This window comes from Marinilabilia rubra (assembly GCF_003121985.1).
Taxonomy (GTDB): Bacteria; Bacteroidota; Bacteroidia; order Bacteroidales; family Marinilabiliaceae; genus Marinilabilia; species Marinilabilia rubra.
Window position 1 is genome coordinate 1 of the sequence record NZ_QEWP01000024.1, and the last position, 56,938, is coordinate 56,938.

35 protein-coding genes are annotated in these 56,938 nt (G+C 40.9%); 10 read left to right on the forward strand and 25 right to left on the reverse strand.

What is annotated here, in order from left to right; genetic code table 11:
• The 7 genes from DDZ16_RS18630 to DDZ16_RS18660 all read right to left on the reverse strand — a co-directional run.
• Positions 1 to 235: MFS transporter (locus DDZ16_RS18630; protein WP_198416765.1), on the reverse strand; the 235-nt coding region annotated here is incomplete at its 3' end.
• A gap of 38 nt (positions 236 to 273) precedes the next feature.
• A complete protein-coding gene (locus DDZ16_RS18635) occupies positions 274 to 927 on the reverse strand; it encodes an NrtR DNA-binding winged helix domain-containing protein (RefSeq protein ID WP_109265998.1) in 654 nt (217 codons plus the stop codon).
• 66 nt (positions 928 to 993) lie between these two features.
• A complete protein-coding gene (locus DDZ16_RS18640; protein ID WP_158275708.1) occupies positions 994 to 2,598 on the reverse strand; it encodes a sulfatase family protein in 1,605 nt (534 codons plus the stop codon).
• A 19-nt stretch (positions 2,599 to 2,617) separates the two neighbouring features.
• Complete coding sequence (locus tag DDZ16_RS18645; protein ID WP_109266000.1) at positions 2,618 to 4,339, reverse strand: glycoside hydrolase family 9 protein; 1,722 nt, start codon at positions 4,337 to 4,339, stop codon at positions 2,618 to 2,620.
• Between the two features lie 21 nt (positions 4,340 to 4,360).
• Complete coding sequence (locus DDZ16_RS18650; protein ID WP_198416766.1) at positions 4,361 to 6,691, reverse strand: glycoside hydrolase family 3 N-terminal domain-containing protein; 2,331 nt, start codon at positions 6,689 to 6,691, stop codon at positions 4,361 to 4,363.
• Between the two features lie 115 nt (positions 6,692 to 6,806).
• Complete coding sequence (locus DDZ16_RS18655) at positions 6,807 to 8,369, reverse strand: RagB/SusD family nutrient uptake outer membrane protein (RefSeq protein ID WP_109266001.1); 1,563 nt, start codon at positions 8,367 to 8,369, stop codon at positions 6,807 to 6,809.
• A gap of 36 nt (positions 8,370 to 8,405) precedes the next feature.
• On the reverse strand, positions 8,406 to 11,573 hold the full coding sequence (locus DDZ16_RS18660; RefSeq protein ID WP_158275709.1) for a SusC/RagA family TonB-linked outer membrane protein: 3,168 nt from the start codon (positions 11,571 to 11,573) through the stop codon (positions 8,406 to 8,408).
• A gap of 373 nt (positions 11,574 to 11,946) precedes the next feature.
• Here DDZ16_RS18660 and DDZ16_RS18665 point away from each other — a divergent pair, with 373 nt between their 5' ends.
• Positions 11,947 to 15,897 (forward strand): hybrid sensor histidine kinase/response regulator transcription factor, encoded by a 3,951-nt coding sequence (locus tag DDZ16_RS18665; RefSeq protein ID WP_146192264.1) that lies wholly within the window; start codon positions 11,947 to 11,949, stop codon positions 15,895 to 15,897.
• Between the two features lie 273 nt (positions 15,898 to 16,170).
• On the opposite strand, the gene DDZ16_RS18670 is transcribed toward DDZ16_RS18665, so the two are convergent.
• Positions 16,171 to 16,578 carry a response regulator gene (locus tag DDZ16_RS18670; RefSeq protein ID WP_109266004.1) on the reverse strand — a complete coding sequence of 136 codons (408 nt, stop codon included), beginning with the start codon at positions 16,576 to 16,578 and terminating at the stop codon, positions 16,171 to 16,173.
• 4 nt (positions 16,579 to 16,582) lie between these two features.
• Positions 16,583 to 18,529: a sensor histidine kinase gene (locus tag DDZ16_RS18675; RefSeq protein ID WP_109266005.1), complete on the reverse strand. Its 1,947-nt coding sequence runs from the start codon at positions 18,527 to 18,529 to the stop codon at positions 16,583 to 16,585.
• A gap of 607 nt (positions 18,530 to 19,136) precedes the next feature.
• On the opposite strand from DDZ16_RS18675, the gene larE reads away from it, so the two are divergent.
• Entirely contained in the window at positions 19,137 to 19,958 is an 822-nt protein-coding gene (larE, locus tag DDZ16_RS18680) for an ATP-dependent sacrificial sulfur transferase LarE (protein WP_109266006.1), read from the forward strand.
• Positions 19,959 to 19,993: 35 nt separating this feature from the next.
• Here the strand turns inward: larE and DDZ16_RS18685 are convergent, their stop codons facing one another.
• From DDZ16_RS18685 to DDZ16_RS18740, 12 genes are all read right to left on the reverse strand, one after another.
• A complete protein-coding gene (locus DDZ16_RS18685; protein ID WP_109266007.1) occupies positions 19,994 to 20,443 on the reverse strand; it encodes a MarR family winged helix-turn-helix transcriptional regulator in 450 nt (149 codons plus the stop codon).
• Between the two features lie 20 nt (positions 20,444 to 20,463).
• The gene (locus DDZ16_RS18690) at positions 20,464 to 21,030 is read right to left on the reverse strand and encodes a YceI family protein (protein ID WP_109266008.1); all 567 of its coding nucleotides are present in this window, start codon (positions 21,028 to 21,030) and stop codon (positions 20,464 to 20,466) included.
• Between the two features lie 47 nt (positions 21,031 to 21,077).
• Positions 21,078 to 21,695: a nitroreductase family protein gene (locus DDZ16_RS18695; RefSeq protein ID WP_109266009.1), complete on the reverse strand. Its 618-nt coding sequence runs from the start codon at positions 21,693 to 21,695 to the stop codon at positions 21,078 to 21,080.
• Between the two features lie 208 nt (positions 21,696 to 21,903).
• A complete protein-coding gene (locus DDZ16_RS18700; RefSeq protein ID WP_109266010.1) occupies positions 21,904 to 24,261 on the reverse strand; it encodes a TonB-dependent receptor in 2,358 nt (785 codons plus the stop codon).
• Positions 24,262 to 24,687: 426 nt separating this feature from the next.
• On the reverse strand, positions 24,688 to 25,644 hold the full coding sequence (locus DDZ16_RS18705; protein WP_109266011.1) for an alpha/beta hydrolase family protein: 957 nt from the start codon (positions 25,642 to 25,644) through the stop codon (positions 24,688 to 24,690).
• A 279-nt stretch (positions 25,645 to 25,923) separates the two neighbouring features.
• A complete protein-coding gene (locus DDZ16_RS18710) occupies positions 25,924 to 26,679 on the reverse strand; it encodes a LytR/AlgR family response regulator transcription factor (RefSeq protein WP_109266029.1) in 756 nt (251 codons plus the stop codon).
• Positions 26,680 to 26,689: 10 nt separating this feature from the next.
• Complete coding sequence (locus tag DDZ16_RS18715) at positions 26,690 to 27,712, reverse strand: sensor histidine kinase (protein WP_158275710.1); 1,023 nt, start codon at positions 27,710 to 27,712, stop codon at positions 26,690 to 26,692.
• Between the two features lie 218 nt (positions 27,713 to 27,930).
• Entirely contained in the window at positions 27,931 to 28,515 is a 585-nt protein-coding gene (locus DDZ16_RS18720) for an outer membrane beta-barrel protein (protein ID WP_109266013.1), read from the reverse strand.
• A gap of 125 nt (positions 28,516 to 28,640) precedes the next feature.
• Positions 28,641 to 29,120, reverse strand: coding sequence for a DUF4199 domain-containing protein (locus DDZ16_RS18725; RefSeq protein WP_109266014.1), 480 nt, complete (start codon positions 29,118 to 29,120; stop codon positions 28,641 to 28,643).
• Between the two features lie 720 nt (positions 29,121 to 29,840).
• Positions 29,841 to 30,896, reverse strand: coding sequence for a hypothetical protein (locus tag DDZ16_RS18730; protein ID WP_109266015.1), 1,056 nt, complete (start codon positions 30,894 to 30,896; stop codon positions 29,841 to 29,843).
• Positions 30,897 to 30,907: 11 nt separating this feature from the next.
• Positions 30,908 to 32,332: an MBOAT family O-acyltransferase gene (locus DDZ16_RS18735; RefSeq protein ID WP_109266016.1), complete on the reverse strand. Its 1,425-nt coding sequence runs from the start codon at positions 32,330 to 32,332 to the stop codon at positions 30,908 to 30,910.
• Between the two features lie 333 nt (positions 32,333 to 32,665).
• Entirely contained in the window at positions 32,666 to 34,174 is a 1,509-nt protein-coding gene (locus DDZ16_RS18740) for a peptide MFS transporter (RefSeq protein WP_109266017.1), read from the reverse strand.
• A 405-nt stretch (positions 34,175 to 34,579) separates the two neighbouring features.
• On the opposite strand from DDZ16_RS18740, the gene DDZ16_RS18745 reads away from it, so the two are divergent.
• From DDZ16_RS18745 to DDZ16_RS18770, 6 genes are all read left to right on the forward strand, one after another.
• Positions 34,580 to 36,082 carry an NAD(P)H-hydrate dehydratase gene (locus tag DDZ16_RS18745; protein ID WP_109266018.1) on the forward strand — a complete coding sequence of 501 codons (1,503 nt, stop codon included), beginning with the start codon at positions 34,580 to 34,582 and terminating at the stop codon, positions 36,080 to 36,082.
• 166 nt (positions 36,083 to 36,248) lie between these two features.
• A complete protein-coding gene (locus DDZ16_RS18750) occupies positions 36,249 to 37,355 on the forward strand; it encodes a DUF4831 family protein (protein WP_109266030.1) in 1,107 nt (368 codons plus the stop codon).
• Between the two features lie 10 nt (positions 37,356 to 37,365).
• Positions 37,366 to 38,826, forward strand: coding sequence for an aminoacyl-histidine dipeptidase (locus DDZ16_RS18755; protein WP_109266019.1), 1,461 nt, complete (start codon positions 37,366 to 37,368; stop codon positions 38,824 to 38,826).
• Between the two features lie 546 nt (positions 38,827 to 39,372).
• Positions 39,373 to 41,151 carry a chloride channel protein gene (locus tag DDZ16_RS18760; protein ID WP_109266020.1) on the forward strand — a complete coding sequence of 593 codons (1,779 nt, stop codon included), beginning with the start codon at positions 39,373 to 39,375 and terminating at the stop codon, positions 41,149 to 41,151.
• Positions 41,152 to 41,489: 338 nt separating this feature from the next.
• Positions 41,490 to 42,770 (forward strand): serine hydroxymethyltransferase, encoded by a 1,281-nt coding sequence (gene glyA / locus DDZ16_RS18765; protein ID WP_109266021.1) that lies wholly within the window; start codon positions 41,490 to 41,492, stop codon positions 42,768 to 42,770.
• 410 nt (positions 42,771 to 43,180) lie between these two features.
• Positions 43,181 to 45,457 (forward strand): ATP-dependent helicase, encoded by a 2,277-nt coding sequence (locus tag DDZ16_RS18770; RefSeq protein ID WP_109266022.1) that lies wholly within the window; start codon positions 43,181 to 43,183, stop codon positions 45,455 to 45,457.
• On the opposite strand, the gene DDZ16_RS18775 is transcribed toward DDZ16_RS18770, so the two are convergent.
• On the reverse strand, positions 45,454 to 48,150 hold the full coding sequence (locus DDZ16_RS18775) for a DEAD/DEAH box helicase (RefSeq protein ID WP_158275711.1): 2,697 nt from the start codon (positions 48,148 to 48,150) through the stop codon (positions 45,454 to 45,456). The two genes, DDZ16_RS18770 and DDZ16_RS18775, sit on opposite strands and share 4 nt — an antisense overlap.
• 900 nt (positions 48,151 to 49,050) lie before the next feature.
• Here DDZ16_RS18775 and DDZ16_RS18780 point away from each other — a divergent pair.
• The gene (locus DDZ16_RS18780; protein ID WP_109266024.1) at positions 49,051 to 49,806 is read left to right on the forward strand and encodes a sulfite exporter TauE/SafE family protein; all 756 of its coding nucleotides are present in this window, start codon (positions 49,051 to 49,053) and stop codon (positions 49,804 to 49,806) included.
• A gap of 239 nt (positions 49,807 to 50,045) precedes the next feature.
• Here the strand turns inward: DDZ16_RS18780 and pgl are convergent, their stop codons facing one another.
• The 3 genes from pgl to hydE all read right to left on the reverse strand — a co-directional run bounded on the left by pgl (position 50,046) and on the right by hydE (position 53,797).
• A complete protein-coding gene (gene pgl / locus DDZ16_RS18785) occupies positions 50,046 to 50,753 on the reverse strand; it encodes a 6-phosphogluconolactonase (RefSeq protein WP_109266025.1) in 708 nt (235 codons plus the stop codon).
• 123 nt (positions 50,754 to 50,876) lie between these two features.
• A complete protein-coding gene (zwf, locus tag DDZ16_RS18790; protein ID WP_109266026.1) occupies positions 50,877 to 52,391 on the reverse strand; it encodes a glucose-6-phosphate dehydrogenase in 1,515 nt (504 codons plus the stop codon).
• Positions 52,392 to 52,699: 308 nt separating this feature from the next.
• Positions 52,700 to 53,797: a [FeFe] hydrogenase H-cluster radical SAM maturase HydE gene (hydE, locus tag DDZ16_RS18795; protein WP_109266027.1), complete on the reverse strand. Its 1,098-nt coding sequence runs from the start codon at positions 53,795 to 53,797 to the stop codon at positions 52,700 to 52,702.
• 481 nt (positions 53,798 to 54,278) lie between these two features.
• Here hydE and DDZ16_RS18800 point away from each other — a divergent pair, with 481 nt between their 5' ends.
• On the forward strand, positions 54,279 to 56,369 hold the full coding sequence (locus DDZ16_RS18800; RefSeq protein ID WP_232526818.1) for an acetate--CoA ligase family protein: 2,091 nt from the start codon (positions 54,279 to 54,281) through the stop codon (positions 56,367 to 56,369).
• Positions 56,370 to 56,938 lie beyond the last annotated feature (569 nt).

Here is a 56,938-nt window from a genome sequence, read left to right on the forward strand (position 1 = left end):
CGTATTTGGATTTCGTGCGGTCTCCGATAATCCCCATTACCACATCGCTGATTCCATCACTGGAACGGGCAATTAGCATCAATAACCCTACCGCAGCAGGATTGAGACCAAATACATCGGTATAAAACACAATCAGGAAAGTAGCCACCCCGCGCCAGGCAATATTGGCGGCTGCATCCCCAAGAGCGTAACCTGCTTTCTCTTTGATGGTTAGTTTGTGAGTAGTTTCAGACATTTATTTTTGCATATTATCAAGTTCTTACTATTTTTTATTCAAGGAAAAGCCATAACAGGCTTGTAGGTAAACGAAAACAACTCATCGCTGAACATGTAATATCTGGCAGGCTTATGCGATACATGATATTCCTTTTCAGTCAAGGGAATGACATATTTGGTACGAGCTATTTTTTTGCGAAAATTACGCTTATCAAATTTTCGTTCCCACAGCTCCTCAAAAAGGTTCTGCATTTGGGTAAGGGTAAAACGGAGTGGCAAAACTTCGAAACAAATGCCACTTGTAAAGCTTTTATTCCTCAAATATTTTTTAGCTTTTTCGAGCTCCTTCTTTTCATGCCCGGGCAACAGATCCAATCTTTTTTGCAAAGGTTCCCATTTACGCAATTGTTTAAATACTGAGGCAGAATCACTTCCCATTGAGAAGAGCGTCAAATAAGAAACCACCAATACATTGGTATGATCTATTACTTCATCCCGAATCTCCACCTGATAAATGTTTTGGCATGGATGCCCCAATAGCCGCTCGGCTTGCTGACTGGCACATTCCTGCAATCCATCTTTGGTCGTTAACTCTTTCATAAAACACCCTGAAGCAGAAATTCGAAAATCAGCCCCCACAGGCATATCAATCAAAATTTGAAGACTCCTGTCAAAAAAGCTAAGAGGAATTAATTCAATAAAAACTCTCATAGTCAAGCTCTTTTTTGAAAAATAGATTGAACCACATCCATTGCATGATTCCCTCCTTTCAAATTGCTAATCAAACTCACCAAATTTCCCTGGTAAAGATTCAATATATTCACTTAACTCAGCTTTTAATTGTTCAAGAACCTCATGATATTCGGGATCATCAGCCAGATTATTCTTTTCATGCGGGTCTTTTTCCAGATCATAAAGTTGATCTCTCTCTGCATAATTGGGATACCTTTTAGTGGCAAAAAACTCTGCATCACCTCCACCGGGGATAATTTGTACGTGGCCAAATGGTTCGGTCGGATCTGTATTATTGGGCTTACGTCCTCTCAATTTGAGTTTTTTATTGTAAGCTGCCAGAATTCGCTTTCTGTCTTTCTGTGTAAGTTCTTTTACCCATTCCGGGTATCTGAGTGCAATGTATTTATACCTTCCCTTGCGAATGCCTCTTGAGTAGCCAATTTCGAAGTAAAGAGATTCCCGACTTTCAAATTCTTCGGCTTCCAGAACATCTACAAAGCTTTCACCATCAAAAGAACAGTTCGTAAAATCAACATTGGCAAAATCAAGAATCGTTGGGGTAAAATCGACATTAGAGACCAAAGCATCTGTTTCATGACCAACCTTAAACCCGTCAGATTTCCAAACAATACTGGGGTTACATGTTGCTCCCTGGTAAACGGTACCCTTGGCAAACTGCCCATGATCGTTGAAAAAGAAAATGATGGTGTTATCATAGAGTCCTTCTTCTTTCAATCCCTTAATCAGAGCACCAATGGCATCATCCAGCCATAGAAGATTAGCATTGTCATTATTAACTTTTATGCCGGCCTCATTTAATCTTTCCGGGATGGTACTTTTATGTGGCAACACATCAGGCGCCTCTTCAAGTATGCCTATGGGCGTAATGCGGCGGTCAGCATTCCAGGACCGATCGGCCTCCTTTGGACCATGTGGCAATGTTGTGGCAAAATAAAGAAAGAAGGGCCTGTCATCCTGCTGTTGAAGAAATTCAAGAGCAGCTTCTGTGGTCCAGTCCAGGTTATGAACTGCCAATGCCCGGGGCCCATTGAAATCAGGGTTTTCATAAAAAATTCCATCCGCATATTCAAATCCCGTTTTTTGGAATGCCTCAACGGTCAACCTGTAGTTTTCTATTTGTTGTTCCATCACCCTATCGCTGGCTGTATCGGCAGATAGTGGGATATCTTCCCAGTCTTTTACTTCAATAACGTGATTCTTACCAACAGCTCCTGTTCTATAGCCGTTATGTTTCAATATTTTAGCAAGACTGGTATCCGAGGGTAATATATGGGTATTCCATTCGACCACCCGTTGTCCGTCATTCTTTTGGGTTTGACGAAGAAAACCAGGATTGTGCGCCCGACTGGCATACTTCCCGGTTAAAACACTGTATCGACTCGGTGTGCAAACAGTGGAACTCACATGCTGTCCCATTAGGATGGTGCCCTCTTTGGAAAGTTTATCCAGATTGGGAGTAAGATTTGCTCCTTTACTTTCAGGTAAAAAGTTAAACATATCCCGGGTCATATCATCAGCAATAAAAAAGATGACATTAGGATGTTCCTGCCCAGTTGTCTGCGCCCCGGATTTGTAAAAAGGCAACAATAAAAACAAAAAAGGGAAAATTAGTTTTATTGATCTCATAGTTGTGTAATTCAGAATATTATTGTTTGGCCTTACTGTAAATAGCATCCAGCGCAAGAACTAAAAATACTGCTGGTGCATTCCAGTTAATAGCTACCTCATTGGTGGAATAACTGCACTCTTCATCCAAATAGGAAAGCGCCGGATAGGTACCCGGATAGTTTTCCGGACCGCAATCTTTACGGGCCTGCATAGTGGGACCTCCCACCAGGAGACCGGGGATTGGTTCAGCAATCTCATCTGCATGAGACCGGCGATCATGAATGTTAACAGGTGATTTATCCCCAAACCCGGTCACAAAGCATTGTCCCAGAGGATTTGCACCCATTAGATATCCCACACAGGCATCTGCTGCTTCGAGGTATTCAGTATTTTCACTAAGTAAATAGGCATGGATAAACAAGATGCCGATATTCGAAAGCTCTCCGTTACTACCCCATGGAAATCTGGCAAGTGGCACTTTATAGGCAGATTTTTTATAGATGTTTAAAAAGCGATCTGCCATATCCAGCAGCGGTCTTTCAACATTTACGGTACTTTCGGGGGTGTTCATACCATCCTGCATGGACAAAGAAAAAAGTCCTAAAGTGGACACCCTCCCCCATTGGGGCAACGAGAATTTGACCGTGCTCTTTTTCAAAAAATCCCTGTATTTTTCCTCTCCGGTGGCAGCAAACAATTCAGCAGCAGCCCAGAACCATTCATCGCCAAGCTCCTTATCCTTATACTGGCCGGTTTTAATATCATCAGGCTGAACATATAGCACTTCGGGATTTTTCATAGCCCATTCCCAGGCATTTTCTGCCTGTTGAAGAACAGAAGGTGCATCTGGCATTTCTCCCCCGTCCAGATCTTTCAGGATGCGATAGGCTTTAGCTGCCGTAGCTGCAAAATCAAGGGTGGCAGAAGTGGTTTTCATTACCACATAGCGCTTCAGGTCATCCTCGTGAGGCATCATCATACCTGAGAATCGCTTCGAGGTCAACTTATGATAAACCCCACCATCGTTGGGATCCTGCATGCTGAGCATCCAGCGGAAATTGTAGAGTGTTTCATCCAGCAAATCTGAGATGCCATTCCCCGATTCCGGAATATTAAGATAAATATCTCTAAAGTAATATTCATACAAATCATAAAGATGAAAAAGCGTATAGGTAGAAATGCCTGAATTCACCATGTATTTGTTATAGTCACCTGCATCATACCATCCACCGGGAGAGGATATGATCATGCCTTCTTTCCGGTTTTTATCAGCTGCTGAACTATGAATAATCACCTCATCATCGGGATGACCGGCAAGACGGGCATATTCGCCGGCATAAGCCTCCTTGAGCTCAAATGAAGCCCTGGCAAAATAGAAAGATTTTAGAAGAGATTTCCCCAACTTTTTATATTGCCCATTATCAATATCAACTTTGGCCAATAATTCATCACCAACCACAACCTGATAACTCCCTTCCTGTGTAACTTCACTAAAATCAGCAAATCCGGTTTTCGTGCCTGATTCCGGCCAAAACTTAGCTTTTGAGACCTTCCCTTCAATCACGAAGTCTCCCTCCTCCGAAAGAATCATAAAATCTTTTCCACTGAAGTGTTCATCCAGGAAGACTCTTTTTACGGAATTAGGATGATAGGCCGTCTGACTGGAGTATTGCGAATAGGCAGCAGTTGTTACAAACAAGCTCAATCCCATCAGGGACAAAACCTTCCATCCCTTTTTGTATATATTGGAAAACATCATATACCTGAATTTTTAATAAAATTATTTTAGGATGAAAGGAATGGTTAATAAGTCCTTGTCACGCGAAGAACTTCCTACCATCACTAAAAACTCTCCTTTTTCAACAACCGGCGTCATATCTGGTCCGAGAAACTTCATCATTTCGGGAGTAATTGTAAACGTAACCTGCCGGCTTTCTCCCCTTTTCAGGGCAATTCTTCGAAAAGCCTTCAGTTCCTTGACAGGCCGGGTTACTGAAGCATACTTGTCTTTTAAATAAAGTTGAACCACCTCATCTCCATCGCGATCGCCAACATTAGAAACCACCACTTTTACTTTCAGTTTTTCTCCTGCCCGGAGAGAGGGTTGCGACAACTGAATGCTTTCGTAATTGAATTTCGTATAACTAAGACCATAACCAAAATGGAACAAAGGTCCGGTCTCGTCATCCACATATTTATGGAAATAGTGAGTAGGTTTATGATTGTAGATACTTAATTGCTGTCCAACAGTTCGGGGGATAGAAACGGGTAACTTTGCTGAAGGATTAATTTGACCAAACAGCAATTCGCCCATTGCCAGGCCACCCATACTACCAGGCTCCCACGCTTCCACTACCGAAGGTACATTCTCTGCAATCCAGTCAATGGCCAGTGGACGGCCGTTGATCAAAACCACAATGGTTGGGGTACCAGTATTATATATGGCTTTTACCAACTCTCTTTGAAGTCCGAAAAGCTCCAGTGATGACCGGGCTGAATTTTCTCCGGCAGTTTTTTCATTCCAATCCCATCGAAACGAATTACTGCCAACTACAACCACCGCATAATCTGCTTTTTCTGCTTTATCCGCCGCCTGTTTTATGTGCTGTTCTGTTAAATTTCTGGGGTTAATACCCACATCAAGGAAATCAATATTACAATTTACAGGAGCCACTTCTTTAATACCCTCGAGAATGGTGGTAACATTTTCATCGGGTTGCTGGTGCGACCAGTCTCCCAGCACAGTTTGATTATTGGCATTGGATCCGGTCACAAAAATTCTTTTCCCCTGGCCCTTTAATGGTAAAAGTTCCTTTTCATTCTTTAGTAAAACCAAAGATTTCCGGGCCGCTTCAAGAGACGTATTCTGATGATTCGCATTAAACAAGACCTTTTCTTTAACTTCCGGATCCACAAAGGGATTCTCAAAAAGTCCTAACTTAAATTTAGCAGTCAATATGCGTCTTGCACTCTCTTCAATTCTACTTTCAGGTATTCTTCCTTCTTTTACCAGCTCCACCACATTTTCCAAAAACCCGGGGCCATGCATATGCATATCCATTCCGGCCATTACCGTCTGATAACAAGCTTCTTTCTGGTTTTCAGCCACCAGATGTCTGGTATGTAATCTTTCAATGTCCATCCAGTCACTTACAACAAAGCCTTCGAACCCCAGCTCTTTTCTCATCACCTCTTCCATCATCCATTTATCGGCATGACAGGGGATTCCATTCAATTCATTGTGTGCCGTCATTACTGAAAAGACGCCAGCATCAACAGCAGCTTTGTAAGGAGGCAAAAACACCTCTCTGATAGTACGTTCCGAGAGATCTGTTGGCGCACCATTCAAGCCATTTACCGACTGACTGCCGGCTATCAAATGCTTGGCACATGCCAAAACATTCATTTTTTCAGGATCATTGCTGTTTTGAAGACCTTGAATCATTGCGACTCCCATTTTCGACACCAAAAAAGGATCCTCGCCAAAAGTTTCCCCAACTCTGCCCCACCGGGCATCTCTGGCCACATCTACATTAGGGGTAAAAGTCCATGTCGATCCCGCTGCTCTGACTTCCCGGGCTGTTTCCACAGATAATCTTTTCACAAGCGTTGTATCCCATGTACTGGCGAGTCCGATGGGCGTAGGATAAACCGTGGCTCCATTAACCAGGGCCGTTCCATGAATGGCATCTATCCCAATCAATAAGGGGATTCCCAGTCTACTCTGGGCCGCCAGCTTTTGAAGATAGTTGGCTTCTTCAATATCCAGAACATGCAGAAAGGAACCAATTTTGCCCTCGTCTACCATTTTCTCCACATCCGATGAATGAAGACCAGGGTAAAACCCTTGTGCATCACTTTGGGCTAATTCATCTTTGGTGAGATTCTTTTCGGCCTGCCTCATATGCTCCAGGCCTACAAACTGGCACATTTGTGCCACCTTCTCCTCAAGTGTCATTCTACTTAAGAGATCCTGAACCCGTTGCTCAACATCCAAAGAAGCATCTTTATAATCAAGACCTGCTTCATTTTGACTAACGGTCTTTTGTTGACAGGATGCCAATAATACTCCTGCCAGCATAAAAAAGGCCAGACGAACTGCAATATTCATGAGGTAATATGTTTGTATTTACAAATGGTCTCAATCATGGGAGGGGCATTTTTCAGGTATGGGTATCAAAAAGAGCAGGATGCTCCTGAACAAGGAGCAACCTGCATATTCTCCATTAATATCCCGGATTCTGATCTTCAGCGTTAATATTAGGATTAGCTGTGATTTCGGAAAGAGGAACAGGCATCAGCATATTCCTTGGATTATCGGGTAACAATACGTCGCGTTGAATTGAGAAATCATAAATCTCCGTATTGTTATGTACATCCACCACATGCTCTTTGAAATAGTCATACCCACGTCTTCTGGTGTTAAACCATGCATGACCTTCTCCAAGCAACTCATAACGGTATTCATACATAATAGAGTCGCGGAATTGCTCTTGTGACATACCACTCCAGTCCGCAGGCTCGGAAGATTCTGTCTCACCCGATTGACGAGCCCTTGCCATCACCTCATTCACATACTGGTAGGCATTATCAGGACCATTCAACTCATTTTCAATTTCGGCCAGCATCAGCAATAAGTCGCCATACCTCAATGCAATATAATTCTGATTGGTGTTGTAATTAAGCAAAGTATGGTCTTTGATGTAATATTTGAACAAGAAAGGATAACTCTTATCCTTACTACCCCTTCTTCGTGTAAAGTCAGGATAAGTATTAATTACCTGCGTGTTTCCATTCTTATACTTTATCCATTCTATGAGAAAAGTAGATTCCAATCGGGGATCGGTTGGATAGCGTGCAGCATGAAGGTCATAACACTCTACATTGGGTTTAATGCGGCCCCATACCGATTGTCCGGCATTTCCATTAGAGGGTGTAAACAGCTGATGTAAACGAAGAGTATTCTCCACGTTACCCTGCACTTCAAAAACAGATTCAACCGTATTGTTTCCGGTTTCGGCAAACCAAAGATCTCTGTAATTATCAACCAACGAATATTGTCCATACACTTTTATGGCTTCGTCATATGCTTTTTGCCAGTATTCGGTTTCAGACGCAGTCTGCCCCCCCGCCAAAGTCATATAAACTTTAGCCAAAAGCATGTTGGCCGCATAGTTGGCAGGACGACCGGGGGTTTGCGATGCAGGCTCTTTCAACAAGCCCGCTGCTGCTTCCAAATCACGAATTACCTGTTCGTAAACGGCCTCTTCAGTTGCCCGTGGCTGATTAAGAGTTTCTGTATTAACAATAGAATTAATTAAAGGTACCCCCCCATAAATACGAACGAGGTTGAAATAAGTAAGACCTCTTAAAAAATAAGCTTGTCCAAGAATATTGTTCTGCTCTGCATCATCCTCAAGAGTTACTTTCTCAAGGTTGTCGATCACATCATTGGTACGCCCAATGGTCTGAAATCCGGCCCGCCAAAGATTTTCAACATAGTTCAATGAAGGAGAAGTTTCAAGAGAAACTATTCCCGTCAAATTTGCATCTTTCCCGGTGGTAAACAAACCGGATGAAAGTTGTGTAAGGTGCAAAAAGTCGGCACCATAATAATTAAAACCTGCCAATGTAGAATAGCAACTATTCAGTACATTATTGGCTCCCTCTACATTGGAATAGAGGTTATCTGCAGAGGGGAACTTAGGATCCTCATCCATTTCGCAACTGCTGAAAAGCCCCAATGCGAAAACCAAAAGGAAATAGAATATATTATTCATCTTTTTCATCTTTCTTAATTTTGAATTCAATTAATCCTTTTCTTCTTAGAACGTAATATTCATTCCAAGAAGGAACGTGCGCACACTTGGAGAACCAACCCAATCAACACCCATAATGGTACCGTCGTAAAGGAAACTGGTGATTTGAGGGTTGTATCCGCTATAGTCGGTCAACGTAAACAGGTTGTTTCCTGAAGCGTAAATATGAACATTTGAAAATGCTTTCAACCAATCAGATGGAAGGTCATATCCAACAGTTACATTATTCAATCTCAGGTAACTTCCATCTTCTACAATTCTGTCGGTCAAATACTCATTCTCATCATAACCAATGCGTGGATAGGTAGCAGAAGTTGCATCAGGACGCCAGGCATTTACGTAGGCATCTTTGCGGATATTGGTACTCTGACCTTCAGCATAATCGAGCTCCATACTGTATCCATTTACTATTTCATTGCCATACACACCATCAAATAGTGCACTAAGAGTCAGATTTTTATATCTGAAGTTCAGATCAAAACCATAGGTAAAATCAGGATTTGGATCGCCAATGATGGTTTTATCTGATTCATCCACATTGCCATCGCCATTTTGATCAACCATAATCACGTCACCTGCCTGATTTGGGTTCCCGTTAAAAGTAGGCCCTTCAAGAGCAGTCGTCTCGTCCTGGTAAATACCATCCGTCTCCCAGCCCCAAAAAACACCAAGGGGTTCGTCTTCCATGAAGACGTTGGCGGGCTGTTTAAAATAGGTTCCTGTAGAAACTTTATTTCCAAAATAGAAAACTTTTTCCTGCTCTTTTCCGTCAATCCAAACCGTTGAAGGAGATAGACCAAGATCTTTAATAGTACTGTTATTAAAGGAAACATGCCCTCCAAGATCAAGTGACACATCCTTTTTCTCCAGAACATATCCGCTCAAAGACAACTCAACACCTTTATTTTCGATGGTTCCGCGATTGATATACATGCTGGTAAACCCATTTGAAGGTCCCAGTTCAATTTCCTGCAACAGATCCTTGGTGCTTTTGAAGTAAGCGTCAATATTGGCACTTAAACGACCTTTGAAGAAAGCCATGTCTAATCCAGCATTGTACTGCTCACTGGTTTCCCAGGTAAGATCTGGATTTGGAATACGGGCCGGAGCATTCGCTATAACAGATGAGTTGCTGGCGTCAACATAATAGGTAGTGGTATAAGTACCACGCGTTTGATAAGGTGATATGGCCTGATTACCGGTTTGCCCCCACCCCAGTCTCAATTTCAAATTATGGAAAATATTAAGGTTATCAATAAACGGTTCCTGCATCATTCTCCAGGCAACTGCCATAGAAGGAAAGTATCCCCATTGGTTCCCTTCACGAAACTTGGTAGATTGGTCCCCTCTGAAACTGGCGGTCAAAACATATTTATCGCGGAAAGAATAATTCACACGCCCAAGGAATGAGAAAATAGCCTCTTCCTCAGCCAAAATACTGAAAGGACGATAAATCAACTGTCCTGCCTGAGGATAATCTGCTCTCAGCGTCTTTAGCGGAAAACTGGCAACTTCATATACTTTATTGTCTTTAATTACACCGTCATAAGTTACACCGGCAACAGCATTAACAGAATGATGACGATTAAACTTATTGCGGTACATCAAAAGATTGTCTACTACATAAGAATACCGGTCCAGATAAGAGTAATTGGCAAGACCATCCTCTTTACGACCTTTGAAAATTTCACGGTCATAAAACTTGGTACGATCCTTTTTCCGGTAATCAAGCCCTCCGTTGACTTTGTATTTCAAGCCCTTCAACAGTTCATACACAAATGAGACCCGGGCATTTACTCTCAATTCTTCTGTTTGATCATCATAATCGGTCAGCCATGAATAGGGATTAGAAACTTCAAGATCCAGTTCATCATCATCCAGGTTATCTCCATTCAAAGGTCTGTAAGAAAGCACCTGCTTAACAAAACTTCTTTTACCACCGGAACGACTTCCCCCCTGAGCAAAAGAACCATTTTGATACATCATACTTACGCGGGAATCAAATTTAAGCCGGTCGGTAAGGTCACTGTCAAAGTTAAACCTTAAATCGCCACGTTGAATCTTAGTGGTTTCAACAATTCCCTGAGTATCGCTAAAACCGGCTGAGAAATAATATTTTGAATTATCGGTACGTCCGTTTACAGACAATCCTTCTTCATGACTGAGACTCATCTCATAAATTTCATCCTGCCATTTAACCTGCTCAATTGGGGTATCTCCAATAATGGATTCATCTCCCTCATTGGTAATGGGATATATTAGTCCATTCTCTATATGATACTTAGGATCAAACCCCTGCAAACCATTAGCCTCATTTTGATAATCCGCATACATTACAGGATCAAGAAGATCTAATTTCTTGTTGATCTGGCTCCATTCCAAAGAGCCATAAGCTTTAATACTGGCTTTTCCCTTCTCTAAATCTCCACCACTCTTTGTGGTAATCAAAACAACTCCGTTTGCCCCACGTGATCCGTAGATAGCTGTAGCAGAAGCATCTTTCAGCACCTCCACGCTTTCAATATCGCGGGGATTCAAACCGGTCAAACCATTCTGGGCCGACTGAAGTTCGTTGGCATCAGTAGAAGGATCGGACACACCTGTTCCGGCAGTACTTATTATTACGCCATCAACAACATACAACGGTTCATTATTCCCCCGAAGACTGTTGGTACCTCGTATGCGTACACTTACTGCTCCTCCCGGGTCACCAGGATTATTTACCACCTGCAGACCAGCTGCACGTCCCTGAAGAAGCTTATCAACAGAGGAATACTGACTGGCCACTTCCTCGCTTTCACGTACGCTAACTACCGCACCTGTCAAATCTCTTTTCCTAACCTCTCCGTATCCAACAACCACCACTTCATCAAGAGCCTCAACCGACTCTTCCAATACTACATCAATTTTGTTTCGATCACCAACACTCATATTCACATTTTCAAAACCAATAAATGAGAACTGAAGCGTTGTTTCGTCTTTACTAAGAACCAAATTATAATTACCCTGATTGTTTGTAATGGTCCCATTAGTCGTCCCCTGTTCTACCACCGATACTCCCGGTACAGGGCTACCACTTTCGTCTGTGACTTTTCCTGTAACCTCTTTCCCGCTTTGGGAAAAAGTATAGGAGGATATTAATACCATTAACATCCACATCAATAACTTTTTCATAGACATGCTTTTTATTTGTTTTAATTGATTTTCGATAAGGCAATTTTAACACCTATTAAGAGAAACAGGTGGGTTGAAATCGTTCGATATGGGTGGAAAAAGGATTCAACCTCAAACCAAAACACACTAACACCTATCCTTCAGTCTTTTAACAAATTCAAACAAGATAACAACTCATCCCATTACAACATTAACAATTATTACAATCTGGAAATAAGAATCGTTTTCTACAACCCTTAAGAACGATTTTTACCCCCTTTTTTCGAAACTACTTTTTTTACATAAAAACACATCCTTTTCCAATATTTTGTAATTATCTTTGATAACAGGTAAGTAAAACCAATAATTGTCTTTTACATTGAAATTCTGCACTTTGCAATTAAAATTCTTAATCCTTAGTTTTCTGATTTCCCTTGCATTTGTTTTCGAAACCAAGACTTACGGGCAATTGGAGATAAAACAATTCAATCATCTTTCTGTAGATGAAGGATTAAAGAACAGCCGGGTGGTATCTTTACTACAGGATACCCTGGGTTACATGTGGTTCGCAACCCATAGTGGCATCGATAAGTTTGATGGCCGCGAGATTCAAAACTACAGTCTTACTCCTTCCGATAATCAACTCCAAAAGGACAATATCATTAACTGCATTGCAGCTTCGCAGAAGTATGACATTCTTTGTGGCACAAAAAAAGGGAACATTTATTTCTACAACCGGGAAAAAGATGTTTTTCAGAAACTATTACCCAACGAATCAAATGACAATCTCTATAACATTTACTCAATTCTAGCATTAGATAATATTATTCTGGTCGGCACCTCCCAGGGGTTGTTCTATTTCAATTCTCAAAAAAAAGAAATAACAGCCATAAAGGAGATTTCGGCTGCGGTTAACTCAATTATACAAACATCAACTCATCATTTTCTAATTGGCACTTCAGAGGGTCTTTTTCAGTTATCGTCATCCAACAAGAAGTCTGATAAAATTCAAAGCTTTTTAAAACCATTAAAGATGGTGGAAAATGTTGATATCAGATCGCTCTATTACAACAAAAAACGCACACTGTATGTTGGGACACATGACACCCGCGTTTTAAAATACAGCCTTGATGCCAGGGACAGTATTACTTTAGTTCTCACCAGGAGTTATAGCGCCTCAAGTGAAACCTACCCTATAAACGACATCATACCTACCCCAAAAAACTCGTTGGCTTTAGCTGTCGACGGTCTTGGGTTGATTGAAACCGGGACAGATCTTGAACTCATTAAAAGATATTCCTCCAACCCAAACAATATTTCCTCACTTTCTTCCAATGGATTATACAAATTGTATTTCAGTGCCAACAACATACTTTGGGTAGCTACCTACGGGGGTGGGGTCAATTTTTCAGACCCCAATAAAAAACAATTCAATACTATTCAACACACCCCATATTTGAATAACAGTCTTCGCAACAACGCCGTAAATGCTATTCTGGAAGTAAATCCTTCTGAATTGTGGATAGGTACCAAAACGGGAATTAGTATTCTAAACAAAAACGGATGGTACCATATCCCACCCCTAAAAAGTTCCAACAAACTCCACATCATGTCTATGCTAAAATGCAATAATGGAAACATATGGTGTGCTACTTATGGAAGTGGTCTGATAAAAATAGATCCTCAAACAAAAGAAATAAGCATTGGTAATTCCGACAGCAAAGACTTCAGAAAACAAGAAACAGATTTTTTATACAAAGTATTCAAAGACTCCAAAGGTCGGATATGGACAGGAGGAATAAAGGGAGGTATCACCATCATTGACAACACCAACCAATCCAGACAGATAGTTAATATATCAAATGTAAGGTCGATGGCAGAGCATGAAGAAGCAGTTCTGGTTGGAACACTTTTCGGTTTGTTCATAGTAGATATGGAGACGTTGAAAGTCACAAGGCCCTCTCACCTTCAACTATTAAATAACCGAATCATTTCCATTTCCCTAAAACCAGACGATCCCTCTCAAATTTACCTGGGAACCGATGCCAACGGTTTATTGATATGGAATCAGAAAAAGGATTCCATTATTCGGTATACCAATAATAGTCACAGTCTTCCCTCTAATTATATTCGAGGCTTGGTCTGGGACCCTCAAAATAACTTATGGGTAACATCTACGGGCGGATTATCGTCTTTTAAAGACAGCATCTTTGTCAATTACAATAAAACCGACGGGCTTGCCAACACAGAGTTTACTGAAAATGCAGTTTGCGGCCATAGTTCCGGCCAACTGTATCTGGGTGGACACAAAGGTGTTTCGTATTTTTTCCCTGAAGAAATCACCCCTTCCGACCAGAAGGTGAAACCCATATTAAAATCCATCAAACTTTTTGGAGAAGAACTAACCATAAATCCTGACGGACCTTTATATAAAAACATCAATCTTCAAAAGGGACTGAACCTGACCTACAACCAAAACTCTCTGAATATTAACTTCGGCGCTATCAGCTACACCAATCCACACAAAATAAGGTTCATGTGGAGGCTAAAAGGGTTTGAAGAAAAATGGAATGAACCCACCACAATCAATGAAGCCATTTATTCAAAATTGCCTCCGGGCAACTATACCTTTCAAATAAGAGTAGCCAATGATGATGGAATCTGGCAATCCTCAACTAAAGAATTTAGCATTCTTATCAATGACCCCTTCTGGAAAACAGGGTGGGCCTACTTAACTTACATCGTTTTATTCATTGGCCTTTTAGCCTTAATTTTCCATTATTACCATACCATTGTTCAGGAGAAACATGCACTGGAAAAACAACAGTTCTTCATTTCTGTTGCGCATGATCTGCGAACTCCCCTATCCCTCATTAAACTGCCTATTGAAAAACTAGTTCACAATACTAAATCTGAAGATGCCGAATTTAGAAGCCTTTCTCTTGTCAAACGCAATGTTGACCGGTTAACAAATTTGGTAAACCAGCTGCTTGACTATCAGAAATCCGATTTAAAAAAGATGCAGCTCCAAATTGAAGAACATAACCTACACCATTTTCTGAAGGAAAAAATTGAGTCATTTAAACCATTGGCAGAAGAAAAAAGGATTGAAACAGAACTTACCGATTCTTGCAACAGTGTAGAGGTCTGGTTTGATAAAAACAAACTGGAAAAAGTAATTTTTAATCTATTGTCAAATGCATTTAAGTACACCCCTTGCGGTGGAAAGATAAGGATTTCGATACAACAATCCAAAAACCATGTAACCATAAATGTCTCGGATACAGGGGAAGGCATTCCAAAAGACCAGCAAAATAACATATTTCAACGTTATTACCGAGCCACGAATGCAATCAACTCTCAAGAGGTTGGTAGTGGTGTTGGATTAATTTTATCCAGACAACTTGTGGAGCTCCATCATGGAAAAATATCTTTTGAAAGCGAAGAAGGAAAAGGCTCAACTTTCACAATTGAATTACTGAAAGGGAAAGATCATTTTTCAGCCATGGATTTTGCATCTGGCAAAAACTCTTCACCGGCTCTTAAGCCAATTTTAAGATCCAATGAAAAGAAAACGGAGCCTTTAGAAAACGGACCCAAAATTCTAATTGTTGAGGATAACACAGAATTGATCGAAACTCTGGCTTCAGAACTACAAAACTTTTTCAGGGTCTTCAAAGCTTACAACGGACAACAAGGGATTGATATGGCGAATGAAATTATGCCCGATTTAATCATTTCTGATGTTATGATGCCGGTATTGAATGGACATCAACTGTGTATAAAATTAAAAAGCGACCTTAATACATGTCACGTACCCATTATTTTATTAACTGCCCTGGATTCTTTGGAGTACAAAAAAGAAGGAATTGAACGAGGTGCAGATGCTTACATTGAAAAACCTTTCGATATAAACCTGCTAATCACGCAAATAAAAACACTCTTAAGAAACCGGGAACTACTCAAAAACAAATTTTTACTGCCCTCCTCTGAAATAAAAGATACCTTTCCCTCAAATCCAGACCAGAATTTTCTGGAAAAAATTCGTGAATTTGTAGTATCGAACATTGACAATCCGGAATTATCTGTAGAAGCCACAGCTGCTGAAATTGGAATAAGCAGACCTGTTCTGTATCGAAAAATCAAATCTCTGACTAATTTATCACCTCAGCACTTTTTAATGACCATAAAACTAAAAGAAGCCGCCCGAATAATGAAACAAGAGGAAAAGAATATTAGTGAGACAGCATATATGATAGGATTTTCTGACCCAAAGTATTTCAGCCAGATCTTTAAAAAGCATTTTGGAATGACACCTTCTCAATACCTTAAAAAAAGCGAGTAACCTGAGTATGATAAAGATTGGCTTAACAATCGGATTATATAACAATGGATCGTTAGCCCTAAAGCTTCCGGATAGATATAAGATTTAAAAGAACCGATATGACTACCTGCCCCTTAACACCCCTGACTGCAAGTGCTTGATTTTTTTTGCATTGACAAGGCTTTTACGAATTGTCATATAACCAAGCATGCCAACCGGCCAAAAAGACAAATACAGGATCTCTATAACTTAATAAAGAGACGTTTTAGAAACATTACAATTAAGCCATCTATTTCATGCCTGCTCAATATATTTCTTAACAATACAAACAATATCAGCACGATTAAATGGTTTCGAGATATAATCGTTACAACCCGCTACCAAAATATTTTCTTTATCCCCTGCCAGAGCAAAGGCCGTTTGGGCAATTATTGGAATTTCGGGATTAAACGCCCTAATTTCACGTGTGGCATCAAGTCCGCTCTTCTTAGGCATTTTTATATCCATCAGGATCAATGCCAAATCAGGGTTTTCTTTGGATATTTTTACAGCATCATTGCCATTTCTGGCTATAATAACAGAATAGCCTTCACTCTCAAGTACAATACTGAGATAAGCCAAACTTTGCGGATCATCCTCTGCCAGCAATATCTTTTTACCCGACGATTGCCCATCAAATTTTTCTTTTATTGCTTCACTCATAAAATTAAGGTTTTACAGGATTATACGGAATGGTAAAATAAAAGATACTTCCTATTCCTTCCTGGGATTCTACCCATATTTTTCCACCCAAAATTTCAATATACCCTTTCACTATAGAAAGACCGAGACCTGTTCCCTGATAAGGTTTTGTCATATTCAGATCGGCTTGTACAAATCTCTCAAATACAATATCCATATGATCGGGAGCTATTCCAACACCTGAGTCTTTAACAAAAAACACTAAATTATCATCTTTTATATAATTCCCAAATTCAATTTCTCCTGCTTCAGTAAACTTTATGGCATTGGTCAGCAAATTAGACAGTGTGGCTTCTATTTTTGCACGATCTGTTTGAATTAAAGCACCCGGGTTTTCTATTTGACCTGCAATTTTTATTCCTAAATGTTTCTTCTGAACATCTGGAACAAAAAACTGCAAATAATAATCCATTATTTCAGGAACATAGACAGTTGAAATTTCTATATCAACCTGTCCGGATTCTATTTTCGATATTTCAACTAAATCATTTATTGTTCTTAATAAACGATCTCCACTCTGGTTTACTATATCAATATACTGATCTTTTACTTCATCGTTAAGTTCGGGATTTCGAAGAAGCTCAAGGAATCCAAGAATACCATTCATTGGAGTGCGTATTTCATGGCTGATATTAGCCAAAAAAGCGGTTTTTAACCGATCGCTGTTTTCAGCTTGTTCCTTTGCTTTTACCAGGTTATCGATCATTGACTTCTTCTCGGAGACATCTTCCCTGATGGCCACAAAATGAGATATTTTGCCATCTTCATGAAGCAAAGGAGATACAAAGAGTTGTTCCCAGTAAAAACTTCCGTCTTTCTTTTTGTTGATTAACTCTCCACTCCACTTATTGCCACTTAAAATGGTATCCCACAAATCCTCATAAAGTTCAATGGAGGTTTCTCCCGATTTCATAATCCGGGGATTTTGGCCTCTTACTTCTTCAAAGGAATACCCCGTAACTTTTGAAAAGGTTGGATTGACATATTCAATGTTTCCATCATAATCGGTAATTATAATACTTACCGGGCTTTGCTCTACAGAATGACTAAGAAGCAATAACTGATCCTCCGTTTTCTTTTGTTTTGTATAATCTGTAAAACAGGTATATACCTTATTTGAAGTTTTATTATCCACATCAAGAAGAGGGATCGAATCCAAAAGCAACCATTTAAAATTTTCCTTAGCCGGGTTAAAAACACCTACTACTTTCTGCTTGACTGGTCGATTCTCTTTTATTGCCACCACAGAAGGTAAATCCTCCCATAAAATCTCATTTCCGTATCGGTCAACCATCTTCCATCCATCTTCAAGCGGCCTGCTACCAACCACATCATGATTTTCAAGTCCGAGAATTTCAACAGCTGACGGATTAATGGATGTAATTATTCCTTCAGAATTCTGAAAAACAACACCCTGACTCATTGTTTCGAACAACAGATTATAGGATATATCCTCCACCGATTCCATTTTATTGGTATCATACGAAGGGGGAAATTCCTGCCCTTTTAAAGATATCCCTAAGCGATCCACCTCCTTTTCAAGAAGGGAAAAATTACCTCTTGTACTACTAAAAGAATTAAACCCCTGATTGTACATGTTTTTATTACCCGAAGATATACCCTCCAAAAGAAAGATAAACAATCTCACAGCCTTTTGCATAAATTCTAATGCAGTTTCAGTAGGCTCGTTTCCATTGACAATTTCCAAAAATCCCCAATGCTTAATTCCGCATTTTAATTCAAAAAAATGGTTGCTTCTTTCAACATCCTTTGTATAGAAAAATTCAGTAGGTTCAAAGATCTCTCCCATTTTTTGGGTGAAAGAAGCAATCAGCAAACCTTTTTCCTTTATGGTAGAAAGATCTGCGAATAGGTGAAATAAGTTTTCAGAAACCCGGGCTGTGCTTTCCATTATGTTAATTTAGAAACAATAATGCATTAATTACAAATTACGAAATAATTGCTATTAAGATTCATTTATCTGCATTCATTTAAAAAATTGAAGTTTAGTCATTCTGTAAGAGATCTTCAATCCATTAAAAACAAAGTAAAAGAATCCCTGGAAAAGTTTAAATAACAACCTTTTAAAAATGCTCCTGTTTAATTGATGCTATATTTCAAATTTCGGAACTCTATCTCAGTTTCAAAGCCGACTTTATAGACCGACACTATCTAAAGAAAAAAAAATTGATTTTTTTTTGGAAATTATTTGCCAATAATAAAAAAGGATGTATATTTGTATCGGGTTAGGGTTAAGGTTAAAGGGTTGTCGGCTTCGCTGGCAGCCCTTTTTAATTTTATCAAAACCATCATCCCCAATGCCAAACACCTCAACACACAGGACTAACAAACAGAACACTATCCATCCCAAGGCAACGTAAAACAAACTCTTTCAACGCCTCTTTTTCATATCGCAAGACTGATATTCAAACTCAAAAAATGAAAAAACTATTGCTGTAAACTCAAAATTCACTAATTTAAACTACTAAATTAGTAGCGTTATATTAAAAACAGAATCGATGACTGAATTAGATCAGGCAAAATACCATTTAGCAAAAGAATGGTTTGATAAACACCAAAAAATATTAATCGCACTCTCCGGTGGCGTAGACTCATGCCTTGCCGCTTTTCTAGCAAGGCATTTTCTGGGTAAGAACAATGCCGTTGCTATTATTGGTGATTCTCCGGCACTAAAACGGAAAGACTATCAGCAAGCTCTTGATTTCTGCGATTCTCACTTTATTCAGCACCACACAATAAAACCAGGCGAAATTGAGGATCCCAGATACAACAGCAATCCGGTTGATCGGTGTTTTTGGTGTAAAAATTCGCTATACACAGCAATGGTTCAGCTAAGGGAAAGCGTATATCCTGAATTTGAAATAATCAATGGCAGCAATAAAAGTGACCTGGGAGACTATCGCCCCGGGCTGAAAGCAGCAGATGAATACAATGTTTTTAGCCCCTTGGCAGACTGTGGTTTTGAAAAAGAAGACATTAGAAGAATGGCACTTCATTTTGAACTTAAAGAGTGGGACAAACCGGCGAGCCCTTGCATGAGCAGCCGATTCCCATATGGAGAAAACATTACCCGTGAAAAATTGAAGATGGTTGAAATGGCAGAAGAAGCGGTTAACCGGCATGGTTTTAAAGATGTAAGAGCCCGCTATAAATCTGGAAATGCCACCATTGAGGTACCAAAGGAAGAAATACCCAGGTTGATAGAATTGATGACTGATCTGAATGATCAATTTCAAAAGATAGGTTTCAAGGAAGCATTTTTGGATAAAGAAGGTTTGGTATCGGGAAAACTCAATAGGGATTTGAATTTGGATAAATAACCAGGGGCATCAAAAAAAAACGAGGATTTTTTCAATTATCCCCGGGCTTTGTCCAGAAGGCGATTAAGCTCTTTCACCTCTTCTGGATCGAGGTTAGCTAGCAGACTATCTGTCTTTTTTTCACATTCCAACATCTCATCCAGAAGTTGCAGTCCGGCAGGAGTAATTTCGATGCTTTTTTGTCTTCTATCAGCAGGATTTTCAACTCTGGTAACCATTTTTTTCTCTACCAGACGGTCAATAATCCGACTAACATCTGATACTTTATCCAGCATCCGCTCCTTTATGAAACCAATAGACAAAGGAGCTTCGGAACGAAAACCACGAAGAATTCTCAACACGTTATACTGCGGTTCGGTAATGCCAAATCGCTTAAAAGACTTTACCATTTCATAACTAAGTATATTGGTGGTGTACCGTAAGTTGATAAACCCTTTGTAATAATCGTTCCGAAAGCGACCTTTTATCTCATCTTCGATGCGCATAGCTTAACAATATCAGTTAATTATTCAAGAAACAACTGCACATTGATCGTAAATTCATCATCAATTGCCTTGTCTGCTAAGTTATCAAAGAATTTGGTAGATCCATAACGCACATCATATAATGTTCTGTCGACCACTATCTCAGCAGAATATCCTCCTGAAATTGAATTTGCTTCAAATGAAACCGGATTGGTTTTTCCTTTGATGGTTAAATCGCCTGTCACTTTCAATGAAGATCCCGATTTTTCACTACCATCAATTACAAATTTACTGGTAGCATAATTCTCAACGTCAAAAAAATCAGCCGATTTTAAGTGTCCTACCAATTTCTGGTTAGTTGACTCATCCTCAATATCGGTTACAGCAATACTCTCCATATTGATGACAAACTCTCCGCTTTGAATAAGCCCATTACTGACAACCAAACTGCCTGATTTAAGATCTATAGTTCCCGCATGAGAGCCAGTTATTTTCTCTGCCTCCCAGGTTAATTCACTTTTATTCAAATCAACATTTTGGCTATCCTGAGCTTTCAAATTAACCAAAGCAACAGCACCAATGACAACAACTAAGAACAATTTTTTCATAATCTATTCTATTTATAATTAAACAATAACTTTTTTGTTTCTAAGTCTTAAACAACAGAAACTATCTCATCAAATGACCGCCTCGGACGCCTTGGGTATAATTCTTTAGAATCATCTGCGTACCCTAAACTGATAGCCATTACCACTTCTTCTTCGTTACTAAGCCCAAAATCTTTGCGAATGCCATCGAAATCAAGTCCGCTCATCGGATGAGAATCCACGCCAAATTCTTTTGCAGAAACCATTAGCGACATGCCCATTAATCCGGTATTGCTTTCTGCAAATTTTAACTTTCTCTCCTCGCTTGAGCCATATAGAAACTTAGCTGCCTGCTTGGCCCCGTCTACAATCGCATCATGTCCCCCAACACTTTCTAGCATTTCTTCCCACACCGGGTTTTGACTATCATACCCCTCTTTGTTGCCTACCAGAACAACTGTGACCGGAGCTTCCAGAATCTTGTCCTGATTATTGGCAAGCTCGTAAAGCTTTTGTTTGCTATCGGGATTGGTTACCAATATAATTCTCCAGGGTTGAAGATTAAATGCAGATGGAGCCATAACAGCTAAATCCACAATCTCTTTCACGATATCCATTGACAAAGGCTTGCTTTTATCAAAATAATTGATTGACCGCCTCTCTTTGAGTAATAATTCTGCATTCATATCGATTCATTTTTTGATTACAGTGCAAATATATGTTATGCCTTTATTTGTTGCAACACTTAATAGAGAATTATATTATTTTAATTAAAATTCAAATTATAATACAACTACAAAATTACATGATAACGAGCTGTCCTTAAGAATAAAGGCTCAAAAACTATTCAATTCAAGAAGGATTTAGAAAAGTCTGACACAAAAAATTTAGAGTTTAGAACTCAATTTTGTAGCTAATAAAAGGAATTGCACTATCAAAAAATTCATTTTCAACCAGCTCTTTTTGCAGGTTATACCGTTTACCCTGATACTGGCGACCTGCAATATTTTTTATCTGGAGTGCAAGAACAGAGGAAGTCTTTTTGCCATTCACCCGATACGTAAGTGTAAAATCTGTAATCGCTTCCAAGTTAGAGTACCTGTCCACAAAAGGTTTGTGCTCATCATAAATCACCTCCTTTGCCATGTGGGTTGCCTCTTCATCAACAGGGTGAAACCAATAAGGGCCCCTCATCGTTATTTTCAAATTTGCCCCCAGAAGGTTTCTATTTCTTACCTTCCACTCTTTGCCCCCCAGTAAATTAAGCACATATCCTCCATCATATCTGGTGCGTCTCTCCACATCATCGCCTCCTTTATATTTTGAGTCATAAACAGAACCGGTGACCATGTAATAATACCCGTTTTTAAGAAATCGTTCAATAGTTACATCAACTCCTATATTTTTCCCGGTTCCTTCATTTACCAATTTCCGGTCAAAAGACCAATCGCTTCGGAAATTAAGCATTGAATAAGGGCTTTTGGCAACAACAGGAACATCATATAAAGCCTGATAATAAGGCTCTACTTTCACCCTGAAATAATTGGTGGGACTCCAATTGTATCCTATCACGAAGTGATGAGCACCCATGCGCTTCAGGGTTTTGTTGGGTCTGATCGATTCATCCGCCGCCTCATTTCCATTAGTCACATAATAAATAAAAAGAGGTTCAGTCTGACTATGATTTCCATACCCAAAAGAGATGAAATGCTGGGGATTTAAATTCATGCCCATGGAGAGCCGGGGCTCCAACCGAAAATCATCAGTCACCTGAAACCATGAGGCATTAACCCCTGCCGTCATATAAAAGCCATCAGAAAAGTTATATTTTCCCTGCAGATGACCTTCCATAAGCCATGTTTCTCCATCACCCTCCAGAAAATGGTCAAAACTCCCGGACTCAATATTCCTTGCTTTTCCTGTCAAATCATAAAACAAGCTATTGGCATCAAATCCTCCGCGTAAATTCAGAGAAGCATTGTATTTATGAGTTACCAATGAAGACCAGGTCACTTTTCCCTCAATATTTTCAACAAAAAGCTTTGGCGATAATTCTGAGGGATTTTCTTTATCCAATCTTAATTTTTCGGAGTAAAGATGTTGACCGGCATTTGCAGCAATTGTGGAACGCAAGAAGGTTTGTCCTGAAAGTGACTTCTTGTAAGTAATACCTCCGGCTCCCATGTTGTATTCAAAACGCATCTTTTGCCGGTTTTCAGGAAACTCCCATTTTTCAGCCTCATCGAATCCATCAGAAGTACTTTTACTTAAACCACCAATTCCCCATAGAGAAAAAGTCCCTCCGTTTGGTGACGGAAGATTCAGTTTAAATGATAAATCCTGATAAACCGGAATTTCATTCATCTCTTTAGTTTCGGGAAGAAATTTAAAAACCAGGGCCATGGTAGAGTATCGGTAATTAAACAGAAAAGACCCCTGACCATCCTTTTTCAGCGGCCCCTCTGCAGCGGCTTCAATACCCTGAACACCTACCTGTCCGGAATACTCGAAAGAGCGATTATTCCCGCTTCTGAGTTTCATATCAAAAACTCCTGCAGTACCATTTCCATATTCGGCAGGAAAAGCACCGGTATAAAAATCAGAATTGGCCAGCACCTGACTGCTAAACATGGTCAGACCTCCTCCTCCGGCAACATTAGAGCCGGCAAAATGACTCGGAACCGGAATGTCAATTCCCTCAAGTCGCCAAAGTAAGCCTTTCGGTGCATTACCCCGAACTACAATCGCGTTTACATTAATACCGGCTGTAGTCACTCCTGCAAAATTACCTGCCATACGCCCGGGATCATCCAGTGAACCGGCATACCTGCGGGCTTCTTCAACTGAAAACGTTCGGGCACTTACAGATGCCATGCTATTAATTGGGCGGTCTTTCCGGAAAGAAGATTTTACAACCACTTCCTCTATTTGAGAGACACGCTCTTCCATATCTATATTGAGCACCACTTCTTTTCCCGATCCGACCACAATTTCGGGAATTACCGCAGGATTGTAACCAACGAAACGAACCTCAAGGGTGTATCTTCCCACAGGAACTTCACTAAATTCAAAATGCCCTTCCATATTTGTAATGGTTCCCATCCCTTTTTCCCTGAGTAATACATTTGCTCCGGGAAGGGTTTCACGAGAAGAAGCATCTTTTACAACACCTCTTACAATTTGAAAAGGCTCCTGAGAGAAAACAGAAGAAACAATCAGCAAGTAAACGAACAAGAAAACAACTCGATTCATAGTTTTACTATTCCAATACAGAGACTTTGATTCTGAACGCCCAAAAATACATAAGTTCGGTTTTATTGCGAAATTGAAACAGATCAACAAACAAAAAGAACTGACTAATAGCGAAATTAGCCATATAAGTTCCGTGTATTACTATTGTACATAGGGGGCGCTGAAAAACGCTTATATTATTAAATACTAAAACCTTAAGTCACATCAACAAACTCCAAAGTGCAAGCTTATTTCGCATCACACTCAAATTTCTTTGCACTTAATCCTAAAATAACAGCTAATCAAAAGAACAAAATTTTCTTCACAATAGCCCGGCAGATCCGCAGATCAGGAGATTTAAAACAAATCGTTTTTTGCTGAATTCTGAACTTTAGAACACCATGACCCGTTAAAACAATCAATTAAAACCAAAGGCATTTCAAAAACTTAAGGAACTATTGCCATTAAAGATCTGAAAAAACTCAAAACCTCCTCTTTCACATTATCCGGCTGCTCGTGCCCAACATTTTCAAATGTCCTTATGCGGGCATTTATATTATGGGACTGATAGATGGAATCACAAGCTTCCCATCTTTTAGGTTGCATTTCTTCGCCAAGCAATCTAAAAACCTGTTTCCTTTCTTTTATATTATAACCATCCTCATATGGAATAGCATCATTATCATCGAGTTGCCCCATAAACAGAAACTGAGGCGTTTTTGCAAAAGCATCCAAAGCAAAAGGCTTATTAAAAAGAGAGTCAAAATCATTGACCCCCAATGGGAAATTCAAAGCTTCTCCTTCAACACTGTCTTCAGGCAAGATTAATAATCCGTTTACACCACCCCCTGCAACTCCTTTTACCAACTCAGGATGGATGGCTGCGAAACGATTAACAAATGACCCGGAAGCAGAAAAACCCGTAAGAAAAACCTGATCATCTACTCTGCAACCCATATCTTTTAAAGTACTACGGGCATCATCAATCATATTTATTAACTGAAGATCAATGCGCTCAAGATCATTTCCCTTTTGTAGCATAACATCCCGGTCAAGCGCGTGGGAATAAATCCGCCAGGTACTTTTGCGGCGTGGAAAAACCGGAACCAGCAGAGGACAATCTAACTCACCGGCCAGGAAATTTCCCATATAAAAATCTCTCGAAGCAATTCTTTCAGCTTTTTCAATATGTCTTTGGAAATCATCATCGGCAAATCCGGAATTATTGGGTTCCACAATTAAGACTGCCGTTTTTTCAGTTGGCATTTCATCGGGGATAAAAAGAAAGAATGGAAAATTAAATCCCTTTTGTGAATTAGCTTCGGTAAAAATCAACTTTCCATCGGGGCCCTTTTGGAAACAGGCTGACAGGAAAACAAGACCAAGAAAAAGAATTTTTTTCATAGATTGCTTTTTATGGATTGATAAAGTTAATAGAGCGTTAGTTCCGAATGCTTCGGGATAGATATGAAATGTAAGACAAATATTATAACACTGAAAACCTGTGCATTATCCCAAACAAACACATACCTGCAAACAATTGATAACAAATGTATTGTAAAAGTTAAACTAAGTATTGTAAAATAAAATTAGCATAATATTAATTCACAGGCCCATGCTCCCAAAAACAACCTGAAAACGCACATAAATTTTGGTACTGTTTGCTTAGTTTATAGACCGACACTAACTATTTAACCACCTCCTAAAACCATAAACCCTGTCAATACTAACAATCACCTCAAAACCATCATGCATGGGCGGGTTGAGTTCTACTTTTATCCTTCCCCGGGAGTAAGCCGTCATGTTTTGTATGGCTTTCATGTTGACCAGAAATTTCCGGTTAACTCTGAAAAAATGTTCCGGATCCAATATATTTTCAAGCTTATCGAGAGAAAATTCAACCGGATAACTGTTGCCTTTAAAGAGTTTCAGGTAAACCCCTTTTTCCTGGGCATAGAAATAAGCAATTTCCTCAACCTCTATCTTTTTAATTTTTTCTCCTATCTGGATGAGAAACCGCTTTCTAAAGGGAGGTTCGTTCCCTTTTAACTGAGCCACCAACGACTGCAAATCCATGCTCAGGGAATGCTTCAATGACTTAAATTTCTCCAAAGCTTCTCTAAGATCTTTTAATCTGATAGGTTTTAACAAATATGAAACACTGTTTACTTCAAAGGCTTTGATGGCATATTGATCATAAGCTGTCGTAAAAATAACAGGTGTATTTACCGATACCCTTTCAAAAATATCAAAACAGATTCCGTCAGACAATTGAATGTCCATAAAAACAATATCTGCAGAATTTTTGGAAAACCAACTTACGGACTCTTTTACCGAACCGAGTCGATCCTGCACTTGAATGGCAGGATCAATTTCCGAAAGCATATTCTCCATTTTTTCGGCTGCCACCTGTTCATCTTCAATAATAAGTACCTTCATATCAAAAATGTCAAAGACCCTGGTCTTCATTCATTACTAAAGGGAGCATCACTACATAGTGGCCGTTAACAACCTTAAAATGAGGCTCCGTATCTCCAATGAAAGCATAACGTTTTCTAAGGTTTTTCAATCCCAATCCAGTCGATTTGCTGGTGGTTTTGGGTTGGATATTGTTTCTCACAACTAACCAATCGCCCCTTGTAAAGATATCAATTTTCAAAGGATTTTCTTTATTCACAACATTATGCTTTATGGCATTTTCGAGTAAGACCTGCAAAGATAAGGGTGGCAGTAAAGCAGACAAAAGCTCTCCACCTATATTCTCAGTAAACTTCAAATCCTGTCCATATCTTATTTGTTGTAGAAATAAATATGACCGCATAAAATCCAGTTCAAGTTCAAGGGTTGTTACAGGTTGCTCAATAGTATCCAAAACATACCGGTAAATATGAGCAAACTCATCCACAAACTCCTGCGCTTTATCAGGATTTTTTTTGATAAGCCCTGAAAGCACATTAAGACTGTTAAACATGAAATGCGGATTAATCTGGCTCTTCAGCACCTCAAACTTTATCTGAGAAAGCTCTTCCTGAAGATTGCTGGCTTCTTGTTGTGCTTTTTTACTTTCCTCAAAATAGATTGCCCCTTCCAATATGGTCATAAGTATAAGGTTTACAACAGAAGCAATCAGGGAATTATAATACAACACCTCTCCCAGATCTTCTTCAAATGACTTTATCTGGTGCGACAAAAGAGTGATTCCAATCGCAACAATGGCCGCAATAAAAACAGAAGTAAATAATTGAAAAAAAAGTCGCTTAAAGACCCTCTTTCCCCAGGGTAAAAATTTATTGAAATACTGGATAAGCAAAAGATCGGGATAGGCCAGAAAAAAACTGGCCAGTAAACTTAAAGAAGTCCCCACTGCAAAGCGCGTAAAGAAATGTCCATATCCCTGAAGGATATAATAGCCGCTAAAATGAGTATAAGCAATAACCGCAAGCTGAACACCAATTGCAAGAAATATCAGCAATTTCAGCAACTTTAGGAAAGGGAAAAAATTATGTATCCGTTTGAAAAACATACTGCACAATTGGTCTTACATTTAAATAAAGTAGAAACCCGGTTTAATTGATTCAACCAGGTTTCTGAGGTAAAATATCAGAGTGATGATTTCATCCACCTTTCCAGGCATTGAAATTTGAACCGATTTAAAATTTGGTGGAAATTATCAATTATTTAATTAGGAGACTAAAATTTCTTCAAAATACCGACACGAAGAGATAAATAATTTAGATCAAGGTCCGTTGAAGTTCCGAAATAATCTGTACTGCGGGAAAGTGAATTAAATTTAAAGCCAGGCATCAGGCTCCACTTGCTGCCCAGACCAATTTCCACGCCACCCGCAAATTGCCATCCAAATCCATGACCGGTATCATCCACAATGGTTCCATCGGTAGATTCTGTCTCGATGTGATTATACAAACCGCCGGCCCTAAGATAATAGTTCAATGGAAGCTCGGATATGGGATGCTTATACTGAAGTCCAAACACATATCCCGTTTCTTCAAAATCAAGATTCTCTCCGGAAATTTTCTCTTTAGAAGTCAGCTTATTCCAGCCCCAACCGGCATATAATCCCCAGTGCTGCTGGAGCCTGTAATGAAAAATACCTTCAAACCCAAAACCAGGTTTTAGTTCAACATCTCCCAATTCAGATGTGGCAAATGAAACGCCACTGTTTAACTCAAAAGAAAAACGGCTTTTGTTTTCTTGCGCATACCCTTTGGCCAAAAATAAAAGCAATACCACTAAAAATAATCCTCTTGTCTTCATTGTTTTAATTTTTTTTGATTTTCTGAGAGACAAAAGTATTTGAGTGCCAACCCATCACCAACAAAACCATGACGAGTGTGCATCTGAGTAAGACGAAGATGTAATATCAGTGGAAGAGGAAACGGTCACCCCTTTTTCCTGGCAAAGAATGCAACGATTAATGTAGTAATTATTCCCATTATAGGCGCATATATGAGTCCCATCGAAATATAACTCGGAAGATTAAAATAAGCCTCGGCTTCTGCCCGGGTCATTTCCCCTGTTCGAGACACGTAATCAATGACATTTGGAAAATAATCCGGTGCAATAACCTCTGAAGTAAGATATTGGGATACGGGATTAAGGAGCGTTACAATAAGGGTAATTATTAAGCCTGATATGACTCCTTCTTTATAGCTCATTATACCGTTGTAATAGTTCTTACGTTTATCCAGTAAAGCTAACACATATATTGCTACCGCAGGAATAGCATATAAATTCGTAAGTATAGCGTGCTTGTCAATCAGCTCATCATGTAATCCGACAAGACGTTCCAGATACATCCACAGCAGATTGGCAATTACAAAAATAACGGCCCATTTTAATTCAATTTTAATCCCCTTCATATTATAGATCATTAGAGTTTTAGACACTTGCCTGGCGGTAGTCAGGTTAGATGAAAGACAAATCTCACAACACTGAAAACCTGTGTATTCGCTTAAATCAAAGTATATCCTCAGACAATTGATTAGGAATATATTATAAAAGTTCAACAGAGCATTGCGTCATAACAGGTTGCTATATAAACAATTAGGGATTGCTAAAAAAGTCAGCAACCTCATTTTTATTTTTTTATTGATTTTCTTTTTGGCATTGCCCCAAAAAGAAACAAATCCCGATTATGGTTTTTGTGAGTTTTTTAACTAAAACTTTACAAAACCTATATCGGGACTAGTCCGGTTAAACCTATCCACCCGCATCAGGCTTAATTTCCGGCTAGCCCGCAAGGCCTGGAAGTCGCCCATTAAGCCTTCTCGCCAACCGCCGGCCCGGAAAACGGACGGGCCCGCGCGCCTTTTAAATACTAAGATGCGTAGCTGTTTTTAAACAATCTTTCAGAACAAAAACTACTAAAATTTTATCCTAAAGAATTTCCCAAATGCAAAGCTAATTGTGATTCCAAACAAACATCCTTGCACTTCATTCTTGTTAAAGCACACTCAATGTGTTGACGCGTAGACATATAAGCATTTCTCAGCAAGCCCTAAGTAAACAAGAAAAATTAAGAACCATTACAGAAAACACCCGTCACTCCTAATCAATTGATTATATGCCTCATTATTTCCTTACTCAAAGTTATTGACATACTCTTTTTTCAGAATTCCTGAAAGATAACGACCGACTTCTTCCCCCACGAAACGATGGCCCAGATGATTCCAGTGGCCGTATTTATTTGTCACAGGCCATGCAACCGGGTCTTGTCCGGTTTGGCGTAATGAATCTAACGATTGCCCAAGGTCATAGAGCCTCACATTATTATCATGACAAAGAATTTCAAATTCTACAGGTAAATCAGAGAAACTCCTGTTAAAAACAATTATCCTGTCAGGATCGATTGATTGAATGATTTTTTGGGTTACCGGATTAATCTCATAATTTTCAGTCTCTGTTGCCTCCATTTCTTCAGATACACCAGCAGCAGGTTGCATCCATGTATAAACTTTTCCAAGTAGAATTGAACCAACAGGAATACTTTCTGCTTTCTTTCTGCCATTATTGAGCATGTTAACAATGGCTGACTCCTGCAAAAAGAATTTAGTGGTCTCAAAAAGCTTAAGTTCCTGTTCCGGAAAATCAAAATCCACCACCAGACTGTCATTTTGAATCTGCAGCTTAGGTCTTAAAGGGTCTTCATTCTTAGGCTTTAAATCTCCCCTGGTAATGAAGTAAAGAATATAGTCAGGATTAAAATTTTCTGCAAAAGTCTTATGATAGGCATAAACATTGGCCAGATCGAACCCGCTTCGACCGAAGTTGAGCAACTCAAAATCCGTATCAGAAAAACGTTCACTTAAGAATTGCTCTGCAATATTTCCAAAATAATGACGATCAAACACCTGAAGGGCTTCAACATATGAATCCCCCATGAGAATAATCCGAATGGTATTGGAGTCTTTTTCAGGAGGAATCCCCTCCCCACTGTATCTGAATTCATTAAATTCACCAATTCCGAAACCCTCGTTAAAAAATACATAATTGAAATTCTGTCGACGTGCCCTGCCAATATCTTCATAAAAATCGGTATAAGACACAGAAGCCAGATGAGTGGTTCTGATGAACACTTCAGAAATTAAAAAAGTGATAATGAAAGCTATTGCAAATAAAAATATTTCCTTTTTCATAATTACTTCTTTTAGAATTGGAAATATATAAATGGCGCGGGCTCAGCCTGAAACATATATACCAGGGTAATAAAGAACATCGCCGACAATACCCCCAATTTAACACCATGCGACCGGATTTTCAACAGATAAGTATGCCTGCGGGAAGAGTACTCCAAAACATCAAGCAAGTAAGTCATTGCCAGATAAGCCAAAGTCACCGTTACAAAAAGAAGTGTGTGTTCGCTTTGCTCCCAGTTTACCAACTTACTAATAAACAAAGTTGTAGTATCCCAGGAAGTAGATCGAAAGAAAAGCCAGGTAATAAGCACCAGTACAAAGGTGATGAATATATTAAATACATTTCTGAAATTGACAGAATCCATATTTTGAGCTTCAATTTTTTTATTGCCCAGAAACATTTTATGAACCGCCAGGTAAAGTCCGTGTAATCCGCCCCAAATCACGAAATTCCAGCTGGCCCCATGCCATAATCCTCCAAGCAACATGGTTAGCATCAGGTTTATATAGGTTTGGATATTACCTTTTCGGTTGCCTCCCAAAGAGATGTACAGATAATCCTTTAGCCAGGAGGAAAGTGAAATGTGCCATCGTCTCCAAAACTCAGTGATATTTCTTGACAAATAAGGCTGTTGAAAATTCTTCATCAACTCAATTCCCAGTAATTTTGCTGTTCCACGTGCGATATGACTGTACCCAGAAAAATCGGCGTAGATTTGAACCGAAAAGAGAATAAGAGCAGCCAGAATCTCAACCGATTTATACAATTCAAGGTTCTGAAAAATATTATCCACAAATCGTCCTGCGGTATCGCCAATCATGACCTTGCGGAACAACCCCATAACAATAAGCACTATGCCTTGTTGAATCTGCTCCCTGTTTGGTTTCAACTTTTCAGACAACTGCGGCAGCAGAGCTCTGGCCCGCTCAATTGGCCCGGCCACCAATTGCGGAAAAAAGGAAACAAATAAAGCAAAATCCACAAAATTATGCGTGGGCTTCAGTTTTTTTCGGTAGATATCAATGGTATAGGAAAGAGTTTGAAAGGTATAGAATGATATACCGACCGGAAGAATGATTGTTAAATGAAGATAATCCAGATGCAATCCCATGCGTTCAGTTAGCATTTGGAATGAATCCACAAAGAAGTTGAAATATTTAAAGAAACCAAGAATTCCCAGATTGGCCAAAAGGCTAATGGCCAGAAGGCCTTTTCTTTTTTTGACATTTGAGGTTTGATGCATTTTTCGGCCCACTAAATAATCAATAATAGTGGAGACAGCCAGTAAAGAACAAAACCGCCAATCCCAATACCCATAGAAGAAATAACTGGCAGCCACCAAAAAAATATTCTTGCTTTGTCTGGTCGGAAGAAAATAAAATATCGGAAGAACGACTCCCAGAAAGACAAAGAAAATAAACGAGTTAAATAGCATGGATTCCGTTTTTAACCTCTGAATTGGATTAAAAGAAAACTATACCAATAACAACTGTAGCTCTATTCTTTTGTTTTTAAAAAGTATCATTTTGCTTTATATTTTAGACAAATTACTCATAAACGGAGGTTAACAGACAATGCAAACAGATAAAAAAACAATGCAAATTGCCTGGAGGGGACCTACCCCTAAAACCCTCAAACTTTTCACTTTTTTAGAATTTGTTTCTCCGCTTACTTAATGAGTAAAATCAATAAGCCTGTTGCTTAAAACGAAAAAAGGGCTGCCCAAACCCGGGCAACCCTTGCTAATATATCATCGACTTAAATAAAACTAGTCGATTCCGCGCATTAGTTTTTTCAACCACGGTGAAATGGCGAACAGCAATAATGCTGCTGAACCTGAAGTGATAACCAGGAACAGGAATAAATTCATGTCGGGCAGATAGTTCTCCAGGATACCTTTCAATGCTCCTGCCAGATAGTTGGCCAAAGCTGTGGAGCCAAACCACAGTCCCATCATTAAGGACGTAATTTTCGGAGGTGAAAGTTTACTGATCATACTCAATCCAATAGGACTCAGGCAAAGCTCGCCCATCGTATGAAGCAGGTAAACCATTACCAGCCACATTGGACTTACCAGATTGTTAACTGATGCGGTAGTATCGGCAGCATACATTACCACAAATCCAAGAGACAACAGGCCTAATCCAAGTCCGAATTTCACAGGCGTATTAGGATTGCGGCGTCCAAGCCATACCCAAAGCAAAGAAAATACCGGAGCCAGACCAACAATCATCGCAGCATTAACAGACTGGAACCAGGAAGGTGGAATTTCAAAACTAAAAACCATCCGGTCAGTCATATCACGGGCAAAAAGGTTGAACGTACCACCAGCTTGCTCAAAACCGGACCAGAAAAAGATATTAAAGAAACAAAACACCAAAATGGCTCCAATGCGGCTCCATTCCGTTTTTCCCGTAGTATTTTTTATTACCATGTAAGCCACAATGGTAACAGCGGCAAGTGCTACAATTCGAACAATCCATGTAGTTAATTCCTCAGGCAATGTCCACCAGGTTTTTACAAAGAGGTAAATAAAACCAACAATTCCTGCAATCCAAACCCAGATCTCGACCCAGTCGCGGCCATTTAATGTGGCGGTCTCGGAATCAAACTTCCTTTTAGGGCCAAATCCGATAGTGCCCAGTTTCTTTTGCTGTGCCCAAAACCAAACAGTTCCAAGAACCATTCCCACGGCGACTGAACCAAAACCCCATGACCAACCAATTTCTTCTCCAAGGTAACCGGCAATAAATGGAGCCAGAAATGCCCCAAGATTGATACCCATATAGAAAATAGTAAATGCGGAGTCTTTCCGGGGATCTCCGTCTGCATACAAGCGCCCTACCATTGTCGAAATATTGGGCTTAAAGAAACCATTACCTATAATAAGCAATCCAAGTCCGATAAATAGCCAATACTCACGTAACACCTGTAAAGCATCCCCTCCTCCACCGGGAACAGCTATATATTCGGAGTAGGCCAAAGCTGCCTGTCCAAGTGCCATAATAACCCCACCAATGATGATGGATTTGCGCTGTCCTATCAGCTTGTCGGCAATGATACCACCAAGAATAGGGGTCAAATAAACCAAACCTGTGAAAATTCCATAGATTTCAAGCGCATGATTTTCGGCATAGGCAAATCCGCCGTTTACGATAGTCGAAGTAAGATACAGTACCAAAAGGGCACGCATCCCGTAATAACTGAACCGCTCCCACATTTCTGTGAAAAACAGCACCCACAGTCCCTGGGGATGTTTTTGTGATGTTGTGTCCATTCTTTTGCTTTTTAATTTAGGTTTATTTGCTATTCAATCGTTTTTTTTATTATTTTTTTCAAACATTTTAATGATTTGAGTGTCTTTTGGTTTGAAAGTGTTTGTTGTTTTTATTTAAACAACCCCCTAACTAAAACCGCAGATAACTGCGAAACAACGCATTAACCCGACTTTAGAAAAACATTTGAAAAACACAGTGGTACAAAAATACATTTTGTAACCAAAGTTTAAAGTGTTATTTCTCATATTGTGATTAAAAGGGGCAATTTTTTTTAAAATTAACACAGCACAGAAAGCTTTCTACACTTGACTTGACACTAGATTATTACATTTCTGATTTCAGATCAACACCCTGATTTCATTGACAAAAAAAATCTTTACGAAGAAAAAAAGAAAAACAGCAATATGAAAATACTTACATCAAATCAAACCGGCGAGGTTGACAGATATACAATTGAAAACGAACCTATTGACTCTATCGAATTAATGGAAAGGGCTTCATATAAAGCCTGGCGGTGGATTTCGAGAAATTATCCAAACCAAAACTTTGCCGTTTTTGTGGGCCCCGGAAACAATGGGGGTGATGCATTGGCAATTGCCCGCATGCTCATTAAGGATGGTCGTGAAGTAATTACCTGTCTGTACCGCACCGAGAAATTATCACCTGATGCTGCCCAAAATCTCCAGCGACTAAAAAACACATCCGCCTCCACAATAATTGATCTCTCCACACATCCCCTGCCGGAAGATATGCCTGAAAACACGGTTGCCATAGACGGGTTGTTTGGATCAGGATTAAACCGCCCCTTAAATGAGAAAGCTTCGAAAATTGTCACATTCATCAACAATCACTTCTCGCAGATAATCGCAGTCGATGTGCCTTCCGGGCTTTTTTGTGAAGACAACAGCGACAATAACCGTAAAAATATCATAAGAGCCACATTTACCTTATCCTTCCAAATGCCAAAGCTGGCTTTTTTATTCGCGGAAAATCAGGGACAAGTGGGCCAATGGGTTTTACTCCCCATCGGTTTGAGCAGTAAAAAAATAAAAGCAACAGCTACCCCCTGGCGAATAGTGGAGCCTTCAGAAATTAATGAAATGATGCCTGTCACCCCCAAATTCGCCCACAAAGGCACCATGGGGCATGCATTACTTATTGCCGGAAGTTATGGAAAAACAGGAGCTGCATTACTGGCGTCAAAAGCATGCCTTCGCTCAGGGGTAGGGTTACTCACCACGCATGTCCCACACAGTGCGGTATCCATTTTGCAAACCGCCATTCCCGAAGCCATGATGAGTGTAGACAGATCGGACCTTATGTTTACAGAATTCCCTTCATTGGATGCATTTGCTGCTATTGGAATTGGCCCCGGCCTGGGAACTCAGGTGAACTCGCACAGAGCGCTAAAAGACCTTCTCCCTGCTGCCCACAACAAAAAATTAGTGATTGATGCCGATGGATTAAACATTCTCAGTTCAGATCCCGAAATGCTGGATCATCTGCCTCAGGAAACGGTTCTCACACCTCATCCAAAGGAGTTTGAGCGCCTGACAGGCCCGGTAAAAGATGATTATCACAGACTTCAAGTGGCCATCGATTTTGCTAAAAAGCATAAAGTAGTGCTGGTTTTAAAAGGTGCTTACACAGCTGTAATTTCATCAAACGGGGAAGTAAGTTTCAACACTACTGGTAACCCGGGGATGGCCACAGCAGGAAGTGGCGACACCTTGACCGGAATAATTCTTGCCCTGCTGGCCAATGGCATTCGCTCTTTCGATGCAGCACGAATAGCTGTTTATGTGCATGGATTGGCAGGTGATTTCGCCTCAGCAGATGGCCAAAGAGGGACGATTGCCACAGACATCATCAAAAACCTTGGTCCAGCCTTTGCTCATGCGACATGAAAATAGTTCCGCAGCCATTCTATTTTTACTAACTTTGGTTTTTGTTAAAAAATTTGTCGAACCGGCATTAGGATTAAGACAAATAATAAAGCAGCCTTATCAACCGTTCGGTATCTAAAGAATTAGAAAAAATATCATATTAATTACAATGTCAATTCAGAGAGCCATGAAGAATATTTTTTTCTTAATAATGCTTTTTATTCTGGGGGCCTGTAGCTCTCAGCAACCGATTTCCAGAGCAGACTTCTCATTAGCTAAGGAAGACCAGTCCATTTCAGACGGAATCATTTACAATCTGCCATCAACCATAATAAAAGTTGAAATCACGGCTACCGAAACCGTTGAAAAAAAAGGCCCTTACTATCGATATTCCCAAAGATTTTTAAACCTCACGGACATCATAACCGAGGACAAAACTTATTGGACAATTAACGGAGCAAAAATATCAACCTCAAGCATCCCCGATCCTGACCGTACCTTTTATATAACATCAGAAGGCACCCCGTCAGGAGCTGCGGTTAATCTCACTCCTGATGGCATCTTAAAAGGGCTAAACCTATCAGGCATCACAAAAAAAACTCTTGAAGAGGAGGAGGTTGAACTCAGAAAACCAGAAAGCACTGATAAAGAGGATATGTCGTTTAATGACATCCCATTCACCGAGGAACAATTGATAAAAACTTCCAGTGCTGCCACTGCGGAAGAAGTAGCAGCCGAAATTTACCGGTTGAGAGATGCCCGTAGAAGATTGATCGAAAGTGATATGCAAAAACTACCTCCGGATAATGGAGCCTACGAAAGGCTTTTGAAAGAAATCGATCGTCTTGAGAGTCAATACCTCTCTTTATTCAGAGGTAAAAGGCAAACCACCTCCGTTACTAAAACATTCACTTTTCTGCCAGATCCCGGCCAACCTGCCAATCAGGTATTGTGTCGATTTTCCTCTCAAAAAGGTTTTACAAATACAATCGACATGAGTGGAACACCTGTTTACATTGAAGTTCAGGCAGACACAAAAGATAAGGAACCGGATTTACCCCAAATAGACCAAACCCAAAAAGAAGAAAAGGAACGTTCCGGCTTATACTATTGCAGACCCGCCAAGGCTACTGTTAAAATTATTGATCGCACTGTATTGCTGAATGAAAAAGAAATACTCGTCGGTCAATTTGGAAGCATGCATCAATTGCCGGCATCACTGCTTGACAACCCTGATACAGCTGTAAAAATGGATTCCAAAACCGGAGCCATACTTGAAATAAAAACCAAATAACCGTATAAAAATGAACACGAATATTGCATCATTAGAACCAAACGCGCTGTGGAAGTATTTTAAGGCCCTCTCGCAAATTCCACGACCTTCAAAAAATGAAGGCGCTGCCATCGATTTTGTCGAAAAAGAAGGGAAAAGACTGGGCCTTGAAACCATAAAGGATGAAGTAGGCAACGTGATTATTCGAAAGCCCGCTACTCCGGGGATGGAAAATGCCAAAGGAGTAGTTTTACAGGGCCATCTCGACATGGTTCCACAAAAGAACAGCGATAAAAAACATGATTTTGACAAGGACCCCATCGAAGCTTTTGAAGAGGATGGCTGGGTAAAAGCCAACGGTACAACCCTCGGGGCTGACAACGGTATGGGTGTTGCTGCAGCACTGGCAGTACTGCAAAGCAAAGATCTGAAGCACGGGCCTGTAGAAGCCCTTTTCACAGTTGACGAAGAAACCGGGATGACAGGAGCCAACGCTTTAAAACCGGGGATTCTGAAAGGAGACATCCTCATCAACATGGATTCGGAAGACGAAGGTGAACTATATGTTGGATGTGCCGGCGGAACCGATGCCAACGCGGTTTTTACTTTCATGGAGGAAGAATTCCCGGCCCAACATCAGGCCATGAAAATAAGCCTCACAGGATTGAAAGGCGGCCACTCAGGTATGGACATTGTTCTTCAGCGAGGAAATGCCAACAAACTCCTTTTCCGGCTCCTTAAACATCTGGTAATTAATGATCACGTACGACTATCATCTGTTGATGGCGGAAGTTTGCGAAATGCGATTCCCAGAGAAGCTTTTGCTGAGATTGCGGTACCCAACAAAAAATTGGAAGACGTCCAGGCTTCAGTTAAACACTTTGAAGAAATTTTTGCCAATGAATTAAAAGGCGCAGAACCTGGTCTGAGGCTTAAAATTGAAGATATCGAAGAACCTCATTTCGTCATGGACGAAATGACCCAGGACGACCTGATTAACTCAATTCAGGCATGCCCCAATGGTGTCATCCGTATGAGCACAGAAATGCCCGGGTTGGTTGAAACCTCTCTCAACCTGGCCATCGTCAAATCCCATACTAAAGAGGTAGAGGTCAAAGCACTGATCCGCTCCTCGGTGGATACTGCCAAAGAAGATGTTGAGTCTACTCTTGAAAGCATCTTCTCACTGGGTGGGGCTCATGTCTGGTTTGATGGCCAATATCCCGGATGGAAACCTAATATGGCATCAGAGATACTGAAGACCATGCAGAAAGTATATGAAGATAATTGGGGAATAATACCGGAAATTAAAGCCATACATGCCGGACTGGAATGCGGCATTTTGGGAAGCGCCTATCCTAATTGGGATATGATCTCATTTGGCCCAACCATCAATTTTCCTCACTCCCCGGATGAAAAAGTAAATGTGGAAACCGTTAAAAAGTTTTGGGACTTCCTGGTGGAAACACTGAAAAATATTCCAAACAAATAAGGTTAAGCAAAAATCTTGATTTTTAGTAAAACGGACAGTCAATACTGAAAAAGACTGTCCGTTTTTTTTGCTACCCGCGCATCTGGGGAAAACGAACATTATTTAACACAGCATTTTTTGATTATCGCTCTTCAAAAGAGTACCTTTGCGCCTTGAAAAAATAACCCCGGACAAAAAAAGCCTGCACTTTAAGCATCAACTTATTAAAACCATAAAATTTTCCGGACAAACTTAATCCTGATTGCATATTTTTTTCGTTTCCTAAACCCGGGCAAAAATAAAAACACCGGTCTCAAAACACCATCAATTTTCGCCCATATTGCCGGAATGTTTGAATGCGATTTTAAACAACCTTTTCTCCAACCTGCCAAAATATTCAAAACTCAGCAAAAAGCTGTTACATCAATAGAATCAGTCAGCTAACACCCAAAAGTTACTGACTCTCTGAGATAAGGAATTTATATAAACAACATTTTTATATCTGTTTATATTTCCGCTCAGGTTATGTAGTACCAATAAAAATAATTTAATCCAGGGGATGTCTTCATGGAAACAGCATCAAGACTTTTAGGACGCTTTCTTGTATGGCGGGTAAAAAATATTTCACCAAAGCATTTCACTCTTTTTCTGAGTTTTGTAATTGGTATTGGAAGCGGACTGGCTGCCGTAATACTGAAGAATACCATTCATCAAACCCACCAGTTGCTCACCGAGGGCTTTGCATTAGAGCATCAAAACTGGCTCTATCTGGCCTATCCACTGATCGGTATTTTTATTACCGTACTGTTTTCCAAATACTTCGTTAAAGACAATATTAGTCACGGTGTCACCAAAATACTTCATGCCTTTTCCCGTAAAGGTGGTCACCTTAAACCACACAACTCATATTCCTCCGTCATAGGAAGTACATTCACAATTGGTTTTGGCGGATCGGTTGGAGCTGAGGCCCCCATTGTGCTTACCGGTGCTTCAATTGGGTCATCGCTGGGACGAATGTTTCACCTCAACTACAAAACCATTACACTTTTGGTGGGATGTGGAGCCGCAGGTGCCATCGCCGGAATTTTTAAAGCCCCCATTGCCGGACTGGTTTTTACGCTTGAGGTTTTAATGCTGGATCTGACCATGGCATCAATTGTTCCGCTACTTATTTCAGCGGTGAGCGCCACCACCATCACTTATTTTTTCCTTGGCAAAGGGGCTGAATTTGCATTCCACCTAGAAAACCAGTTCCTTCTCAACAACCTTCCCTGGTATGCAGTATTAGGAGTGCTTGGCGGACTGATTTCACTTTATATGACATGGGGAAGCATGTATTCTGAAGAAAAAATATCAAAAATCCGCAATCCCTTTGTCAAGCTCTTAACCGGAGGACTCATTCTCAGTCTTTTAATATTTCTTTTCCCCCCGCTTTACGGTGAGGGTTATACCACCATCACAGCACTGCTAAGTGGCAACACAGATGCATTGGTAGAAAACACCTTTTTCTATCATTTAAAAGACAACAACCTCCTGATTTTAGGCTTCCTGTTATTACTCATTGCCTTTAAGGTTATAGCTACGGCGGCTACCAATGGCAGTGGTGGTGTGGGAGGTATTTTTGCCCCAACCCTCTTTACAGGAGGTGTGGCCGGATTTTTCATGGCCCGGTCACTTAACAGCTTCGGGTGGGTTAATTTACCGGAGTCACACTTTACGCTTGCAGGTATGGCCGCCTTGATGGCTGGTGTCATGCATGCACCATTGACAGCAATCTTTCTGATTGCAGAAATAACCAACGGGTATGCGATGTTTATCCCCCTGATTTTGACATCGACGGTCTCCTATCTTACCATTATGTATTTTGAGCCACATTCCATCTATACCAAGCGCCTGGCCAAGAAAGGAGAATTGCTTACTCACCATAAAGACAAAGCCGTACTAACGCTCATGCGCCTCAACAAAGTATTGGAAACAGATTTTAAAACCGTCCACCCCAATCAAACATTAGGCGAACTGGTAAAAGTAATTGCCAAAGCACGGCGTAACATATTTCCCGTTGTAAATGAAGATGGGAAACTATTGGGTATTGTACTGCTGGATGATATTCGTGAAATCATGTTCAATAATGAAATGTATAATACCACAACAGTACAAAAGCTTATGACCATACCACCTGCATTTATTGAATCGGGTGAATCAATGGACAAAGTCATGAGAAAATTTGAAGAAACCGGAGCCTGGAATCTGCCTGTAGTAGAACAGGGGCGCTATTTAGGGTTTGTTTCCAAATCAAAAATATTCTCGGTTTACAGAAGGGTGCTGATTCACTTCTCGGATGAATAATAGAGAGTAGTTTATAGATTTTAGTGAGTAGTTCATTTGATTTACAAAAAATCAGTCTGGTTGAATAGTCGCCCAAAAGATTATTTACCTAAAAATTTCAGGATAAACCTGAAATTTTATCTGAGAGGGAGTGATTTTAAGTTAAAATCTGACAATCAATTATTACCTTTGAATCAAAATTAACTAAGTAAAATATGGCCTTCTTTCAAAGCTGGTTACTTGATAGATATATAGGATTGCAGGCGCTTTTGAAAACAAAAAGCATAAAAAAAGACTCCCTCTAATCTCTATCATCTAAAACCTAACCATCTAATGTAAGGCTCCTAACTTTACGAAAAATGAAGAGAGACGACAAAATTTTTGAACTTATTGAAAAGGAACATCAGCGCCAGCTATACGGCATTGAGCTGATTGCATCAGAAAACTTTGTAAGCGAGCAGGTAATGAATGCTATGGGATCATGCATGACCAACAAGTATGCTGAAGGTCTCCCGGGTAAACGTTATTATGGCGGTTGCGAAGTTGTTGACGACAGCGAAAATCTGGCCATTGAGCGCCTGAAGGAACTTTTTGATGCAGAATGGGCCAACGTTCAGCCTCACAGTGGGGCTCAGGCAAACATGGCAGTACTTATGACTGTTTTGAATCCGGGCGACAAATTCCTTGGTCTGGATCTTGCTCACGGAGGTCACCTTTCGCATGGTTCCCCTGTGAATAGTTCAGGACGTCTCTACCATCCTATTGCCTACGGAGTAAAGGAAGAAACCGGAACCGTAGACTACGACATGATGGAAGAACTGGCTGTTGAGCACAAACCAAAACTGATTATTGGTGGAGCCTCAGCCTATTCACGTGACTGGGATTACGAGCGCATGAGAGCTATTGCTGATAAGGTTGGCGCTCTTTTGATGATTGATATGGCACACCCTGCCGGTTTGATTGCCGCAGGTCTGTTGAACAATCCGGTGAAGCATGCGCACATCGTAACCTCTACCACACACAAGACACTGCGTGGGCCTCGTGGTGGTATCATTCTGATAGGCAAAGACTTTGACAACCCCATGGGCATTAAAACCAAGAAGGGTGTCGTTCGCAAAATGTCATCATTGCTTGATTCTGCTGTATTCCCGGGCATTCAGGGAGGGCCCCTTGAGCATGTTATTGCTTCAAAAGCCGTTTCTTTCTTCGAGGCTTTACAACCCGAATATATTGAGTACCAGAAGCAGGTTCAGAAAAATGCCGGAAAAATGGCAGAGTGCTTCATCGAAAAAGGTTACAAAATCATTTCGGGTGGCACAGACAACCACAGCATGTTGATCGACCTGCGTACCAAATTTCCTGATTTGACCGGGAAGAAAGCCGAAAACACATTGGTATTGGCTGATATTACCATCAATAAAAACATGGTGCCTTTCGATGACCGATCTCCTTTCCAGACATCAGGTATTCGGGTTGGAACTGCAGCCCTGACCACCCGAGGCTTGAAAGAAGAGCACATGGCTCCGGTTGTAGATCTGCTCGACGAAGTATTGAGCGACCCTGACAACGAAGCCACTCTTAATTCAGTAAAAGAAAGAGTGAATAATATGATGAAAGATTTCCCCATGTTTGCTGACTAGTAGTGCGTTCGCTAAATAGTGTTTCAAATATTTTGCTTTCATTTATTCTTTCTGCAAGGCAAAATTTTAAAGCATAGCCATAGCTACGGTGCAAAATTTTAACGATGCATAAAGGAAAAAGGGATGTAAAATATGAAATAGTATTTTGCGATCGCACTACCAAGCAAGTGAGTGAATCAATATCATGATAACATTAAAAAGGGATGAACTGGTCAGTTACGACTAATTCATCCCTTTTTCATTCATCCGTATAAAATTTGTTTATTAAGGTAGGTTGCCTGCCTGTCCGGCAGGCAGGGAACTCGCATGGTGAATTGTTTACATTCTCTTTTAGGCAATCATTGCAATGCTCGTTTCTGACGATTTTTTCTGATATTCCAGGCTGAAAAGCAACCAAAGACTAAACTTCTATGAGTTACAGACGTCTTCGTTCAAAACTAAAGCACCCGGGAGAGAACTCCTACGAACAGCTGACCAATGCCTTTGAAGCGGAAGGACGTTCTGTACAACCTGCGTTTACCCCGGATATCAGTCATCCCAATTCTGACTATCACAAAAAGATAGAAGCCATCAGAAAACTGGATGCCAAACTTGGAAAGACCTTTGAAAGGCTAAACAAGCACCAGAGACATGCTGTTTTTCATCCGGTCCAAAATACCATCCTCTCAGCCATGGTGGGAAGCGGCAAAACCACGGTTTTGACAGCCAAGGTCTTCTTTTTACACTTTATACAGAAAGTTCCCTTCGATAAGATGATCGTGTTGACCTTTACCAACAAGGCCGCCAGGGAAATTAAGGGAAGAATAGCTGCCTTCATGGGAAAAGCCGATACTGAAATCAATAAGCAACTGCGATATTTCGGCACTTTTCATTCCGTAGCACGCCAGTTTTTGGAAGAGCACCCGGATTTGAAAACACTCGGTTTTAAACCCGGCTTTCTCATCATGGATGAGCAAGGAAAGCAGAAATTCCTGCAAAGACTCATATCTCAGACCAACCTGAATGTAAAGTATCAAAATCAGCTGGCCAAACGACAGGAAAAATACCGATCATCAGGCGAGATTATGATGGGTAACATGAAAACCGCTGATGATTTTTCACAATTGATGGTCATGGCAGAGGCCGAAAAACGGGTACTCAATACCATGGATTTTGACGACCTCATCACCCTATGCAATCAACTGCTCAATAAAAAAGTGGCCGTATCCCCCCAATGGGTTATTGTAGATGAGTTTCAGGACTGTAATGAGGCCCAGCTGGAACTCATTGAAAACATTCGCAAAGAAAATTCCAACGCTTTTGTGGTGGGGGATCAAAATCAAAGTATTTATGGATGGCGTGGAAGTAAAGACCATCTGTTTGAAGAGATTTACGCCCGATGGAATGCAACCTGGATGGAACTCCCACAAAATTATCGTAGTACAGGCTCTATTTTATCGGCTGCCGAAACATTACTTAGTGGCAGAACAGAAACGCTTGTTCCTACACGACAAAAAGGCAAGGCGATTGAACTGGTTCGGCATTTCGACGACCAACAAGAAGCCTATTATCTCCGGGAACAACTATCATTACTACAACAGGAAAATGTTCAACTTGAAAAAGTAGCCGTATTATTTCGCACCCATCAGCAAATAAAAATTGTAGAAACAGTATTATCGCAGGCAGATATTCCATACCAGTTAGTCAAGCGAAACAAATTACACGAAAACCCGGCTCAAAATTTTCTGCTGCAGGTTTTTAAGGTCTGTCTCAACCCCAATGATGTAGACGCTTGCCTGGCACTTATTTGTGATCCAACTTTTGGAGCCGTCAAGCAGAGCAAGAAATTGATAATTGAGTTCCTTCATCGACCTGCCAAAACAACTGCACTGCAAACCTTGATGCAGCATTTGAAAAATCGAAAAATGCCCCCCGCCAATCAAATCCGACTATTGGAACGGGCTGAAAAGTTCATGGTCGACTTCTTTAATGAAACAGACGCATCTGCAAAACAACTAATTGACTTCCTGGCGCTGAGAAATATATTAATGCCAACCTCAATATATCATCAGGAATATATAGCATCCGTTACAAATGCATGGGAACAAATCACCCATTACATTTATGAAAAAGGCTGGGGTGATCAACAATCCTTTTTTCCGGCAGCCATTGATCAGGTGATTCTTGAAGGTACCTTTATGATTAATGACCGTATCAAAGAGGAGAAAAATGGTGTTCACCTGCTCACCATTCACGCCTCCAAAGGGTTGGAATTTGACCGGGTATTTATCTCCGGAGCCAATAGCGGCATTATTCCTCTGGAACAGCACCAGAAAGGCAGTCAAAACCTGAAAGAGGAAAAGCGCCTGCTGTTTGTAGCCATGACCCGAGGAAAAGACCATGTGGAGATCGGCTGGCATGCCCAACCCTCCGGGCGAAATGCTAATGCAGAACCCTCCTACTTCTTAAATGCGATCCCGGATGCCTTATTAAAAAGAAAAACATCGGCAAAGGAGGAAGAGGAAAGCAATATTCCCATGGAGGCAGACCAATGGCAAACCGGCATGACGGTAAAGCACAAAAAGTATGGCACCGGAAAAATTTCATCTATTGATGAGAAAGAAGTAATTTGTTTCTTCGAAGCTTTTGGCGAAAAATCTTTCTCGAGGGCATTTGCCCAGGTTCTTTTAAAGAAAGAAGAAGATTAATTTGATTCCCCGTCCCCTCCCATCATTCGACGTAATTTCATCTCTTTTTTGGGATCAATCTCACTTGCAGATCTGAATGACAACGAAAAAGAACCAGGAACTTCAACCACCTTTGCCAACTCGGATTTTAATCCCTTTATGACCGTTTCTGAATTGGCAATTTTCATAATGCCGGGTGGCAAATACAAAACAATGGTTTCGGGGGTTTGATCCACATTGCGTACCTCCTTCAGAAACTTTGCACCAAAACGATTCTCACTATTAAATCGCCCAAGAAGATCGCCCCAGTTTTTCTTAACGTCCATCCATGCCATTTTGGGCAATTCCTGCCCTCCTGCCTGGTTGCTAATTTCATTAGAAACACCGGGCACAGGTGAAGGCAGTTCTTTGTAAAAATTACGAAGAGCCCACAATATCAAATATTTATCAATCCGGTGATCGCCCACACAAACCGGACATCCTTTTTTACAGCTGCAATTTTTCAGTAAATTACCGGCATTTCGGATAATCTCATCAATAAATTCGAATACTTTCTCTGAAAAGCCAAGTCCTCCGGGATATCCATCGTAAAGCACAACGGCATATTTGTTTCGTGATGACTCTGCATCCACAAACGAAAAAATGTCCCCTCCCAAATCACTGTCGGTGGCCATTACGCGCATGGATGCTGCAGCTTTTAAACAATGTACCAGCCCCTGACTGTAGTCGAAACCGGGCACTTTCTCTGACTGCGCATCCTGCTCCAGAGAGGGCGCCTTCCCTGTGGCAACAAAAGTGCGTACAACAATATCCGGGATTTCAATCCAGCATGCTTCAGTTTCCATTTTTGTTCTCAATATCTCAGGAAGTTCTGTATACCCCAGGTTTTGATGGCTATTAAACTCAACCATTTTAAAACCTGTTACCAATACCGTCACGCGTACATCTCCAAAAAACCGGTTTATGCGGAATTCTTTTTCATGTTCATGCTCCACCAGAACGGTTATATTGCCAGGCTTGTGGGGCTCCGTATAATAATTGGAACTAACTTCTTTTACAGAAGCTGTTTTAGTCTCCAAATCAAGCTTCAGGGATTTATACTGAACACTGTCGTGTAGATAAATAGCACCCGGATAAAACTCTTTTTTGGCCTGAATAAGATCCACTATGGTGATGGTCTCCTCCTTCTCCTCATCCACAATCTTTATGGTATCCCCGGTAATGTTGCGCAAACTGATTTCATGGGCCGGAGAAATGTCACCACTCCATTGAAAGGTATTATTCTGCTCTGCCAATTCCCCTTCCTTTACCAACAGGGGAATGATCTCTCCTAAATCGGGGAACGAGACAACATCATCGATGGTTAGCGGTAATTCAGCAGATGCAGCTCTTATGTGCGAAAGCTGGATGTACAAATTATCCCGGTCGATGATGGCATTCTCCGATCCGGCCTGTAAGAGCCAGTCGGGATGCTTGCCCACATACTGATCAAGCGGTTTCTCCTTTAACATGACAATGGCATGAGCCTCTGACTCTTTTCGACCGGCACGTCCCATCTGTTGCCAGAAACTTGCCCGGGTACCGGGAAAACCACCCATCACAACAGCATCAAGTGTACCAATATCTATCCCTAACTCAAGGGCATTGGTGGATACAACACCTAACAAAGCCCCGTCCACCAAATCCTTTTCAATTCTGGTCCGCTCAGCGGGAGTATACCCCCCACGATAGGGAGAGATTTTATCAGACATGTCTAACCCATATTGCATTGGGTCGGAAGCCAATATATCGCGACTCTCTTTGGTAACAATTTCCGACTCACGTCGCGACTGGCAGAAAGTAATGGAGCGCACACCGGACAAAATCAACTCCGGAAGAATCACTTTAAGCTCTTCACTCACGGCTTTCTTACGCTGTGCCTCTTCCAAATATTCGGGCTGATAGAAATGAATGTGCTTAGCCGGTGACGGAGATCCGTCCTGATCCACAATCTCAAAAGGTTGATGACAAATTTTCTCAGCCAGCTCCTGCGGATTGGCAATGGTCGCTGAACTGCACAGAAAACGTGGTGTATTGCCATGGTAATCACAAACTCTCAACAATCGCCGAAAAACATTAGAAACATGAGACCCAAATGCCCCGCGATAAGCATGCAGTTCATCAATAATGATGGTATCCAGATTGGCAAACATGTGGGGAAACCCGTACTTGTTATGATTTGGCAGAAAGCCCGCGTTAATCATATCGGGATTGGTAAGTATGATATTGGCCTGAGCCCTGATTCGACTGCGCTCATTGGGAGAAGTATCTCCGTCATAAACACCTGCCTGAATGCGGTTCTCACCGAAAAATGCCACAAACTCTTTGATGTTGCGGTACTGATCTTTTGTTAATGCTTTCGTTGGGTAGATAAAAAGAGCTCTTCGAGCTGGATTCTCCAGAATCCGCTGCATTACGGGGAGGTAAAATGACAATGATTTGCCACTGGCCGTTCCGGTGGTAATCACTACACTTTTCCCGGCGTGAGCCTTCTCAAACATTTCGGACTGATGAGAATAGAGTCTCCTGTATCCGTTTTCCTGCATCCATTTTTTCAGCTCCGGATGCAATTCTCCGGGAGGATCTGCAAAAACAGCGGGACGCTCTTTTATTCGCCGGGTAGCAATAATACGTTCTGAATGTTGTGATAGAATACGGGAAACAGCCTTACTCATGATTTTCACCTTTAAACTGACAGGCAAAAATACAATAATAATTTGGCCATATCCCAATTTCGATGAAGGCGCTAGTGTGATAATCACTAAATTCATTCACTAATTTCAGGCGCTTTTTTCCTTTCTGCTTCGTTGGAGCTTTTAACCATAGCTAAGGCTATGCTTAGCAAACCCCGCCTTGCATAAAGAAAAAAATCACATAAAATTCAAGTAAACCAATTTAATAAATACCACACCAGGGAAGATAGTTTATCCAATCCCCGGGACTCTCGCCAGAGCCTGTCCCGACAAATTCGGGAGGGTTATTCGGATTTGCCGCTTTCAGCGACAGGGGGGCATTCGAGGAATTTAGGGAATCGCCATTTTAAACCAGAGCCTTGAAGCTTTTGCAATCAGCTTTGAATCAATTGTTTACAGATCAATGGTTTTCCAGTATAACATGCTGACTATCGATTGTTTATGATTTATCTTTCATCTAAGCAAAATCAGAAACCGCTTAAAATGTGTTTTTTATAATTTTCTTAGTTTTTTAAATATGCCGCAAAAAGAATCAAAATTTCTTATATTCGAAAGTTTCCAGCTTCTAACTTCCAGCCTCCAGCTTCCGGCTTCCACGCGGCGGGGTTACTTAAATCTAATATCTTAAAATCTAACTATCTATTGAACCTTAGCAATATTCCAATACTCCTCCGATTGGTCGGCTTTTAAACTTTGCCCTTTTGACTTTTTCAGCAGGCTAAGTATTCCTGTTTCACGAAAAGGGGATTGTTAATATTGAAGCGATAGTATTCAACCTGTTTTTTTTATTATTTATCTTTACACTCAAATAAAAACCATTGGAGATATGAATATGAGTAATTTACATTCAAAGAATCACCAATTTTCAAGCCCTGATAATAGATGGAGTTAACAGATGCAATTATACTAATAGTCGCAGGAATGGCTGCAGGAGTTATCAACACCCTTGCCGGAAGCGGCTCACTCATCACACTGCCTCTCTTAATGTTTATGGGATTGCCGCCTGCCGTTGCCAATGGCACTAACCGCATTGGCGTTATTGTTCAGAATATTGTAGCCACAGGGAATTTCATTCAGCAAAAGGAACTACAACCGAAAAAGGAATGGTCACTGATTACCCCCACCTTATTTGGCTCACTTTCAGGCGCCTTAATCGCTGTTGAGATCAAAGAAGACATTCTAAATTACTTCATCGGAGGACTGTTGGTGGTCATGTTTTTTGTAATTCTACTAAAACCCGCTGCCTGGATTAAAGGACAAGCCGGACAGGTAAAAACCACTAAATCGCGCGTTGTAAACAGCATTATCTTCTTTTTCATAGGAGTTTACGGAGGATTTATTCAAGCGGGTGTAGGCCTGTTTCTTTTGGCAGGATTGGTGCTTGGAGCCGGTTACAATCTCATAAGGGCCAATGCAGTAAAGGTATTAATGGTTCTCTCTTTCACCCTTGTGGCACTAATAGTGTTCATATCGGCCGGTCAGGTAGCATGGATGTACGGAATACTGCTGGCGGCAGGAAATGCTGTAGGTGCCTGGTTTGCGTCACGAAATGCCAGTAAAATTGGGGCCAAAAACATTCGGTATATCCTTCTGGCAGTTGTACTTTTTTCCGGATTGAAAGTTTTGGGGATGTTTTAACCTGAATAATTCATAAAATAAGCTATTACGAATATTCATGAATTAATCAGGCTAAGTTACAATAGATCGTTAGATTTCCTGCCTGCCGGCAGGCAGGTTAGACAGGAGATCATAGGTGTCCGGTTAAGAATTGAGATTGTTTCACAAACTTACCAATGACAGGACTTTGAAATATTTTGAAGGGTGGCAGGGGTTGGTTTAAAATCTGCAGGACAGCGTCATAGCGAGCAAAGCGAAGATCACCGGTCATTGTTAACCGCCTCCTGATCAAGCAACCAGATACTTCTCTCCCTGTTTACAAGAGCTGCCGGATAACTCTCATACCCCTCTTTTTGATTGAGAATTACATCCACCTTTTCTGCCTTTTTCTTTCCGGTAACCAAAAAGACTATTTCGCTGGCATTATTAATCACCTTCCCCGTAAGGGTTATTCTTTTCTGTCCCGATTCAGGATGTGTTCCTATTTCACAAATTTCAGAAGAATCCCACAAGAAAATCTCATGTGGAAATATAGATGCAGTATGACCATCGTCTCCCATGCCCAAAACTACAACATCAAAAAAAGGCAGCCCGTTCTCTTTAGGCAACTCTTTATTCAATACCTGTTTGTAATCCGACAAAGCCTGGCGAGGGCCCAACTCCCCTTTCACCCGGAAAACATTTTGCTCCGGGACAGGCACATGATTAAACAGGTGCTGGCGGGTCATATTATAATTACTCTCTTCATGATCGGGAGCCACACATCTTTCATCTCCCCAAAAGAAACGAAGCCTGTCCCACTTTACAAGTCTGGAGTATTCCTGAGTAAGCAAATCGAAAATCGCCTCAGGGGTACTTCCGCCTGACAAGGCCACGTGCACAACATCCTTCTGATTGGTAAGCGCTGTCAGATAATCGCCAAAAAAGCGTGCCAGCTGCTCCTTGGAATAAAATATTTTAGTTTCCATAACATCTTGTTAGATTGAAAGATTATTAGATTTTCAGATATAGGATGATTATGAAATTCAGATACCACATCTTTAAATCAGAATCCTAAAAAAAGTTTCTTGGGCTTACATAAGAGCCTCCTTCTACAATTCACAGTAGAGACCATCTGTAAGGTTTTTACAGGGGTAACGCCAGGTCATATTACCCTCAATAAGGTCGTCACTAACCTCAGGTCCCCATGTTCCGGCCGGATATCCATGAACTTTAATGCATGGTTGTTCTTCCCAGGCTTTTAGTATCGGATCAATAAATTTCCAGGCTGCCTCAACCGCATCTCCGCGCGAATACAATGTAGGATCTCCCAACATACAATCCAACAGAAGTCTTTCATAGGCCGAAGGCAGATAGCTATCTGCCAACTCAGAGTAATGAAAATCCATATTAACATCCTGAACCCTGAATCCGGCACCAGGCACTTTCATGCCAAACTTAAGCAACAACCCTTCATCGGGCTGAATCCTGATCACCAACTGGTTTTGCTGTCTGATAATGGCCTGATCATCCGAGAACAAGTGATGCGGGGTTGGTTGGAAATGGATAACAATCTCGGTTACCCTTGTGGGCAACATTTTACCGGTTCTGATATAAAAAGGAACTCCCGCCCAACGCCAGTTGTCAATAAAAAATTTCATGGCCACAAAAGTCTCCCTTCTGGACTTTGGATCCACACCATCTTCTTCTCTATAGCCTTTTACATCTTTTCCCCGCATTTTGGACGATACATATTGGCCTCTGATAACATATTCATCCACCTCATCTTTGGGAATCGGTCGCAGCGACTGAAGAACTTTTACGATTTCGTTACGAATACTTTCGGCGTTGACCAGCGTTGGTGGCTCCATAGCCACAAGACTGGACAGCAACAACAAATGGTTTTGAACCATATCCCGCATAGCTCCTGATTCCTCGTAATAGCTTCCCCGACTGCCAACACCAATATCTTCCGATGATGTCACTTCAACATGGTGTATAAAATTACGGTTCCAGAGAGGTTCAAAAATACCATTGGAGAAGCGGGTTACCAACAAATTCTGAACTGTTTCTTTACCCAGATAATGGTCAATCCGGTATATTTGTTCTTCGTTGAAAAACTCCAACAAATCAGCGTTTAATTTCTGTGCACTCTCCAGATTATCTCCGAAAGGTTTTTCAACAATCAATCTCCTGAAGCCCTTCTCATTCTTATTAAGTCCCTGATCGGCCAGAAATTGAGGGACTAAGGAGTACATACTTGGAGGTGTGGCCAGGTAAAAAATAAAGTTACTCCCTGAACCTACTTCAGCATCCAGATCCTCCAATTTTTCGCGAAATCCGGCATACTCAGCCCGCTCCTTTGTATTGAATGAGTAGTAGTGAAGTTTATTCAGAAAGTCATCAATACTGCCACCTTCTTTGGAAGAGAATTCAGAAGCCCCCTCTTTCATTTTCTCTCTGAAATCATCATTTGAAAGTTGGGTACGCCCCAGGCCCAAAACGGCAAATCTATCAGGAAGTAATTGTTGTTTATGCAAGTCGGCCAGGGCAGGAATTAATTTCCTTTTGGTCAAATCGCCCGAGGCCCCAAATATAACCAGAATGTGGTTTTCAGGTTTTCTCATTTTTAACAGATCGTTAGATTTTGAGATAATAGATTTAAGATGAATCTTATTTGTTTGATATAATGAACTCTACAATACAGAATACTTTTTAATAGACCAATAGATTTTGAGATGATAGATTTAAGATGAATCGTATCAGACTAAAAATCTATATGTTAACACGAGTCATCCCTTTCTTTACTGTAAACAAGTGACCCAAAATCTATTGCAAGCAACATACGGACTATCAATTTTAAATACAAACATTTTATTTAAGCACCCTGGATATCCCAAACAATCGGGCCTGCAAAGAGTTGAATTAAAAAAATTTACTTTTTGGGGTTGTTTACCCTTTGAAAATAATGCAGAGAGTCCCCCCACTTATTAAATCCGGGAGTCCTTCCTATCATCTCCAAACGAACAGAAAGACAGTTGCTACAATCCTCAGCCCCTTCATCGGTACAGGGTTTGTTTTGATACAACAAATAATTCCGTCTGAGGTTCGATGGCGTAATGTTAGGCATAATGACATTGGCCCCTGCCTTCATAGCCTTTTCCCGACCCATAGGATCTATTGCCTGCATAGCCGTTGTAGCGGCCATATTAATATCCGGCATCATCAACCTCAGGGTGGCTACCATATTCAGAGCCGTCAAAAACCGTTCTCCCAATGGCCATAGAGATGATCTTTGGTCATAAAGAGGTGTTTCTTCATGTTCTATGTAAGGCCCCATTCCCACCATATCTACATCAAAATCCATCAGGAACTGAAGATCACGTGCCAAATGTTTTAAACTCTGTCCGGGAAGCCCGATCATGACGCCGGTTCCTGTTTGAAAACCGGCATTCTGAATGGCTTTCAGGCATTCCAGCCGCTTTGTGAAGCTGTGTTTGTCATCAGACGGATGAAGTTGCGTATAAAGCTCTTTATCAGAAGTTTCAATTCTTAGAAGGTATCTATGAGCTCCGCTTTCAAACCACCGTTTGTAGGTTTCGGGAGTTTGCTCACCTAAAGAGAGCGTAATTCCCAATTCTCCATTGGTTTGCCTTTTTATCTTTTTCAGAAGTTCATCAATGCGATTCACAAAACCCTCATCATCACGTTCACCAGACTGAAGCACCAGGGATCCATATTTATTTTCATGTGCAAAAGCAGCTGCTTCAAGAATGGCATCATCAGGTAGATCATACCGATCGGTTTCACGGTTACTTTTTCTTATGCCACAATAATAACAATCCTTTGTGCAAATATTAGAAAACTCTACCAAACCTCGATAATAGACCTCACTGCCCCGTGTTTGCAGCAAGCAATCGCCGCCCATCTTCAGCAAATCCTTCTGATCCTTCCCTCTTAACTCCAAAAGCTTCACCAGATTATCTTCTGTCCAGGCCTTATTGTCAATTATGTCTTGTAACGCTTTATCCATCTACATTTCGAATCACCATTAAAGTGTAAATATAGGATTTCAAAATTGAGCAGTGAAATTTTTAAGGTAGGAAGATGGGAAAATAGATTTTTAGACCTTTAGAGGTTAGATTTTTAGATATAAGAAATCAAGAGACAACATTCAAAGTCCCGGAGGGACGATATGTCGGTAGAATTCATCGGTGAGAACATAAACAAGTGCCGTAGGTACGGGATAATCATCTCATATCTATAGGAATTACGTCTACATCCGAACATACTTTTCTACCGATATTGCAGCCCTAACGGGCCTTAATCATAACATGTAAGACAACAACATTAAAAACACCGGTATGGAAAAACTCATCTAAATTCCCGGAGGGACGAAATGTCGGTAGAAAGGAATAGCACATAGAAAAAACGAGTGCCGTAGGTACGAAACAATTTCCATCACCTTTTACTATGACAAAACTCAAATAATATTTCCCTCAAAACGAATAACTTTGATAAGAGACGAAAAAGAAAAGACCATGATAAACGAAAGCCTGCTAAATCCTCAAAGCATCGTTGTTGTTGGAGGATCAGATGACACATCCAAGCCCGGTGGAAAAATCCTGAAAAACATTCTGGATGGCCACTTTAACGGAAAACTCTTTGTTTTAAACCCTAAAAAAGACAAGGTGCAGGGCGTCCCTTCCTGCCAATCGGTAGCAGAACTTCCTGAAACTATAGATTTGGCTATTGTTGCTATTTCTGCAGTGCATACAGTGCCGGTTGTTAAGGAGCTGGCCCAAACAAAGAACACCCGGGCTTTCATCGTCATCTCAGCAGGTTTCAGTGAGGAGACCCAGGAAGGGGCTCAATTGGAAGAGGAACTGAAAAATGCCGTCAATGAAGTAAACGGTGCACTTATTGGCCCCAACTGCATTGGCGTGCTGACACCAACATACAGCGGCATTTTCACCAGTCCTGTCCCCAAACTTGACCCGTCAGGTTGTGATTTTGTCTCCGGTTCAGGTTCCACAGCGGTTTTTATTCTTGAATCAGCCCTGCCAAAGGGCTTGACCTTCTCGTCACTCATAACGGTGGGTAACAGTGCACAGTTAGGCATTGAAGAAGTATTGGAATATTGGGACAACTCCTACATCCCGGGGAAAAGTTCGGATATAAAACTCATTTATGTTGAAAACATTAAAGATCCCGACAAGCTGCTCAAACATGCCTCTTCCTTAATCCGCAAAGGATGTCGTATTGCCGCGATAAAATCAGGCGTTACAGATGCCGGACAAAGGGCGACTGCCTCACATACAGGCGCCATGGCAAGTGCCGATTCAGCGGTTGAAGCCCTCTTCAGAAAGGCAGGTATAGTGCGATGTTTTGGCCGTGAGGAACTGACTACGGTTGCATCGGTCTTTAACTATCCAAAACTAAAAGGGAAAAACCTGGCCATCATCACCCATGCAGGTGGCGCCGGAGTCATGCTCACGGACGCTCTTGCAGGCGGCGGTCTAAACATACCCGCGATTGAAGGACAAGCACACGATGACATCCTGAACATACTGAATCCAGGCTCATCTGCCTCAAACCCCATTGATATTCTGGCCACAGGAACAGCCCAACAACTGGGGGATGTTATTGAGTATTGCGACACTCAGATGGACGATATTCACGGCATGATCGTTATCTTTGGAAGCACAGGTCTTTCAAGGGTTTTTGACGCCTACGAAACCATTCACAAAAAGATGAGCAGGTGTAAAAAGCCTGTTTTCCCAATATTGCCCTCAATCAGCAGCGCTCACGAAGAAGTGGATTTCTTCCTTTCTCATGGGCACATCAATTTCCCGGATGAAGTGGTATTGGCCAGGGCACTGACAAGCATCCATCAAACACCCCATCCTGCCGATGAAGAAATCTACAAAGAGGGAATCGACATTCAGGCCATCAGAAGCACCATTGAAGAAGCTCCTGAAGGATTTCTGGATCCTGCTACCAATAATGAATTACTGGAAGCAGCGGGGATTCCTATTGTTGAAGAAGGCATTGCTACTTCAAAGAAAGAACTTACAACACTGGCAAAAAGTCTGGGCTATCCTTTGGCAGTGAAAGTCATCGGACCGGTGCATAAATCGGATGTGGGGGGAGTGACGCTCAACATAAAATCGGAAACCCATCTCATCTCTGAATACCGCAGGATGCGAAAAATCAAAGGGGTAAAATCTGTCCTTGTACAAAAGATGCAGACCGGAACAGAGCTCTTTATCGGGGCCAAGTATGAGCCTAAATTTGGTCATGTGGTACTCTGCGGACTGGGTGGCATTTTCGTGGAAACACTGGGTGACACCTCCTACGGTCTGGCGCCGCTTACCTTTGATGAAGCCCGCTCGATGGTTCGCAGCTTGAAAGCCTACCCGGTAATTAAAGGAACCCGCGGGAAAGAAGGCATCAATGAGGACAAGTATGTGGAGATCATTGTCCGCCTGTCAACACTCCTGCGTTATGCCACCGAAATTAAAGAGATAGACCTGAATCCGCTGATTGGAAATAAAGATGAAATTATTGCCGTGGATGGCAGAATAAGGATAGAAGCCCCCTAAATCCCCCCAAGGGGGACTTTTGGAAGTATATAGGGAATGTGGAAGTTGAGACTGACAATTGAGACTGAGACTGAGGTTAAGATTGAGTAAATTTAAGCCGTTAGCTCTTGGTTCATAGCCAAAAATTCCTGTCTAAAATATGAGAATAGCTTCATGCTTCAGCATGGTGGTTATCACTTTCCTCCCCCCTCGTTTCCAAACGAGGGGGTGTATATCCGTCGTCTCCCGACGACAAATAAGACATCTTCCGCAGCTCCGCAGCTCAATCTTTACAGACCTCATTCCGGCTACCGATCTGCCACCGCTCCGCGGTTAAAATAAAGGAATCGAAACAAAATATATTTCATACAAACTATAACTCACTAAAATAGAAACCCCCAACCCCTAAATTCCATCATTAACGCAAAAAACACACAACCGTCAACACCAAACTAAACGTGTCCCGTCCTGAAATAGGTTGACCGCTTTTGAACATTTTCACTAAACATTCAAAAGACGGTTATTATGAAAAAGAAACGTTCACAATTTCAATTTAGATCAAGTCGTTATTTTAGTGAGGACTTCAAAAA

Excerpts from the sequence above, each read along its gene's own strand:
- DDZ16_RS18755 (WP_109266019.1), top strand. The coding sequence starts at position 37,366 with ATGAACACGAATATTGCATCATTAGAACCAAACGCGCTGTGGAAGTAT.
- DDZ16_RS18650 (WP_198416766.1), bottom strand. The coding sequence starts at position 6,691 with ATGAATATTGCAGTTCGTCTGGCCTTTTTTATGCTGGCAGGAGTATTA.
- DDZ16_RS18710 (WP_109266029.1), bottom strand. The coding sequence starts at position 26,679 with ATGAAGGTACTTATTATTGAAGATGAACAGGTGGCAGCCGAAAAAATG.
- DDZ16_RS18655 (WP_109266001.1), bottom strand. The coding sequence starts at position 8,369 with ATGAAAAAGATGAATAATATATTCTATTTCCTTTTGGTTTTCGCATTG.
- DDZ16_RS18675 (WP_109266005.1), bottom strand. The coding sequence starts at position 18,529 with ATGGAAAGCACAGCCCGGGTTTCTGAAAACTTATTTCACCTATTCGCA.
- DDZ16_RS18735 (WP_109266016.1), bottom strand. The coding sequence starts at position 32,332 with ATGCTATTTAACTCGTTTATTTTCTTTGTCTTTCTGGGAGTCGTTCTT.
- DDZ16_RS18645 (WP_109266000.1), bottom strand. The coding sequence starts at position 4,339 with ATGATGTTTTCCAATATATACAAAAAGGGATGGAAGGTTTTGTCCCTG.
- DDZ16_RS18725 (WP_109266014.1), bottom strand. The coding sequence starts at position 29,120 with ATGAAGGGGATTAAAATTGAATTAAAATGGGCCGTTATTTTTGTAATT.
- DDZ16_RS18730 (WP_109266015.1), bottom strand. The coding sequence starts at position 30,896 with ATGAAAAAGGAAATATTTTTATTTGCAATAGCTTTCATTATCACTTTT.
- DDZ16_RS18705 (WP_109266011.1), bottom strand. The coding sequence starts at position 25,644 with ATGAAAAAAATTCTTTTTCTTGGTCTTGTTTTCCTGTCAGCCTGTTTC.
- DDZ16_RS18745 (WP_109266018.1), top strand. The coding sequence starts at position 34,580 with ATGAAAATACTTACATCAAATCAAACCGGCGAGGTTGACAGATATACA.
- DDZ16_RS18685 (WP_109266007.1), bottom strand. The coding sequence starts at position 20,443 with ATGCGCATCGAAGATGAGATAAAAGGTCGCTTTCGGAACGATTATTAC.
- DDZ16_RS18775 (WP_158275711.1), bottom strand. The coding sequence starts at position 48,150 with ATGAGTAAGGCTGTTTCCCGTATTCTATCACAACATTCAGAACGTATT.
- pgl (WP_109266025.1), bottom strand. The coding sequence starts at position 50,753 with ATGGAAACTAAAATATTTTATTCCAAGGAGCAGCTGGCACGCTTTTTT.
- DDZ16_RS18770 (WP_109266022.1), top strand. The coding sequence starts at position 43,181 with ATGAGTTACAGACGTCTTCGTTCAAAACTAAAGCACCCGGGAGAGAAC.
- larE (WP_109266006.1), top strand. The coding sequence starts at position 19,137 with ATGACTGAATTAGATCAGGCAAAATACCATTTAGCAAAAGAATGGTTT.
- DDZ16_RS18700 (WP_109266010.1), bottom strand. The coding sequence starts at position 24,261 with ATGAATCGAGTTGTTTTCTTGTTCGTTTACTTGCTGATTGTTTCTTCT.
- DDZ16_RS18760 (WP_109266020.1), top strand. The coding sequence starts at position 39,373 with ATGGAAACAGCATCAAGACTTTTAGGACGCTTTCTTGTATGGCGGGTA.
- DDZ16_RS18740 (WP_109266017.1), bottom strand. The coding sequence starts at position 34,174 with ATGGACACAACATCACAAAAACATCCCCAGGGACTGTGGGTGCTGTTT.
- DDZ16_RS18780 (WP_109266024.1), top strand. The coding sequence starts at position 49,051 with ATGGAGTTAACAGATGCAATTATACTAATAGTCGCAGGAATGGCTGCA.
- DDZ16_RS18690 (WP_109266008.1), bottom strand. The coding sequence starts at position 21,030 with ATGAAAAAATTGTTCTTAGTTGTTGTCATTGGTGCTGTTGCTTTGGTT.
- DDZ16_RS18720 (WP_109266013.1), bottom strand. The coding sequence starts at position 28,515 with ATGAAGACAAGAGGATTATTTTTAGTGGTATTGCTTTTATTTTTGGCC.
- glyA (WP_109266021.1), top strand. The coding sequence starts at position 41,490 with ATGAAGAGAGACGACAAAATTTTTGAACTTATTGAAAAGGAACATCAG.
- DDZ16_RS18670 (WP_109266004.1), bottom strand. The coding sequence starts at position 16,578 with ATGAGTGAAGCAATAAAAGAAAAATTTGATGGGCAATCGTCGGGTAAA.
- DDZ16_RS18640 (WP_158275708.1), bottom strand. The coding sequence starts at position 2,598 with ATGAGATCAATAAAACTAATTTTCCCTTTTTTGTTTTTATTGTTGCCT.
- hydE (WP_109266027.1), bottom strand. The coding sequence starts at position 53,797 with ATGGATAAAGCGTTACAAGACATAATTGACAATAAGGCCTGGACAGAA.
- DDZ16_RS18660 (WP_158275709.1), bottom strand. The coding sequence starts at position 11,573 with ATGAAAAAGTTATTGATGTGGATGTTAATGGTATTAATATCCTCCTAT.
- zwf (WP_109266026.1), bottom strand. The coding sequence starts at position 52,391 with ATGAGAAAACCTGAAAACCACATTCTGGTTATATTTGGGGCCTCGGGC.
- DDZ16_RS18695 (WP_109266009.1), bottom strand. The coding sequence starts at position 21,695 with ATGAATGCAGAATTATTACTCAAAGAGAGGCGGTCAATCAATTATTTT.
- DDZ16_RS18635 (WP_109265998.1), bottom strand. The coding sequence starts at position 927 with ATGAGAGTTTTTATTGAATTAATTCCTCTTAGCTTTTTTGACAGGAGT.
- DDZ16_RS18750 (WP_109266030.1), top strand. The coding sequence starts at position 36,249 with ATGAAGAATATTTTTTTCTTAATAATGCTTTTTATTCTGGGGGCCTGT.